The sequence below is a fragment of the Motilibacter deserti genome, from assembly GCF_011250635.1.
Lineage (GTDB): Bacteria > Actinomycetota > Actinomycetes > Motilibacterales > Motilibacteraceae > Motilibacter_A > Motilibacter_A deserti.
In genome coordinates, this window is sequence record NZ_JAANNP010000002.1 from 1 (window position 1) to 57,085 (window position 57,085).

Sequence of the window (57,085 nt, forward strand, 5' to 3'; positions counted from 1 at the left end):
AGCTGATGGAGCGCGTGCGCATCCCGGCCGCCCGCGAGCGCGTGGACGACTACCCGCACCAGTTCTCCGGCGGCATGCGCCAGCGCATCATGATCGCGATGGCCATCGCGCTCGACCCGGCGGTGCTCATCGCCGACGAGCCGACCACGGCGCTGGACGTCACCGTGCAGGCCCAGATCATGGACCTGCTCAAGGACCTGCAGCGCGAGCGCGACATGGGGCTGATCCTCATCACCCACGACCTCGGCGTCGTCGCCGACGTCGCGGACGAGATCGCGGTGATGTACACCGGGCGCATCGTGGAGCGGGCGTCCGTCTACGACATCTTCTCGGCGCCGGCGCACCCCTACACCAAGGGGCTGCTGCAGTCGATCCCGCGGGTCGACCAGAAGGGCGAAGAGCTCTTCGCCATCAAGGGGCTGCCGCCCAACCTCATGCGCATCCCCTCGGGGTGCCCCTTCCACCCGCGCTGCGCGTTCGCCCGGCAGGGCCCGTGCGTGGAGAAGGTGCCGCCGCTCTACCAGGTGGCGCCGAACCGAGGGAGCGCGTGCCACTACTGGGAGGAGGTCCTCGCCAGCCCGCTGGAGCGGGCGGCGTCCGAGGACCACACCTCCGACCCTGTCCTCGGGCAGGCGCCGGAGGACGACATTGCGCAGGGAGCGGTGCCAGGTGCCGACGCACGGTGAGACTGTTCTGGAGGTGCGGGACCTCGTCAAGCACTTCCCGCTGACGCAGGGCGTCGTCTTCCGCCGACAGATCGGCGCGGTGCGCGCCGTGGACGGCGTGAGCTTCGACCTGCACAAGGGCGAGACCCTCGGCATCGTGGGCGAGTCCGGCTGCGGCAAGTCGACGCTGGCCAAGCTCATCATGTCGCTGGAGAAGCCCACGTCCGGCACGGTCACGTGGCGGGGCCAGGACATCTACGGGCTCAAGGGCCGCGACTTCGCCCAGATGCGGCGCAGCATCCAGATGGTGATGCAGGACCCGTACGCCTCGCTGAACCCGCGCATGACGGTCGGCGACATCGTCGGCGAGCCGTACGAGATCCACCCCGAGGTGGCGCCGAAGGGCGACCGCCGGCGCCGGGTGCAGGAGCTGCTGGACCTCGTCGGGCTCAACCCCGAGCACATCAACCGCTATCCGCACCAGTTCTCCGGCGGCCAGCGCCAGCGCATCGGGATCGCCCGCGGCCTGGCGCTGCGCCCGGAGATCATCGTCTGCGACGAGCCGGTGTCGGCGCTCGACGTGTCGGTCCAGGCGCAGGTGATGAACCTGCTCGACAGCCTCCAACGCGATCTCGGGCTGTCCTACATCTTCATCGCGCACGACCTGTCCGTCGTCCGCCACATCTCCGACCGCGTCGCCGTGATGTACCTCGGCAGCATGGTCGAGATCGGCAGCGACGAGGCGATCTACGACCACCCGACGCACCCCTACACCCAGGCGCTGCTGTCGGCGGTGCCGGTGCCGGACCCGACGCGGCGCAACTCCCGGGAGCGGATCCTGCTCACGGGCGACGTGCCGAGCCCGGCCAACCCGCCGTCCGGGTGCCGCTTCCGCACCCGGTGCTGGAAGGCGCAGGACATCTGCGCCAAGGAGCCGCCGCCGCTGGTCGACCGGGCGGCGCACGCCCACCCCAGCGCGTGCCACTTCGCCGAGGAGAAGTCGGCCCAGCAGCTGGCCGGCTGACCCGGCCTCGTGCCGCTGCCCCCTCGCCTCCGGCGCAGGGGGCAGCGGCGTCTGGTGCCGCCGTCCCGCTGCCCTCCCGGCACCGTTACCGGATCGTGCCCGCTCGGCAACACCGCGGGAACACCCGGCCCGTCCACTCGGTACATGCGCACTATCGACCTGCGGGACCGGTCCTCGGCACCTGTCGGCGAGCGCCCGCTCCGCATCGCGCTGGTCACCGGCACGACCCGGGCGCGGCCGCACGTGGTGCACACGCTGGCCCTGGCCGAGGCGCTCGCGCGGCTGGGCCAGGACGTCACGGTGTGGGGGCTCGGCCGGGGCGCCGGCGCGGGGTTCTTCCGCCACGTCTCGCCGGCGGTCACGCTCCACGTGGTGCCGGTGGCCGAGGACCTGGCCCTGCCCGCGCCCGCGCGGACGGCCGCTGCCGTGGAGACGCTGCGGGGCGTGTTCCGCCCGCAGGACTACGACATCGTGCACGCCCAGGACGCCGTTGCGGCCGGCGCCGTCGGGCCGTGCGTCCGCACCGTCCACGACCTCGACGGCGCGCTGCCTGGCCCCGCCGACGCGTACGCCTCGGTGTGCCTGACCGCGACGACGGCGGGGCGCCTGCAGGGCACCTCCGCGACCTCCGCGACGGTGATCCCGCAGGGCGTCGACGCGGCGCGCTTCGCGGCGGCGGCCGACGAGTCCGACCCGGTCGCGACGGCGGCACGCCGGTCCTGGCGCTCGCGGCTGGGGAGGTTCGTCCTGGCCGTCGGGCCGGTGGAGGAGCGGTTCCGGACGCTGGAGCTCGTCGAGGCCTTCGCCGCGCTGGGGCCGGAGCTCGAGGACGTCCGGCTCGTGCTCGCCTGCCCGTCGCCCGCGCTCGACGACCCGGCCTATCGCACGCTGGTGGACGCGAGGGCCGGCGCGCTCGGGGTGCGTCCGCTGGTGCTCGCGGCCGTGCCCGAGGACGAGATGCCCGCGCTCGTCGCCGCGGCCTGCGCCTTCGCCGTCGCCTGCGCGGACGACTGCACCGGGCCGGCGCTCGAGGCGCTGGCGGCCGGGGTGCCCGTGGTGCTTCCGGACGCCCCGCAGGTGCGGGAGACGTTCGCCGGGTCCGTCGCGTTCGCCGGGTCGCCCGCTGCCATGGCCTGGGAGCTCGGCGAGCTGGTCCACGCGCCGGACGCCGCGATGCGCCGGGCCGGACGCGCCCTGGCCGCCCGCCACACGTGGGAGGCCGCGGCGGCGGCGCACGTCGGGCTCTATCGCCGCTTCGCCGGCCCGTCCGACCGGGTGCTCAGCCTGTCGCAGGGGGCCGGCGCAGCGACTCCCTGAGGAACTCCACCTGCAGCAGGAGGAGGTTCTCGGCGACGGCCTCCTGCGGGGTCATGTGGCTGACGCCCGAGAGCGGCAGGACGGTGTGCGGGCGGCCCGCGGCCAGCAGGGCCGTCGACAACCGCAGGGTGTGGGCGGAGACGACGTTGTCGTCGGCGAGGCCGTGGATAAGCAGCAGCGGCCGCCGCAGCCGCGGCGCGTCGTCGAGCAGGCTGTTGGCGGCATAGCGCTCGGGGTGCTCCTGCGGCAGGCCGAGGTAGCGCTCGGTGTAGTGGGTGTCGTAGAGCGCGAAGTCGGTCACCGGTGCGCCCGCCACCGCGGCATGGAAGACGTCCGGGCGACGCAGGACCGCCAACGCGGCCAGGTAGCCGCCGAACGACCAGCCACGGATCGCGACCCGGGAGAGGTCGAGCTGCCCGGGGTAGCGCTCGGCGGCCGCGTGCAGCGCGTCGACCTGGTCCTCCAGCACCGCCTCGGCCCAACGGCCCTCGGAGATCGCCCGCTCCCAGCGCGGCCCGCGGCCCGGCGTGCCGCGGCCGTCCGCGACGACGACCGCGAAGCCCTGGTCGGCCAGCCACTGCGGCTCCACCCACGCCCCCTGGGCGGCGACGACCTCGCGGTGCCCCGGCCCGCCGTACGGGTCGAGCAGCACCGGCAGCGGGCCGGGCGCGCCCTCGCGGGGCAGGACGACGGCCGTCCGCACCTGCCGCGGCCCGGCCGGGAAGACGCTGTCCGGCGCGGCGGGGAAGGGGTACGCCGCCGCGTCGCTGCGGAGCAGCTGCTCGGGGCGGTCGGGGCGGCAGACCCGCGTCGCCGTCCGCGCGGTCAGCGTCGAGCCGGTGAGGACGACGGTCCCGCCGCCGCGCTGGGCGGAGAAGACGCCGTCGGCAGGGCTCAACCGCTCCAGGGTGCCGTCGTAGCGCCAGAGCCAGGGGCCGGCCGCGAAGGCGTCCTGCGTCCCGGAGAACACCACGCCGTCGTCGTCCACGGCGGTGACGGCCTCGACCTGCAGCCCCGGCGGCGTGACGGCGGCGCCGTCCACCGCGAGCCGGCGGGTGTCGCCGTGATCGACCGTGCCGAGCAGCCGGCCGTCGGGGAGCCAGGCGGGGACGCCGGGGACCAGCTCGAGCCACTGCTCGTCGGCGTCCTCGCGGACGACGCGGGTCGTCCCGGCGACGACGTCCGCGGCGAGCACCTGCGCCGACTTCTGGTCACGGGACTGCACGTGGAGCAACGGGTCGCCGTGCGAAGCCCACCACACCGAAGCGAGATACGGGAATCGCTGGTCGTCCCACGCGATGTCCGAGCGCGAACCGTCGAGCCCGAGACAGGCGACACGGACTTCTGCGTTGGCGGTCCCGGCCGACGGATAGGCGATCTCGACTGCAGGCTTGGCCGGGTGCGCAGGGTCGGGGATGTGCCAGCGCTGCACGGGAGACTCGTCCACCCGAGCAGCGAGCAGGCGGTCGCCGGTCGGCGCCCACCAGTAGCCGCGGTATCTGTGCATCTCCTCGGCGGCGATGAAGTCGGCCAGGCCCCACGTCACGTCGGGCGCGTCCGGCTCGACCAGAGCGCGGTCGTCACCGGTCTCGAGCGAGACGACCCGGAGGGCGCCGCCGGCGACGTACGCGACGTGCCGGCCGTCGGGGGAGGGCCGGGGGTCGATGGCAGGCGTCGCGGTGTCGAGCAGCCGGGCGGTGCCGGCGATCAGGTCCGCCACGACGACACGCCCGCCCAGCGCGAGCGCCGCCGTCCGGCAGTCGCGGTCCACGGCGTACGCGGTGACGCCGCCGGCGCCCTCGCGCAGCCGCTCCCGGCGGGCCCGCTCCTCTGGCGGCAGGTCCTCCTCGCCCGCCGCGAGCAGCGCCGCAGGGTCCACGACGACCCGCTCGGTGCCGGGCCCGACGTCGAGCACGACCAGGCGGCCGACCCGGTCGTACGCGCCGCTGGAGCGGACGAACACGACCCGGCTGCCGTCGGGGGAGACCGTGAGGTTGCGCGGCGCCCCCAGCCGGAAGCGCTGGGTCCGCGCCGAGAGCCGGGGGAACGAGAGGCCGCCGTCGGTGCCGGGGGTGCTCGGATCGGTCACCCGGCCATCCAAGCAGCCACCTCGCGGACGCGTCGCGGCAACCTTTTGGCGGCCTCTTTGCCGGATGTGGCGTCCTCGGGAAACGACCTCGGGTTAGCCTCCGGCGTCGCCTCAGCAGAGGCGCACATGGCGCGTCGCAGGAGAATGCCTTGATCCATTCGCCACGCCGGTCGTCCCGGTTCGTGACCCTGGCCGTCGGGGTCGCCCTCGCCGCGGGCGGGGCTTCGCTGCCCTCGGCCACGGCGAGCGCGGCCGAGGACGGCCCGCTGCTCAGCTACATCGTCAACACCAAGCCGAACTCCTCGCACACGCGCGACGCGGCCGAGGCGGTCGCCGAGAACGGCGGCATCGTGGTGGAGACGTACCGCAAGATCGGCGTGATCATCGCCCGGTCCAGCGACCCTGACTTCGCGCGGAACCTGCGCGCCCGCGGCACCAAGGGCGACATCTGGTCGGTCGGGCAGGCGCGCACCGCCGGCATCGAGGCGTCAAACGGCGACGCCTCGGTGGCTCGCGCGGCCGGCGGGAAGGCCGCCACGGCGAGGGCCGCCGCGCTGACGCCGGACCCGATGGAGTCCCGCCAGTGGGACCTCCCGCTGATCAAGGCGACGCAGGCGCAGGAGATCAACCCGGGCAGCAAGCGCGTGGTGGTCGGCATCCTCGACGACGGCATCGACGACACGCACCAGGACCTCGCCTCGCAGGTCGACGACTCGCTGTCGACCAACTGCCTCACCGGCAAGCCCGACTCGTCGTCCGGGTCGTGGCGCCCGGCGAGCCCGACGGCCGACTACCACGGCACGCACGTCGCGGGCACGGTCGCCGCGGCGCGCAACGGCGTCGGCGTGGTGGGCGTGGCGCCCGGCGTGACGCTGGCGGCGGTCAAGGTCGTCAACCCCGACGGCTTCATCTACCCCGAGGCCGCGATCTGCGGCTTCATGTGGGCCGCCGAGCACAAGTTCGACGTCACCAACAACAGCTACTACGTCGACCCGTGGCTGTTCTGGTGCAGGAACGACCTCGACCAGGCCGCGGTCCAGGACGCGGTCCTCAAGGCGATCGCGTACGCCACCAAGCAGGACGTCTTCAACGTCGCCGCCGCGGGCAACGAGAACTACAACCTCGCCGACAAGAAGACCGACACGGCCAGCCCGGACGACACGACCCCGGTCACCCGTCCGGTCAACAACGACTGCCTGAGCCTCCCGACCGAGGCCCCGGGCGTGGTCCAGGTCGCGTCGGTGACGCAGGCCAAGGCGAAGTCGAGCTTCTCGAACTACGGCTACGGCAAGATCGACGTCGCAGCCCCCGGCTCGAGCATCCTGTCCACGTTCCCGGGCAACCGCTACGGCACGATCTCCGGCACCTCGATGGCGTCCCCGCACGTCGCCGGCGTGGCCGCGCTGCTGAAGTCCACGCACCCGAAGGCCGACCCGGCGCAGCTGCTCCAGCTGCTGCGCGCCCAGGCCGACCCGCTGCCCTGCCCGACCACCGGCGCGGCCGTGGCCCAGTGCACCGGCACGACCGCGTACAACTCGCTGTTCGGCTACGGCCTCGTCGACGCGCTCGACGCGGTGAGCTGACCGCTCGCTGACGCCGGGCCCTTCCGGTGAGAAGAACGGCCGCCATCCGGGCTCCGGGTGGCGGCCGTTCTGCGTGCAAGGTCGGGCGAAGCGGTTGATAACGCTCCGACAACGGCTGGAGCCGCGGGACACCAAGCCGTCACACAACCGGGCTATCCTCCCGCGTCGGCCCAAGCCTGGGCATACCCCGACGTGCACAGCTGTCTGCTCAGGAGGAGCGTTGACGAACGGAACCAGCCGGCGATCCCGGCTCGGCGCGGCCGCGGCGGTCGTCGCCCTGTCCACCCTCGGCGCCGTCGCCCCGACCGCCACCGCGTCGGCCGCGCCGAGTCCGAAGGCCGCGGTCGGCACCGCCGCCGTCGGGCCGCTGCTCAGCTACGTCGTCAACACCAAGGCCAACTCTTCCAGCACCCGCGAGGCGGCCGAGTGGGTGGAGGCGTTCGGCGGCACCGTCGTCGAGACCTACCGCAAGATCGGCGTCGTCGTCGCCCGCTCGACCGACCCGAGCTTCGCGGCCAACCTGCGCTCCCTGGGGCCGAAGGTCATCGATTCCGTCGGGCAGACGCGCACCACCGCGGTCGTGCAGTCCGAGGACGAGACCACTGTCGTCGAGGCGCCGGCCGGGGAGAGCGCCGAGGGCGCCGACCCGCTCGAGCCGCAGCAGTGGGACCTCCCGCTCATCAAGGCCGACCAGGCCCAGGCCGTCGAGGACGGGAGCCGCAAGGTGCTCGTCGGCATCCTCGACAGCGGCGTCGAGGACACCCACCCCGACCTCGCGCCGAACTTCGACGCGGCCAGCTCCGTCGGCTGCCTCTCCGGCAAGCCCGACACCTCGCGCGCGGCCTGGCTGCCGACCACGAGCGACCACGGCACGCACGTCGCGGGCACGGTGGCCGCGGCCCGCAACGGCATCGGCATGGTCGGCGTCGCCCCTGGCGTGCGGATCGCGTCCGTCAAGGTCGTGAGCGACGCCGGCTTCATCTACCCGGAGGCCGCGATCTGCGGCTTCATGTGGGCGGCCGAGCACAAGATGGACGTCACCAACAACAGCTACTACATCGACCCGTGGCTGTTCTGGTGCGCGAACGACCCCGACCAGGCGGCCTCCTCCGAGGCGATCCGCCGCGCCATCGCGTACTCCCACGACCGCGAGGTGCTCAACGTCGCCGCCGCGGGCAACCAGAACTACAACCTCGCGAACAAGACGACGGACACCACCAGCCCCAACGACTCCACGGTCGTGACGCGCCCGGTGAACGCGGACTGCCTGCACCTGCCGGCCGAGGCCGGCGGCGTCGTCAGCGTCGCCTCGGTCACCTCGGCCAAGGCGAAGTCGAGCTTCTCCAACTACGGCCTCGGCCACATCGACGTGGCGGCCCCCGGCTCCAGCGTCCTGTCCACCGTCCTCAACGGCGGCTACGGGCTCAAGAGCGGCACGTCCATGGCCTCCCCGCACGTCGCGGGGGTCGCGGCGCTGTACAAGAGCGCGCACCCCAAGGCCGACCAGGCGGAGGTCCTGGCCGCCCTGCGCGAGCAGGCCGACCCGCTGCCCTGCCCGACGACCGGCGCGGCCGCGGCGCAGTGCACCGGCACCACCGACTACAACTCGCTGTTCGGCCACGGGCTCGTGGACGCGCTCGACGCCGTGCGCTGACGCACTCGCAGCACGCGACGGCGCCGTCGGGGAAGATCCCGGCGGCGCCGTCGTCGTACGCTCGGCCGCATGACGACCGGCACCCCTGAGGACGGCCCCTTCTCCGAGGAGCGCGCGGCGCTCGACGAGGCGGCGGCTGCCGTCGAAGCGACGCCGCTGACCGCCGAGGCCGAGCGTGAGATGGCGGTCCTCGACATCCCGCGGCGCATCCTGCTCGTCCACGCGCACCCTGACGACGAGACCATCAACAACGGCGTCACGATGGCGCGCTACGCCGCCGAGGGCGCCCACGTCACCCTGCTCACCTGCACGCTGGGCGAGGAGGGCGAGGTCCTCGTCCCCGAGCTGGCCCACCTCGCGGCCGACCGGGAGGACCGGCTCGGCGAGCACCGCGTCGAGGAGCTGGCGACGGCGATGGAGGCGCTGGGCGTACGCGACTTCCGCTTCCTCGGCGGCCCCGGCCGCTGGCGGGACTCCGGGATGATGGGCCTGACCACGAACGACCGGCCGGACTGCTTCTGGCAGGCGGACCTGGAGGAGGCGGCCGGCCTGGTCGCGGAGGTCGTGCGCGAGGTGCGTCCGCAGGTGCTCGTGACGTACGACGAGAACGGCGGCTACGGCCACCCCGACCACATCCAGGCCCACCGGGCCGCGATGCGTGGGATCGAGCTGGCGGCCGACCCGGCCTTTGCCGACTCCGAGGGCCGGGAGCCCTGGCAGGTGCTGAAGGTCTACTGGAACGCAATGCCTGAATCCCGGCTCAGGGAAGGGCTGCGGCGCCTGCGCGAGGCGGGGGACGAGACGACGTTCGAGGGCATGGACCCCGAGGGCGAGCTGCCGACCTTCGTCGTCCCCGACGACCAGATCACGGCTGCGGTCGACGGCACCGGCTACGTCGCCGCCAAGCTGGCCGCGATGCGCGCGCACGCGACCCAGATCTCGCTCGACGGGCCGTTCTTCGCGCTGTCGAACAACCTCGGCGACGAGGTCTGGGCGATCGAGCACTACCGCCAGGTGCGCGGCGAGCGGGCGGTTCCGGGCGGCGTGGAGGACGACCTCTTCACCGGCGTGTGAGGACCCACCGGCCCGCTTGATGGGCCGAACGGGTGGTCCTGCACCCCGGTCGCGTGCTTTGCCGCCGACGCTCTGGCGGATCAGCCGCCCCGGACGCAGGATCGGCAGGGTGAGCTCCCCAGCACCCGCGCCCGCCGACTCGCCGCTCGACGTCTCGCTGCTGGACGCGTCCGGAGGTGCGGCCGGCCTGCGCGCCGGGCGCGACCGCGCGGACGTCGCCCGGGAGCGCGAGCGGCAGCGCCAGCGCCGGCTGCGCCGGCTGGCGCTCGGCCTGGCCCCGGTCGCGGCCTGGCTCTGGTACCGGCTGCTCAGCGGCGACCCCGTGAGCTGGGGCATGCCGCAGCCGGACTGGCTGATCGTCGCCGCCTTCGCCTACCCCGTGGCCCTCATCGGGCTGCTGCTCTGGCAGATGCGGGCGGGCGGGAAGTCGCCGCACACGGTCGTACGCCCCGAGCAGCTCGACGTCACGCTCGACGAGGTCGTCGGCATCGACGTCGTCAAGGACGAGGTCGTGCGGTCGCTGCAGCTCTTCCTCGCGCACCGGGAGTTCTCCGAGCAGATGGGCGGGCGCCCGCGCCGCGGCCTGCTCTTCGAGGGCGGGCCGGGCACCGGCAAGACGCACACCGCGAAGGCGCTCGCCGCCGAGGCGGGCGTGCCGTTCCTCTTCGCCACCGGCACCTCCTTCGTCTCGGGTCTGCAGGGCGCGTCGCAGCGCAAGGTCCGCCAGTACTTCGGCGCCCTGCGCAAGGCCGCGCGCAAGCACGGCGGGGCCGTCGGCTTCATCGACGAGTTCGACGCCATCGCCATGACCCGCAGCGCCATGGCAGCGACCCCCGCGGCCGGAGCCGCCGCGCAGTCGGGCGTCCTGGGCTGCGGCGGGCTCGAAGGCCTGCCCGCGCTCACGGCTGCTCCGCGCGGCGTGGCCACGACGGCGTTCACGCAGGGCAACGACATGCAGAACATCGTCAACGAGCTGCTCGTGCAGCTGCAGTCGTTCGACGAGCCGACGGGCGCGGAGAAGCTCGTCGGCAAGCTCGTCGACGCCGTCAACGGGCTGCTGCCGGCCCACCGCCAGCTGCGCGGGCCGGCCGGCCAGCGCCCGAACCTGCTGCTCATCGCCTCGACCAACCGGGCCGACGCGCTCGACCCGGCGCTGCTGCGGCCCGGGCGGTTCGACGCCCGGCTCTCGTTCGAGCTGCCCACCAAGGCCGGGCGCCGCGAGCTCGTCGACCACTTCCTGGCCCGCAAGGCCCACGACGCCGAGCTGGACGGGGCCGAGCGGCGCGACGCGCTCGCCGCGGTCACCACGGGCTACAGCCCGGCGAAGCTGGAGGGGCTGCTCGACGAGGCGCTGGTGCAGGCGCTGCGCGAGGGGCGGCGCTCGATGTCGTGGCGCGACGTGGAGCGGGCCCGGATGCTGCTCGAGGTCGGCCTCGCGCAGCCGGTGGCGTACACCGAGCACGAGGCCCGGCTCATCGCGACCCACGAGGCCGGCCACGCCACCGTCGCCTGGCTGGTGGCGCCGCAGCGCCGGTTGGAGATCCTCACGATCGTCAAGCGGCGCGACGCGCTCGGGCTGCTCGCGCACGGGGACCGGGAGGACGTCTTCACCCGCTCACGGTCCGAGCTGACCGGCCTGGTGCAGATCGCCATGGGCGGCCAGGTGGCCGAGGAGCTCTTCCTCGGCGACGTGTCGACCGGCCCGGGCGGCGACCTGCAGTACGCGACGACGGTCGCGGCGCAGATGGTGGGCGGCGTCGGCATGGACGAGTCGCTGGTGTCCTACCTGGCGGTGCAGGGCGGCGCGCTGTCCGACACGAACCTCGTCGGCCGGGTGGTCGGCGACGTGGAAGGGCGCGGGCGGGTGGAGCGCCTGCTGCAGGCGCAGAAGGCGGCCGTGCACGAGCTGCTCGCGGCGAACCGGCACCTGGTCGAGGCGCTGCGGGACGCGCTGCTGGAGCGCCACGAGCTCGTGGGGTCCGAGATCACCGAGGTGCTCGAAGCGGCCGCGGCCCGGGGATCGGGCGAGGGAGCGGCCGTCCCGGGGGACGTGATCGACCTGCGCGAGCTGCCCGCGCCGCGCGCGGCGGGCGGACCCGGCGCGGAGGACGCGCCGTAGCATCCGCGGCGTGAGCACCCGTGCCGACGTCGCAGCCACGGTCGTCGCCTGCCTGCTCGGCGCCGTGCTCGGCCTGCTGGCGGGCGTGACCGGGTCCTTCCTGCAGGAGGTCCGGCCGTGGGACGTGCCGGTCGGGCTCGTCGCCGGGCTGGTGGCCAGCGGGGCGGCCGTCTTCGGCGCCGCGTCGCTCACCCGCTCGCCGGCGCCCGTCGTCGTGACACCGCTGGCCTGGCTCGCGGCGGCGCTGCCGCTGTCCGCGGCCCGCCCGGAGGGCGACGTCGTCGTCCCCGGCGACACGGTCGGCTACTGCTGGGCGTACGGCGGCATGCTGGTCGTCGGCGTCTCCGCGGTGGTCTGCGCGTCGGGCCTGCTGCGGCGCCGCCCGCCGGGCCGACGCGACGCGCCGGTTGCTTAGGGCTCACGTAGGCTCGGCAGCGCGATGACCGTCCCTGCCGCCCCGCTGCCGGTGCCCCCGGCCCCTGACGCCTTCCGCCGCGTCGTGGGGCGCTTCGCCACCGGCGTCACGGTGCTGACGACGTCGTGGGGTGGCAACGACTACGCCATGACGGCGAACGCCTTCACCTCGGTCTCGCTGGACCCGCTCCTCGTCCTCGTCTGCGTCGACCTGGAGGCGAGGTTCCACGACGCCGCCGTCGCGGCCGGCGTATGGGGCGTGTCGGTGCTGAGCCAGCACGACCGAGCGACGGCCGGCTGGCTCGCGACCCGCGGCCGCCCGCTGCACGGCCAGCTCGAGCGGGTGCCGGTCAGCCGCGGCGAGGCCACCGGCGTGCCGCTCCTGTCCACGGCACTGGCCACGCTCGAGTGCGCGACGCACGCGGTCCACGAGGGCGGCGACCACAGCATCCTCGTCGGCGAGGTGCTGTCCGCCGCCACGCCCACCGACGGCGAGCCGCTGCTCTGGTACCGCGGGCAGTACGGCGCGCACCGGCACATGCACTGACCGGCTCGTAGGAAGCCGCGGGCCCGGGTAAGGACAGAGCGGTCACCTATGGTGACGGCTTGTGCAAGGAGCGGCAGCGGAACCGCCGTTCACCCGGGCGGGACGGAGGAGCTGGCGTGGTCTTTCGACCGCGGGATCTCGTACGCCGGGCCCCGTCGCTCGCCTCGTCCCTGCGGGCGGGGCTGTTCACGGGGCTGGTGACGGGGGCCGCGCGCTTCGCGCGGCCCGCCCCCGACATCGAGGACGTCCTCGCCAGCAGCCCGCTCGGGTTCGCGACCTTCGACCGCAAGCTCCGGTTCCAGCGGATCAACCCGCTGCTCGCCGCGATGAACGGGCATCCCGTCGAGGCCCACCTCGGGCGCACGCCCATGGAGCTGCTGCCGGACATCGACCCGGCGCAGTACCTCCCGATGATCGACGCCGCCTTCGCCGGCGAGGTGTCGCCGCCGCTGCGCATCGAGGGCGAGACGCCGGCCGCCCCGGGGCACCGCTACTGGGAGGAGCGGTTCTACCCGATCTACGACCGCCGGCGCCGCGTCGTCGGCGTCGGCGCCATCGTCGCCGACGTCACGGTGCGCGTGCAGGCCGAGGAGGCGCTGCGCCGCCAGGAGGCGACGGCGCAGCTGATCCTGGAGTCGGCGCCCAACGGGATGCTGCTGGTGGATGCCGATGGGACGATCGTCGCGATCAACCCAGCCGCCGAGCGAGTGTTCGGGTACGCCCACGGCGAGCTCGTCGGCCAGCTGGTCGACGTGCTGCTCCCGAACCCCGACGCGGTCGACCACCCGGCGCTGCGCCGCCAGTTCCTCGTCGACCCCGAGACCCGCCTGATGGGCCACGGGCGCGACCTCGCTGCCCGGCGCAAGGACGGCACGCAGTTTCCCGTCGAGGTCGGCCTCGCCGTCGCGGAGGGCGCGCCGGGCCTGGTGATCTGCGTCGTCACCGACATCTCCGGCCGCAAGCGCGCCGAGGCGGAGGCCGAGCAGTTGCTGGCCTCCGAGCGGGCCGCCCGCGAGCGCCTCGCCCGGCTGCAGAGCATCACCGAGGCCAGCCTCGCGCAGCTCCCGCTCGACGACCTGCTGCACGAGATGCTCGACCGCGTCGTGCAGGTCCTCGGCGCCAACAGCGGCTCGGTCCTGCTCGTCGACGACACCGGCGCTCAGCTCGTGGTGCGCGCGACGCACGGCATGCCGGAGCCGGAGGGGGAGGACCGGTCGATGCCGGTCGGCGTCGGGGTCGGCGGCCGGGTGGCGCGCGACGCCCAGCCCGTGATCGTCCCGGACCTGGGCGCCCCCGGGGACGCGGCGTCACCGACCTACCGCCCGACCATGCAGCTCGCCGGCCTGCGCAGCCTGATCGCGGTCCCCCTCGTCGTCGAGGGCAAGGTCGTGGGCGTGCTCACGGTCGCGTCGAGCGAGCCGGGCAAGTTCGGCTCCGACGACCTGCAGTTGCTGCAGCCTGCCGCCGACCGGGTAGCTCTGGCGGTCGACCGGGCGCGCGCGTTCGAGCGGGAGCGCGGGATCGCGGAGGCGCTGCAGCGCAGCCTGCTTCCCGAGCGGCTGCCGGCCGTTCCCGGCGGCGCCGTCGCGGCCCGCTACTTCCCCGGCACGAGTGGGATGCAGGTCGGCGGCGACTGGTACGACGTGCTCGAGCTGCCGGACGGGGAGGTCCTCCTCGTCATCGGCGACGTCATGGGCCGCGGCGTACGGGCGGCGTCGGTCATGGGCAACCTGCGCAACGCGGTGCGGATCTACGTCCAGATGGGGCTGCCGCTCGCCGAGGTCGCCGCCCGGCTCAACGAGGCCGTGCTCGCGATGGGCGAGGACGAGATGGCGACGCTGCTGCTCGCGGCGGTGGACCCCGGCTCCGGGAAGGTGCGCGCGGTGAGCGCCGGGCACGTACCCCCTGTCGTGCGGGACCCCGGCGGCGGCGCGCGGCTGCTCGGGGTCGAGCCGGGGGTGGTCCTCGGAGCGCAGCCGGACGCCCGCTACGAGGCCACCGAGCTGCAGATCGAGCTGGGGGCGAGCCTGCTCGTCTACACCGACGGGCTGATCGAGCGGTCCGACGTGCCCATCACGGACGGGCTGGACGACCTGGTGCACGCGATGGCGACTGCGCCGGGCGACCCCGGCGCCGGCTGCGACGCGCTGGTCGCCCGCTTCCTGCCGCCGGGCAGCTCGACCGACGACGTCGCCATGCTGTGGCTGCAGCTCTACCCGGCACCGCTGTGGGCGGCGGTGCAGATGCCGCTGCCCAACGACGCGGACGGCGTCGCCGCGGTGCGGGCGGAGGTGCGGTCCTGGATGCAGCGGTGGGGAGCCGACGAGGACGAGACGGGCGACATGCTCGTCGCCGTCAGCGAGGCCTGCGCGGTGACCTCGCCTCCACAGGACCCGGCCCTCGGCGAGCTGCGGCTCTCGCTCTTCGAGGACCGGGTGGAGGCGACGGTCCGCACGGCCGCGCCGGTCGCCCTGCCGCCGGGCAGCACCGACCTCGGGCGCGGGCTCGTCCTGCTGGCCGCCACCAGCGACTCGTTCACCGTCGAGCGCTCGCCGACCGGCGAGGAGGTCCGCGTCGTACGCCGGCTGGGCGCCCCGCTGTTGCCGCACGCCGCGGTCGCCGCGGAGCGCGAGCGCGGGCTGCGCGTCGACCCCACGGCGGCGTCGGTGCCGCTGTGCCGGCACTACGTGCGCGAGCGGTTGCGCCACAGCCCGAGCGACCTCGCCGACCGGGCCGAGCTCTGCGTGTCGGAGCTCGTGACCAACGCGGTCGTGCACGCCGCGACGGCCATCGAGGTCATCGTCGAGCCACTGGACTCCCGCGTGCGGCTCGAGGTGCGCGACCACAGCCCGGCGCTGCCGCGCCGCCTCGTGCACAGCGAGCGGGCCGCCACCGGCCGCGGCCTGGACCTGGTCGCGACGCTGTCCGAGGCCTGGGGCGTGCTCCGCGTCGATCCCCGGACGAAGGCCGTGTGGTGCCAGCTCGGCGCGCAGGCCGAGGAGCCCGAGCTGGACGCGGACGCGCTCCTCGCCGCGTGGGCGGACGAGGAGTGGCCCGAGGAGTGGCCGGCCGAGCCGGTGGCGGGCACGGCGGCGGCCGACGGTGAGCTCGTGCTGTGCGGCTACCCGGTCGCCCTCGGGGCGCGGCTGCGCGAGCACGTCGAGGCGCTGCTGCGCGAGTGCCTGCTGCTGAGCGGCGACGAGGCGGGCGACGACGCCGGCAACGACCCGGGGCTGGGACGGCTGGCGACGGCGCTGCGCAGGTCGCACGAGGACGTCCTGCTCCCGATCGAGGGGCAGCGGCTCGCGGCGGCGCAGCAGGGCGAGGACGACGTCGACGTGAGGCTGCACGCGGCCCTGCGGTCGTCCCGCTTCGACGAGTGGGAGGGGCAGCTGCGCGAGCTGGACACGCGGGCGGCGAGCGGCGAGCTGCTCACGCCGGTGGCGCCCGCTGACGTCGCGGCCCTCTTCCGGTGGATCGGGGACGAGCTCGGCGGCCAGGCCGCGGGGCGGACCCCGCAGCGATGGCCCGGGCCGGTCGGATGAGAAGGCTCGGCGGGCCGGGCAGGCTGTGCGAGCGGGGCCGGACGGGCCCGAGCCACGCCGAAGGTGGGGGAGGCGTCGCGCGCGCGCAGGGCTGCCGGGATACTGGTCCGGCCGGCACGCGCGCACCCCGCCGCGCGCCGGGCGTCGAGGAGGAGAGCTACCCGTGACGTACGTCATCGCCCAGCCGTGTGTGGACGTGAAGGACAAGGCCTGCATCGAGGAGTGCCCTGTCGACTGCATCTACGAGGGCGAGCGGATGCTCTACATCCACCCCGACGAGTGCGTCGACTGCGGTGCGTGCGAGCCGGTCTGCCCCGTCGAGGCGATCTTCTACGAGGACGACGTGCCGGACCAGTGGAAGGACTTCTACAAGGCGAACGTCGAGTTCTTCTCCGACCTCGGCTCGCCCGGCGGCGCCTCGAAGATGGGGCTCATCGAGAAGGACCACCCGCTCGTCGTCGCCCTTCCGCCGCAGGCCGAGTAGTTGGCCGCCGCCCCGTCCGCCCCGGGGCCGGCAGCGGCACGGCGCGCGCTGCCGGACTTCCCCTGGGACAGGCTGGCGCCGTACCGCCGGCTGGCCGAGCAGGCGGCGGGGGACGCGGGCATCGTCGACCTCTCGGTCGGCACCCCGGTCGACCCGGTGCCGTCGGTGATCCGCGAGGCGCTGGCCGCCGCGGCCGACTCCCCGGGCTACCCGACGACCCACGGCACCTCTGCGCTGCGCGACGCGGCAGTCGGCTGGATGGAGCGCTGCCTCGGCGTGACCGGGGTCGACCCGTCGGCGGTGCTGCCGACGATCGGGAGCAAGGAGCTGGTCGCCTGGCTGCCCACCCTGCTCGGGCTGGGCGCCGGCGACACCGTGGTGCTCCCTGAGGCGGCGTACCCGACGTACGCCGTGGGCGCCCTGCTCGCCGGGGCGGAGCCGTTCGCGACCGACGCGCTGACCGCGGTCGGGCCGGCCCGGGTCGGCCTGGTGTGGCTCAACTCGCCGGCCAACCCCACGGGCCGGGTGCTCCCGGTCGAGCACCTGCGCAAGGTGGTCGAGTGGGCGCGCGAGCGCGGCGCGGTCGTCGCGTCGGACGAGTGCTACATCGAGCTCGGGTGGGAGGGGCCGGAACCGGTCTCCGTCCTGCACCCGGACGTCTGCGGCGGCTCGCACGAAGGGCTGCTCGCGGTCCACTCGCTGAGCAAGCGGAGCAACTTCGCCGGCTACCGCGCGGGCTTCGTCAGCGGCGACCCGGCGCTGGTCTCGCGGCTGCTCGAGGTCCGCAAGCACGCCGGGATGATGCTGCCGTCGCCGGTGCAGGCCGCGGCCGCCGCGGCGCTGCGCGACGACGCGCACGTCACCGAGCAGAAGGAGCGCTACCGGGCGCGCCGTGCGCTGCTCCTCGGCGCGTTGAACGCCGCCGGCTTCCGGGTCGACTCCTCGGAGGCCGGGCTCTACCTCTGGGCCACCCGCGACGAGGACTGCTGGGAGACGGTCCGCTCGTGCGCCGAGCGCGGCGTGCTCGTGACCCCCGGGGAGTTCTACGGCGCCGCCGGGGCCCGGCACGTGCGGGTCGCCCTCACCGCGACCGACGAGGCCGTACGCCGCGGCGCGGAGGCGCTCGCGGTCTGAGCCGCTCTCGGCGTTCCGCCCGGCCCGTCGCGGGCAGGACGCCGACGTGGCCGACGAGACGCTGAGCTCCCGCACCGCCCACGAGGGCGAGAAGATCGCTGTGCGGCAGGACGTCGTACGTATCGGCGGTGACGACGCGACGTACGACGTGGTCGAGCACCCGGGCGGGGTCGCCGTCGTGCCGTTCGACACGTCGGGCGCGGTGCTGCTCGTGCGCCAGTTCCGGCACGCCGTCGGCGAGGACGTGTGGGGGCTGCCGATGGGCTTCCGGGACCGGCCGGACGAGGACCCCGGGGACGCGGCGGCCCGCGAGCTGGCCGAGGAGACCGGGTGCGTGGCCGGCTCGCTGGAGCCGTTGCTGGTGCTCTATCCGACGCCGGGGGTGAGCGACGAGCGGTCGTCGGTCTTTCTGGGCAGGGACGTCCGGCAGGTCCGCGCGCCGGAGCGCGAGCCCACCGAGAAGGACATGGCGATGCGGTGGTGGCCGGTGGACGACGCCGTGGCCGGCATCCTCGACGGGCGGATCCGGTGCGGGATCACCATCGCCGGCCTGCTCGCGGCCCGAGTCGCGATTGCCCGGGGTTATCCCGCTCTGCGTGGGTAGGCAGGGGTGCGCTCGAGGGATGCAGAGACGACGAGGAGAGCCCTTCTGTGAGCCAGGACCAGCACGCCCCGCAGGACCCCACGCAGCAGTACCAGCAGCCGCAGTCGGGCGGCGAGCAGATCGAGTCGCCGGGCGGCAGCGGCTCGACGACCCGAGCGATGGAGGAGAAGCCGGACCACGGCGAGGAGACCTACCGCGGCACCGGCAAGCTCGAGGGCAAGAAGGCGGTCATCACCGGCGGCGACTCCGGGATCGGACGGGCGGTGGCCCTCGCCTTCGCCCGCGAGGGCGCCGACGTGCTGATCGCGTACCTCGAGACCGAGGAGGAGGACGCGCAGGAGACCGTGCGCCTCGTCGAGAGCGCCGGGCGCAAGGCCGTGACGTGCCCGGGCGACCTGCGCGAGGAGGCGCAGTGCCAGCGGGTGATCGACACGGCCGTCGAGCAGCTCGGCGGCATCGACATCCTGGTGAACAACGCCGCGTACCAGATGGCGCAGCCCGGCGGCATCGAGGACATCACCACCGAGCAGTTCGACCGCGTCATGAAGACGAACCTCTACGCGATGTTCTGGCTGTCGAAGAAGGCCGTTCCTCACCTGAAGCCAGGTTCGGCCATCATCAACACCGCCTCGATCCAGGCGTCTCAGCCGTCCCCGCCGCTGCTGGACTACGCCACCACCAAGGCCGGCATCGTGAACTTCACCAAGGGGCTCGGCCAGATGCTGGCGGAGAAGGGGATCCGGGTGAACGCCGTCGCCCCCGGCCCGATCTGGACCCCGCTCATCCCGGCCACGATGCCGGAGGAGAAGGTCGAGTCGTTCGGTGAGCAGACGCCGATGGGGCGGGCCGGCCAGCCGGCCGAGCTCGCGCCCGCGTACGTCTTCTTCGCCTCGCAGGAGTCGAGCTACGTCACCGCCGAGGTCCTGGGCGTCACCGGCGGGCAGCCGCTGAAGTAGTAGCGCCGCACCCCCGCGGCCGTCCAGGCTAGCCGGCATCCGCCCGCCCCTGTGAAGGAGCACGATGCCGGCCAGCCGCAACAAGCAGACCGTCGAGCGCTACCTCGACGGCTTCCGCCGCACCGACCACGCGCAGATCCTGGAGTGCCTGACGGACGACATCGTCTGGACGGTATACGGCCACTTCCGGCTGCAGGGCAAGGCGGCGTACGACGAGGCCATCGAGGGGCCCGGGTTCGTCGGGTCGCCCGAGCTGGAGGTCGTCCGCATGGTCGAGGAGGGCGACACCGTCATGGCCGAGATCGTCGGGCGCGCGCCGCTGCAGGACGGGTCGTGGCAGCGCATGTCGATGGCCGAGGTGTTCGTGCTGCGCGGCGGCCTCATCTGCGAGCGGCGGGCGTGGGTGATCGCGCTGCACGAGGACGACGTCCGGTAGGCGGCTGAACAACCTGCATCCGGTGTCGTGGGGACAGCACTGGATGCAGGTTGTCTCTGGCTTGTCCGCTCACCACGGAATCTGGCCGGCGTCGTCGAAGAACCCGCCGGTCGGGCTGCCGGCGGGGAGCGTGGCGTACGTGATGGCCACCGCTGCGCCCTCGACGGGGGTGCGGGAGCCGCTGAACCCGGTGAAGTCGGTGGCGACGAAGCCGGGGCAGACGGCGTTGATGAGGATGCCGGGGTCGGTCTCGGCGAACCGTCGTGCGTATTGCACGGTCATCGCGTTCAGCATCGTCTTCGAGGGCGCGTAGGCCGCCATGACCGGTCCGGTCCGCAGGGCGAGCGAGGCCATGTTCGTCGAGACGTTCACGATCCGGGGCGAGGGGGAGCGGCGCAGCAACGGCAGCGCGGCGTTGATGACGCGTACTGCGCCGAGGACGTTGGTCTCCACGTCGGCCCGGACGACGTCGAGGTCGAGCGTGAGCGGGTCCTGCAGCGCGCCGTCGCCCGTCGGCCCCGAGATGCCGGCGTTGTTGACGACCGCGTCGAGGTGGCCGAGCTCTGCGTCCAGCTCGTCGATCGCCCGCGCCACGCTCTCGTTCGAGTTGACGTCGATGCGTACGCCCACGACGTCCGCCCCGGTGCGCCGCAGCTGCGCGAGCGCGGCCTCGCGCCGCTCGTCGTCGCGCGCGCCAACGGCCACGCGGTAGCCGCGCTCGGCAAGCCCTGCTGCGATCTGAAAGCCGATGCCCTTGTTCGCGCCGGTCACCAGCGCGGTCTTCGTGCTCGTCATGATCCTCATGCTCCGGACGCTTCGGCCCGGCGTCCAAGACCGATGCGGTCTTCTGTGATGCCGCCCGGGTATCCCTCAGTAGCGTCGAGGGGTGGAGGACATCGAGATCCGCGAGCTCCGCTACTTCGCCGCAGTGGCCGAGGAGCTCCACTTCGGGCGGGCGGCCGAGCGCCTGCACATGAGCCAACCGCCGCTGTCGCGCGCCGTCCAGCAGCTCGAGCAGCGCCTCGGCGTCGAGCTGTTCGTACGCGACCGGCGGAACGTGCGGTTGACCGGGGCCGGCGAGGTGCTGCTCGAGGAGGCGCGCAACGTCTTCGACGCGGTCACGGCGGCGGTCGAGCGGTCGCGGCGTGCTGCGGCCCCGGACGAGCGGCTGGTCCTCGTCAGCAAGGCCGGCGCCTCGCACGAGCTGCTCCGCGACCTGCTGGACACGTACGCCGCCCGGGCCGACGCGCTTCCGGTCGAGGTGCTGCTCTGCGAGGTCGGCGAGCAGCGGCACGTGCTCCGGCAGGGGCGTGCGGACGCCGCGGTGATGCACAGCCCGTACGACGTGATCGGCGGGTTCGAGACGCAGGAGATGCTGACCGAGGGGCAGGTCGCGATCGTGCCGAAGGCGCACCCGCTCGCGCAGCGACCGCGGCTGACCCTCGCCGACGTGGCCGAGGTGCCCGACCTCCCGCTCGCCCGGTGGCCGCGGCACGACGGGAGCTATCCGCCCGGGCCGGGGCCGGAGGTGCGTACGCAGGCCGAGATCGCGCAGCTGGTGTCGCTCGGGCGGGCGCTGCTGGTCATCCCGGAGTCGAGCCGGGCGTGGCAGTGGCCGGACCACGTCGCCGTGCCCGTCGTCGACGCGCCGCTCGTCACGACGCTGCTGGCGTGGCGGGGGACGGGGCGGGATGGGCGGTTGGACGGGCTCGTCGCCGCAGCGGTGGAGGTCGCGGGGCGGGAGGGGGTGCGGGCGGTGGGGTGAGGTGGGGGTCTCTGGCGGCGCAGTGGGTGGGGCGTGCGCTTGGCGCCGGGAAGGCCTGGGCCGGAGGTTACTGGCGTGGGCGGTGTGCTCGCTGCCGCTGTTGCTGACGGCTGAGCGCGTGTGGCGGTGGAATCGCTGCATGCTTCGGGGGCCTGTTGTTCCGGCGACGTGGAGTAGAGGCTTCAATTCTCGATGGCCTAGCGGTCGATCTGTCTTTCATGGCGACCGTGATTGTTGGCTGAGTGATTCCAAGGCGTCTTGGCCCAGGCGTCGTACCGCACTGAACGTGGCCACGTGTTGTTCGGCCGCAGCCGCGCTGCGTACGATGTCCCTGGTCCTGTCGCCGGCTTGTCCACAGACGCGATTCCGGCTTCCACTGTCCACAAGTGCGATGGTGTGAAGCGTGGGAGGGATGTCGATGCGCTAGAGCCAGGGCGTAGCGGCGATCGCTCGTCAGGCCTGCGTCGCGTGACGCCTGAACTAGACTTCACAACTTATGAGTGAGAAGCGAGCTTCTTCAATACCCCGGTTTCCGGGGTAGTTCTGTCAGTGGTGGCGGCTAGGTTGTGGGCGTGGGAAACAGCACGGTCGACGCGCTCGCGGCATTGTCCGCGGCGCTCGACGCGTTGTCCGCCCTCGACCTCGCCGACCTGTCGGCCGAGCACGCGGGGGAGTTCGCCGCCGCCTTGGTCGTGCAGGAGCAGCGGGTGGCCGCGACCCGGGCGCGCGTTCTGGCCGTGTTCGACGGGTCCGGCGCCGCCCGCGCGGCGGGGGCGACCTCGACCGCGGCGTGGCTGCGTGGCACGGCGAACCTCTCGCCCGGCGACGCCGCGGCCGCGGTCCGCGCCGCCCGCACAGTGCGCGACCTGCCGCAGACGGCGGAGGCGTTCGCCGCCGGTGAGATCTCCTGGCGGCACGTGGACCTGATTGGCAAGGCGCTGCGCAAGCACGGAGTCGAGCCCCTGCGCGCCGCCGAGCCCACCCTGCTTCCGCTGGCCAAGGCCGCCCCGCCCGCCGAGCTGGCCGTCGCGCTCCGGCGCCTGGACGAGGCGCTCGACCCCGACGGCGCCGCCCAGCGCGAGGTGGAGCGCTGGTCCAAGCGCCGGCTCTCGCTCGTGACGGGGATGGACGGGCTGACGTTCCTCGACGGCATCATGGCCGACGAGGACGCCGAGCTGGTGCGGTCGGTGCTGCTGCCGCTGGCCAAGCCCACCCGTCTGCCGGACGGGACCCCGGACGACCGGACCGGCGGGCAGCGGATGATGGACGCCCTGCTCGACGCGCTGAAGCGGGTCGCCGACTCCGGCACCCTGCCCGAGTCCGGCGGGCAGAAGCCGCACGTCACCCTCGTCGTCCCGCTCGACACCCTGCGCGCCGAGACGCGCACGCAGGCCGGGAGCGCGTTGACCGCGTTGTGGGGCGCGTCGTTCGGACGCGATGAGCTGCGGCGGGTGTGCTGTGACGCCGCCGTGACCACGGTGATCGCCGGCTCGGACGGAGCAGCGCTCGACCCACAGGACTTGAGGCAGTACCTGGACGCGGAAGGGCGGTTCCTCGGCCTCGGCCAGCCCTTGGCCCTCGGGGAATCGGCACGCACGGTCAGCGTCGCCCAACGCAAAGCGCTCAACGTGCGTGACGGCGGGTGCGTCTTCCCCGGCTGCGACCGGCCACCGCCGTTCACCGACGCCCACCACGTCGTCTTCTGGTCACATTCCGGCCCGACCGACCTCGACAATCTGATCCTGTGTGCCGTCGGCACCACCGCATCGTCCACCACGACCACTGGCGGGTCGAGCACGACCCGCACCGCCCCGGCCTGTTCCGCTTCCGCCACCCGACGGTCGATCAATGGCTGCGCGGCCAGCACGCCACCGACCGCAACCCCGGAAGCCGACTACCCCTGTCTTGGTTGGGCCAGGGCCAGGGCCAGGGCCAGGGCCAGGGCCGAGAGCTAGGACGAGACCAGCGCCGAGAACGAGACCAGTTCCGGGACCAGGACCGGAACGAGGACTCCCGTGACGTGCACAACGCGGGATGCGGTTCCGCCCTCGCCCGCGAGGCCGACGCGGTCATGGACGTTGCCACGTCACTCGTGCCGGCGACCTGAACGGCGCCGCAAGGGGCTCGTTCGGGTCGATCGGCGACAGCGCGCCTCGGGCCGCACCGCACTTGCGGCACCCTCTCCGGGTGCTGCACCTTCCCGCGCCCGTGCCGCTCGACATCGAAGGGGTCGAGGGGTGGCTGGTCCGTGGGGCGCGCGGCTCCTCCCACAGCGTCGCCGCAGTCGGGATGCGCGCAGGCGCCGTCGTCGAGCCCCTCGCAGACATCGGCCTCGGGCACCTGCGCATGCACACGGCAATGGAGCGGGCGGGTTGGGAGGCGACCGAGCTGGCCTGCCTCGACCGGCCCTGGGCCAACGGCCTGCTCCTCACGGCGTGGCCGGGACGGATGCCGGGCGCCCTTCGTCAGCTCGAGCGCGCGCTGCGCAAGCCGGGGCGGCTGCGGCTCGAGCGGCTCCGGGCGGAGCTGCGGAACGAGTACGACGAGGGCAGGGACACCCCGCGGACAGGCCTGCAGGCGCGCTTCGGCGTGCTCGGCCCCGGGCGCTACGGGCTTCCCGAGCTAGGCGTGGAGAGGCTGCGCTCCGTCGCTGGACTGACGCAGGCGGGTGGCGGCGGAGCGGCGCTTCCGCCGGCGCGGCAGCTGGGGCCGCTGCCGGCCTGGAGACGCGGGCCGGACGGCTGGAGCATGGTGTGCCTCGGCTTCGCCGACGTCCGCACCGCGGAGGCCGCCGCGTACGCCATCGACACCCAGCTCGACGCGGCGGACGAGGACTGGATCGGCTCGGCGGTCGTCATGACCGGGCTCGCCTCGCCGCCCGTGCTCGTCGTGTCGGCGGTCGCGGGCGAGGGCAGCGCGGCACGCCTCGCCGGGGCGGTGCAGCGCGTGGCCGCTGGCGCGGCCGACGCCGAGGAGCTGCGCCGGTGGCGGCGGGCTCACGACCCGCTCGACGAGGTGGAGGCGCTGCAGCTCGAGGCACGCCGCGCGCTGGGATGCAGCCTGCTCGGCCTTCCCGTGCTGAGCGCGTCAGAGCTGGAGGCGGCTCGCGCCGCCGTGCTGCCGGAAGACGTCGCGGCCGCGGCCGGGCACGCGGTCGCGCACGACGCGGTGTGGGTGCTGCCCGGCCCGCCGCCGCCGGCGCTGGAGGCGCTGCCGGAGTGGCGGGCGCAGCCCGTGGACGGGCAGAGCTGGTCCCGCCATGGGGGTCAGCGCCTCCGGCTGGGCGAGGCAGGCGTCACGGTCGAGGCCGAGCGGGGCGAGCGCACCGTGCGGTGGGACGAGTGCGCGGCCGTCGTGCGCACGACGGAGGGGTGGACGTTGGTCGGGGACGACGGCGAGCGGGTCGTCGTCGTGCCGCGGGAGTGGCGTGACGGCGACGTATTGGGCCGCCGGCTGGCGCGCGAGGCGCGCGGACGCGAGCAGGTCGAGATGCCCGCGCGGTGAGGACGGGACGGGGTCAGCCGGCCGGCGACGGCACCGGAGCCGGCGCCACCGGCCGCTGCCGTGGCGCCCCGACGACCGCCGTGTGGACGTGGTCGAGGTGGCGCAGGACCGGGTTGGTCGTGTTGCCGCTCGGGTGGACGTAGTCGCGCCAGCCCATCGACCCGGCCCAGACGGTCCAGATGTGGTCCGACCAGATCACCGACAGCAGGCTCAGCGGCTCGGCGTGCGCGACGAGCCAGTGGGCGAGCACCCATCCACGGCGGGTCTGCTCGGCGCTGCGCGGGGTGAGGAAGACGTCGATCGCACGCCCCTCGTAGTGCGCGCTGTTGTCCACGTGGCCGCTCGACACACCGCCGGCCGCGAAGCCGCCCATCGGCAGCGCGCCGAACGCCGCGCGGATCGCGCGCTGCAGTCGTACGCCCCGCGGGGTGAGGCCGTTGGCGGTCAGCTGCTCGTCGCGTACGCCGTAGTCGCGCTGCGCCGTGCAGGTGAGCCCGGCAGCGCGGGTGAGCGCGCGGACGACGGCGGGCCCGTCACCGGCCAGCTCGGGCAGGGCGGCCTCGACCGCCCGCTCCGTGGCCCGGGCGCCCAGCCCGTCGCGCGTCGCGTGCGCCAGCGCGTCGGTGAGCTGCTGCGCCTGCTCCGACTCGAGCATGACGGTCCGTTGCCGGGACAGCGTGAGGGTGCACGGCGGCGGCGGGGTGTAGGGGCGGGCCGACGCCACAGCGGTCGGTGCCGCCGACGGGGCAGCCGCTGGTGCGGCCGGCGCGTCGTTGCACGCGGTGAGGAGGGCGACGGCGGCGACGCCGAGCGCGGCGAGACGGACGCGGCGCGAGCGCGAGGCGGTGCGGGTCATCGGCCCGTACAACATCCGGCGGGGTGGCTACGTTCCGCCAGTCGGCCCGGACAGCCGGTCACGCACCCCGCACGACGTCGACGTGGACGTGGTCGCGGTGCTGGAGGATGTCGTTCGACGGGTTCGACGAGCGGTAGGGCCGCCACCCCTCGTCGGAGCGGCGGGCGGTCCAGATCTGGTCGTCGTAGATCACCGTGGCGATCGAGAGCCGGTCGGCGTGGGCCACGAGCCAGTACGACAAGGCCCACCCGTCGCGCTGGTTGGCCGCCGACGCGGGGCGGAAGAACACGTCGACCGCCCGCCCCTCGTAGTGCGCCGAGCCCTCCATGTGCCCGGACGAGACACCGCCCGGGGCGAAGCCGCCGAGCGACTGCTTGCCGAACACACGCTCGACCTGTGCCCGCACAGCCGCCGCCCGCGCGGTGAGGCCACCACGCCCCATCGGCTGCGGGCGTACGTCGGCCGACCCGACCTCGCACGTGAGCGCCCCCTCGGAGGCGCCGGTGAGGGCGAGCGCGAGGGCGGCCGCCTCGTCCTCGTGCTTGGCGTAGGCGTCGGGGTAGCCGCTGCGCTGCACGGCCTGCGCCGCCTGGGTGAGCGGCATGGCCTGCCAGCCGCCGACCTTGCGCAGCCCGGCGTAGAACCTGCCGGCGGCGTGCACCGGGTCCCGCACCTGCTTCGCCGTGCCCCATCCCTGGGACGGGCGCTGCTGGAAGAGCCCGAGCGAGTCCCGGTCCCCGTGGTCGAGGTTGCGCAGGCCGGACTCCTGCATCGCGGTCGCGAGGGCGACCGTGACGGCCCGGCGGTTCATCCCCTGTCGCAGCCCGACCCCGGCGATCGTCGACGCGTTGGCGGCCTGGTCCACGTCGAGCGACAGGACGGTGTCGCCACCGCGCTGCACCTGGCACGGCTTGTCGCCGGGGACGAGGGGCAGCTCGTCGGGGAGCAGGTCGAGCACGTTGCGCGCGAGCAGCGTGATGCCGAGCCCGATGCCGAGCAGGACGGCGGCCCAGCCCCAGCGGGTGTCGCGGCGCGGTGGCCGACGGGCCGGAGGGCGGCGCGGGCGGGCCGGGGGAGCGGCCGGCCGGCGCGTACCGGTCGATGCGGTGCGTTTGGCGGGCGCGCGGCCCGCCCCGCTCCGCGCGGCAGGCGCAGGACGGGGCGTCCGTTGCGGTCCGCGGGTCGTCGGTGGCACGTCGGGACCAACTGTGCCCGATGCGACGGGCGTTCCCGCGCTGCCACGCGGACGGCGTAATCTGGACCGGGAATGGTTGAAAGCTCAACCTCGTTCGGTGTACCGTACGACGTAGTTGCCGGAGCAACGAGCGCGACGTAGGCCGTGCCCCGCTCCGGAGAACGGAACCCTCCACCGCTTCCCGAAGGAGCAGGCCATGACCAGCACCGACTTCGACGCCCCCACCTCGGCCATCGAGGACCTGACCGGCGACTACACGATCGACGTCACGCACAGCCGCGTCGGCTTCGTCGCCCGCCACGCGATGGTCACGAAGGTCCGTGGCCACTTCGGCGAGTTCGAGGGCTCGGCCCACCTCGACGCCGCGGACCCGGCCAAGTCCAGCGCGAAGCTGTCGATCAAGGTCGCGAGCGTCGACACCAACCAGGCCCAGCGTGACGAGCACCTTCGCACGGGCGACTTCTTCGAGGCCGAGACCTACCCGGAGATCACCTTCGTCAGCACCTCCACTGAGAAGTTGGACGACGAGAACTTCCGGCTCAACGGCGACCTGACGATCAAGGGCGTCACCCGCCCGGTCTCGGTCGACTTCGAGTTCACGGGCACCGCGAAGGACCCGTTCGGCAACCTGCGCGCCGGCTTCGAGGGCAAGACCACGATCAAGCGCTCGGACTGGGGCCTGACCTACAACGCCGCGCTCGAGACCGGTGGCGTGCTCGTCAGCGACAAGATCGTCCTCGAGTTCGACATCTCGGCGATCAAGAACGCCGCCTGACGCACTTGCCGCGCTGTTGACGCAGCGTCCTGGACAGCAGGAGCGCCCCGGTGCCCACCACCTCTGCGGTGGGCACGGGGCGCTTTCTGCGTGTGTCTGCGAGTATCCGGGACGCCGTCAGTCGTTGGCGTGCAGCGCCTCGTTGAGCCCGCCCCAGCTGCCGGTGCGGGCGACCGCCTCGACCGTGCCCGTGACGCTGTTGCGGCGGAAGAGCACGCCGGTGCGGCCGGAGAGCTCACGCGCCTTGACCACCGACCCGTCCGGGAGCGTCACCTTGGTGCCGGCCGTGATGTAGAGCCCTGCCTCGACGACCGACTCGTCGCCGAGCGAGATCCCGAGGCCGGAGTTCGCGCCGAGCAGGCACCGCTCGCCGATCGTCACCTTCTCCGTCCCGCCGCCGGAGAGCGTGCCCATGATCGACGCGCCGCCACCGACGTCGGAGCCGTCACCGACCACCACGCCCTGGCTGATGCGGCCCTCGACCATCGAGGCGCCGAGCGTCCCGGCGTTGAAGTTCACGAACCCCTCGTGCATGACCGTCGTGCCCGCGGCCAGATGGGCGCCGAGGCGGACCCGCGACGCGTCCGCGATGCGTACGCCGGCCGGCAGCACGTAGTCCGTCATCTGGGGGAACTTGTCCACGCCGCGCACGTGGGCCTTGCGCCCCTCGGCGAGCAGCCGCAGCCGCGTCTCCTCGAACCCTTCAGGGGCGCACGGCCCGGCCTCGGTCCACACGACGTTGGCGAGGATCCCGAAGATCCCGTCCAGGTTGACGTCGTTGGGACGGACGAGACGGTGCGAGAGCAGGTGCAGCCGGAGGTACGCGTCGGAGGCGTCCGCGGGAGCGGCGTCGAGGTCGATGACGCGGCGCACGGTGTCCAGGCGCACGCCGCGGCCGGCGTCGTCGCCCACGAGCCGGCGCAGCTGGTCGGCCGTGTGCCCTCCGTCGTGCTCGTCGGTCGGCTCGCCCAGCGCGGGCGCGGGGTACCACGTGTCGAGCGTGACCCCTTCGTACGTGGACGTCGCGAGGCCCCAGCCCCACGCCGTACGGGTCGTCTCGTTCGCATCGATGGCCACGGGGCCAGGTGCCTCGGTCACGCGGTTACGGTATCGCCGTGCCGTCCCCCGACCTTCCCAGCCTCGATCTGACCATGGACGTCGTCGCGCTCACCGCCGCGGTGTGCGACGTCCCTTCGGTGAGCGGCTCCGAGGCGCCGCTGGCCGACGCCGTCGAGGAGGCGCTGCGCAAGGTCCCCGGGCTGGCCGTCGACCGCGACGGCGACGCGGTGGTTGCCCGGACCATGCTGGGGCGCCCCGAACGGGCGGTCGTCGCCGGCCACCTCGACACCGTGCCGCTCGCCGCCGGCAGCCTGCCGACCCGGCTCGAGGGCGGCGTGCTCCACGGGCGCGGCGCCGTCGACATGAAGGGCGGCGTCGCGGTGGCGCTGCGGCTCGCCGCCACCGTCCCGGCCCCGACGCGCGACGTCACCTACGTGTTCTACGACCACGAGGAGGTCGAGGCCGCGCGCAACGGGCTCGGCCGCATCGCGCGCACGCACCCCGAGTGGCTCGCGGCGGACTTCGCGATCCTCATGGAGCCCAGCGACGCGCAGGTCGAGGGGGGCTGCAACGGCACGCTGCGCGCCGAGGTCACGACGCGCGGAGTGGCAGCGCACAGCGCCCGGGCGTGGATGGGGCGCAATGCGATTCACGAAGCCGGGATCCTGCTCGACCGGCTGCGGGCCTACGAGCCGCGCGAGGTGGAGGTGGACGGGCTCGTCTATCGCGAAGGGCTCAACGCCGTCCTCGTACGCGGCGGAGTCGCCGGCAACGTGATCCCGGACGAGTGCGTGGTGACGGTCAACTACCGCTTCGCCCCGACGTTGTCCGTCGAGGAGGCCGAGCAGCACGTGCGCCATCTCTTCGAGGGCTACGACGTCCGGGTCGTGGACGCCGCCGCCGGAGCGCGCCCGGGGTTGAACGTGCCCGCCGCGGCGGCCTTCGTCGCCGCGGTCGGTGCGGAGCCGAAGCCGAAGTACGGCTGGACCGACGTCGCCCGCTTCTCCGCGCTCGGCGTCCCGGCGGTGAACTACGGGCCCGGGGACCCCTCGCTCGCGCACCGCGACGACGAACGGGTCCCGGTCGCGCAGCTCCTCGCCTGTGAGGAGCGGCTGCGCGCCTGGCTGACCTCCTGAGTGCGGGGTCAGCGCGCCCGGGCCTCCGGGCCTGACCTGCGGACCGGGCGCGGCCGGTCCTCCGGGTGCGCCCGCAGGGCGACGAGGGCGATGTCGTCGTCGGCCCCGGGAGCCAGCTCCGCGAGCAGCGCCTCGCAGAGCAGCTCCAGCGGCAGGGAGTGCAGCCGGCGTACGGCCTCGGCCAGCCGCTCCAGCCCCACGTCGAGCGCCTCGCCGCGCCGCTCGACGAGCCCGTCGGTGTAGAGGACCACGGTCGACCCGGGCGCGAGCGTGACCGAGTAGTCCGCCCGTGGCACGTCAGGGGCGAGCCCGAGCAGCAGGTCGGCCGGGCGCTCGAGCACGCTGACCTCGCCCGTCGCCTCCGCGAGCAGCGGCGGCGGGTGCCCGGCGTTGGACCAGCGCAGCGTACGCAGCCCGGCCCTGCGCTCCTCGAGCGTCTGCTCGACCCGGGCGACCACCGCGGTGGCGAGCGCGTCGAGCCCGAGCTGGCGGACGGCGCCGTCCAGCGTCGTCAGCAGCCCGGCGGGGGTGTAGCTCCCGGCGAAGGCGATGCCGCGCAGCAGGTTGCGCAGCTGCCCCATGGCGGCGGCCGCCGTCCGGTCGTGCCCCGTGACGTCACCGATGGCGAGGGTGGTCGTGCCGTCGGGGGAGAGGAACGCGTCGTACCAGTCGCCACCGACCTGCGCCTCCTGCGCGGCCGGCAGGTAGCGGACGGCGATCTCGAGGTGGTCCGGCTGCGGCGGGTCGGTGAGCAGCGAGCGCTGCAGCGTCTCCGCCAGGCTGCGGGTCGCCTTCGCCTGCTGCCGCTCGGCCTGCAGCCGCGTGACGCGGTCGACGGCCTGCGCGCACTGCGCGGCGAAGGCGTGCAGCAGCCGGACGTCGTCCTGGTCGAAGGCCTGCGGCTGCCGCCACCCGAGCGCCAGCGAGCCGAGCAGCTGGTCGCCGGCGCGCAGCGGCAGCACCGCCCACGCCTCGAGCTCGGGTGCAGGCGACATGTGCACGGCGTCGTCGCCGTAGCGCTCACGCAGCTCGGCCCGGTCGTGGACGATCACGGCCTCGCCACGGGCGGCGGTGCCGATGGGCATGTGGGTGTCGAGCGGCAACGGCTCGCCGCGGGAGTACGCCCGGTCGCCCGAGCTGTCCGTCACGGTCAGGTCGAGGGCCTTCCCACGGCGCAGGGCGACGACCGCCGTGTCCGCCCCCACCGTCGGCCGGCCGTGCTCGAAGAGCCGGGCCAGGACGTCCTCCAGCGTCTCCGCCCCGGCCAGCGCGGAGGCGGTGAGCGCCAGCCCGGCCAGTCGCAGCGCGGTCTGCCGCTCCCGCTCGTTGGCGGCCCGCAGCGCGGCGTTGGACCCCTCGAGCTCCCTGGTGCGGGCGAAGAGGTCGGACTCGACCTGCTCCACCCGCTCCCGCCACTGCTGGCCCCGGGCGGCCTCGTCACGCACGCGCACGTAGTCGGTGATGTCGTCCGACCGGTGCAGCAGCAGCGCGACGTTGCCGTCCTCGTCGAGGATCGGGACGTTGCGCGGGCTCCAGTAGCGCTCCTCGTAGCTCCCGTCCGGCATCGGGATGTCGTACTTCTGGATCGGCATCGTCACCGGCTGCTTGGTGTCCCGCGCGCGGGCGAGGGATGCGCTGAGGTTGCGCAGCCCGTCGGCGGCGGGGTCGTCCGGGTTCATCGGGAAGACGTCGAAGAGGTTGCGGCCGACCGTCCCCTCGAGCGTGGTGGCGGTGGCCTCCAGCCGGGCCCGGTTCGCGTGGACGATCACGAAGTCGGGCGTGAGCAGCAGGAAGGGCGCCGGCGCCTCGTCGAACACCTTCGCGAAGTCGGGCGTCGGCAGCGCGCTGGGCTCCTGCCTCACGCTCCGCCTCTCGTCCGGTTGCCGCACGACTGGGGTGCTTACCCCGCGCGCATGCGGTCCAACATCGTTCCCGGCGCCGGCCGGGGTTCCCTTTTGCGTCCGTCCGGGCCAGTATCGCTGTCCGGCATCACAACGCAGTGACGTCCAGGGAGGACTCTCGATGCGCACGACGCACGCCAGGGCCGCCAGAGGCCTCGTCCCCGCCGCCGCCGTCGCGCTCGCGGCCGCCACGCTGATGAGCGGCCCGGCCGGCGCCGTCGACCGGACCTGCGCCGCCGCCGACAACCGGCCGACGGTGCGGTTCCTCGACACCGACAGCGGCGTGCCCAACCGCATGGCCGGCGGCGGCTGCTCTCTCAACGACCTGCTCGACGACGAGCAGGCATGGGAGAACCGCGGTTCCTTCGTCCACCACGTGCAGACCGTGGCCGAGGAGCTCGTGGGCAAGGGCCTGCTCACCATCGCCGAGCGGAACGCGCTCGTGCGCGCCGCGGCTCACTCGGAGGTCGGTGACTCCGCCGGCTACACCACCATCCTCGACGGGACGCCGGAGTCGTTCGCGAAGTGGGCGTACGCCGGCCGTGGTGGGTTCAACCGCAACGCCGACGGCACCGTGACGAGCCGCGTCGGCGCGACCGGCGGCTTCGGCACGCTCTGGTACACCGGCGCGCAGTACGCCGACTTCTCCATGCGCCTGCAGTTCCGTGACGACGCACCCGGCACGACCCGCGGCAACAGCGGTGTGCAGGTGCGGTTCCCCGCCCTGTCCGCACCGGTCCCGGGGTGCCCGACGACCTTCAACGGCGCCGAGCAGAACAACCTCTCCTGGATCGCCGTCAACTGCGGCCACGAGATCCAGATCAACGACTCGCCCGAGGTCGGCAACAACGACCCGCGCAAGACCGGCTCCGTCTACGGCTTCAAGGACAACAACCTCGCCCAGGCGCGGCCGACGGAGAAGGGCGTCTGGAACGACCTCGAGATCCGCGTGGTCGGCCAGCACTACACCGTCATCCGCAACGGCGTCGTCATCAACGAGTACGAGAACGTGCCCGGCGTGCCGCTGCAGGGCCGCCCGCTCGACCCGCTGTCCGACGCCCGCGGCCTGGTCGGCCACGTCGGCCTGCAGGCCCACGGCTCGGCGCCGGACGTCGTGTCGTTCCGCAACGTGCGCGTGCGCGACCTCGGCGAGGACGCGGAGGAGGGCACCTGGTTCGACGAGGCCGCGGCGGCGCTCGACGCGTACCAGGCCTCCGGCGACCTGCCCGCCCACGTGCTCGCCAGCCTGCGCGAACGGCTCGTCCGGGCCCAGGCCGCGGCCGAGAGCGGCAGCGAGGTGCGCGCCATCGGGTTCCTCGGCCAGTACCTCGCCCGGGTGCAGAACCAGGTGAAGGACGCGACGGTGCGCGCGCCGCTGCTGGCGCAGGGGCTGCAGCTCTCGCAGATCCTGCAGGAGATGGACGAGGCCGAGGGCTTCTAGCCCCGGTCGGCGTACGGGCCCGGGGCCGCGACGGCCCCGGGCCCGTCGCGTCGCGGGCCGTTAGGGTCGGGGGCATGGCTTCCGACCGCCGCATCCGCGAGTACCGCAAGGGCCCGGTCACGCTGAAGGGCTCCCAGGTCCCCGCCACCACGAGTGACCAACGGCTGCTCGACTCCGACGCGGGTGGCTCGTTCACCCACACCGACCCCTGGCGTGTGCTGCGCATCCAGTCCGAGTTCGTCGAGGGGTTCGGGGCCCTGGCCGAGCTCGGGCCGGCGATGGCCGTCTTCGGGTCGGCCCGCACGCCGGTCGACAGCCCCGAGTACGCCCTCGGCGAGGAGCTGGGCCGGCTGCTCGTCGAGGCGGGCTACGCGGTCATCACCGGGGGTGGCCCGGGCGCGATGGAGGCGGCCAACCGGGGCGCCTCCGAGGCAGGCGGCGTCAGCGTCGGGCTCGGCATCGAGCTGCCCTTCGAGCAGTCGATGAACGACTGGGTCGACATGGGGGTGAACTTCCGCTACTTCTTCGCGCGCAAGACGATGTTCGTGAAGTACTCCCGCGGGTTCATCGTGCTGCCCGGCGGCTTCGGCACCCTCGACGAGCTCTTCGAAGCGCTCACCCTCGTGCAGACGCAGAAGGTGACGCAGTTCCCCGTCGTGCTCGTCGGCAAGGCCTACTGGCAGGGGCTCCTGGACTGGTTGACCGGCCCCGTCCTGGCCGGCGGCAAGATCCGCGACGCCGACATCGCGCTGATCGAGGTCGTGGACACCGCGGCCGAGGCGGTCGAGATCGTCGTGAAGGCGGACCACGACCGGGACGCGGGCGCCGACCTGCACGAGGACGAGCTGGAAGCCGTGCGCGGGACGCGCTACGACGGCGCCTGACCATGGCGGCGATCTGCGTGTATTGCGCTTCCGGTGAGTCGATCGACGAGTCCTACAAGCAGCTCGCCTCGGACGTCGGGGCGGAGATCGCCGCCCGGGGCCACTCCCTCGTCAGCGGCGGCGGCCGGGTGTCCATGATGGGCGCCGTCGCGCGTGCGGCCCGCGCCGGCGGCGCCCACACGCTCGGGGTGATCCCGCAGGCGCTGCGCGACCTCGAGGTCGCCGACGTCGAGGCCGACGAGCTCGTCGTCACCCCCGGCATGCGTGAGCGCAAGGCGCTCATGGACCAGCGGGCGGACGCCTTCCTCACGCTCCCCGGCGGCCTCGGCACGCTCGAGGAGCTGCTGGAGATCTGGGTCGCCCGCAGCCTGGGGCTGCACGACAAGCCCGTCGTCGTGCTTGACCCGGACGGCGTCTACGCCCCGCTGCGCGAGCAGGTGCGGCGGTTGGCTGAAGCTCGATTCGTGCGTCCGGCTGCGGTCGAAGCGTGTGTGTGGGCGTCGTCGGTCGACGAGGCGTTCGACGCGTTCGACCGGCTGTGGGCTGCCGGGCGCGTCGAGCGGCCCGCTCGCGAGGAGGCCGAGGAGCTGCTGGAGTTCGAGCCGTAGCAGGCGCTCACGCCATGCCGCGGCGTACCTCCGCCGGCTGCCGCGTGCCCCGGATGCACCCGACCATGTCCAGCACCCGCCGGGTGGCCCGCACGTCGTGCGCCCGGAACACCTGCGCCCCCAGCCACGCCGAGACCGCCGTCGCCGCCAGCGTGCCCTCGAGCCGCTCGTCGGTCGGCAGCCCCAGCGACTCCCCGACGAAGTCCTTGCGCGACATGGCGACGAGCACGGGCCAGCCGGTGGCGGCCAGCTCAGGCAGCCGCCGGGTCACCTCGAGGGAGTGGCGGGTGGCCTTGCCGAAGTCGTGGGCCGGGTCGATGAGCACCCCGTCACGGCGTACGCCCGCGGCCACGGCCTGCTCGGCCAGGCCGGTCACGGTCGACAGCACGTCCGCGACGACGTCGTCGTACGCCGGGCGGTGCGGGTCGGTCCGCGGCGGCAGCCCCCCGGTGTGGGTGCAGACGTAGCCCGCGCCGAACTCCGCGGCCACCTCGAGGAGCCCCGGGTCGTGGCCCGCCCACGCGTCGTTGAGCAGGTCGGCGCCGGCCGAGCAGACGGCGCGGCCCACGTCCGCGCGCCAGGTGTCGACGCTGATGACGAGGTCGGCATGGCGGGCGCGCACGCGCTCGACGAAGCCGACGACGCGGCGCGCCTCCTCGAGCGCGTCGACGTCCGGGCCGTAGCCCGCCTTCACCCCGCCGATGTCCACGATCTCGGCGCCGTCGGCGACGGCCCGGTCGACGGCCTCGAGCGCGGCGTCCTCGGCGTAGGTCGCGCCGCGGTCGAAGAACGAGTCCGGCGTGCGGTTGACCACCGCCATCACCAGCAGGTCGGCGTCGTCGAACGTCCTCGTCCCCAGCCGGAGCGGCACGCGCATCCCTCCACAGAACCGGTCTCGCGGTGGCCCCTTGCCGCACCGCGATGGCACGATCCTGCCGTGCCGATCCTCTTCCTGCTCCTCGCGCTCGGCGTCCTCGCCGCGATCGCGCTCGTGGCCGCCGGCCGTGGCGACGGCCTGTCCGAGGCCGAGCCCGACGTCGCGCCGGTGGCGCTCCCGTCCGGGGCGCTGACCCCCGTCGACCTCGCGGAGGTCCGCTTCCCGTCGGCGCTGCGCGGCTACCGCATGGCCGACGTCGACGCGGTCCTGGACCGGGTGGCCGGCGAGCTGGCCGAGCGGGACGCGCGCATCGCGCTGCTCGAGTCGGCCGCCGGCGCACGGCCGCTCGCCGTGGGCGACGACGGCTCGATGCTCGACGACGGCGCCGGGCTCGCGGACGGTGCCGGGCTCGATGGCGGGATCGGGGACGGCCCCGGGCTCGCAGATCGCGGCGGTGCCCGGTCGCCCGAGCCGGGCGTGGGCTGACGTGGCGGGGGTCGCGGCGGCGGTCGAGCTGGCCGCGCCGCCCGAGCGGGTGTGGGCGACGCTCACCGACTGGGACCGGCAGGGCGAGTGGATGCTGCTGACGCGCACGCGCGGCACCGTGCACGGCGGCCAGGGGATCGGCGGCGGCATCGAGGGCTGGACCGGGATCGGGCCGCTGGGCGTCCTGGACACGATGGTCGTCCGCGGCTGGGAGCCCGGCCGGCGCGTCGCCGTCCGGCACACGGGGCGGGTCGTGCGCGGCAGCGGCGCGTTCGAGATCGAGGACCTCGGCGGAGGCCGCTCGCGCTTCACCTGGTCCGAGTGGCTCGACCTCCCGCTGGGCCCGCTCGGCCGGTTGGGCTGGCCGCTCGCCCGCCCGCTCGTGCGCGCCGGCCTGCGCTACTCGCTCGCCCGGTTCCGCACTGTTGTGGAGGGCGGCACCGTCGTCGAGGGCGGCGCCGCCGCGCCCGCTGCCCGGTGACCGACGAGGGCGCCCGGCCCGGCCCCGACGGCCGGCCGCGCTGCCCGTGGGCCGTCACCGGGGGCGAGCTCTACCTCGGCTACCACGACGAGGAGTGGGGGAGGCCGGTCCACGGCGCCGCGCCGCTCTACGAGCGGCTCTGCCTCGAGGCGTTCCAGTCCGGCCTGTCCTGGATCACCATCCTGCGCAAGCGCCCGGCCTTCCGCGCCGCCTTCGCGGGCTTCGACCCGGCCGTCGTCGCCCGGTTCGGCGACGGGGACGTCGAGCGGCTTCTCGCCGACCCCGGCATCGTCCGCAACCGGGCCAAGGTCCGCGCCGCCCTCGACAACGCGCACGCCGTGCTCGCGCTGGAGGCGGCGTACCCCGGCGGGCTCGACGCGCTCGTCTGGTCGCACGCCCCGGCCCCACGCCCCCGCCCGCGCACGGTCGCGGACGTGCCGGCCAGCACGCCGGAGTCGGTGGCGCTCGCCCGGGAGCTCAAGGCGCGCGGGATCCGCTTCGTGGGGCCCACCACGGCGTACGCGTTGATGCAGGCCTGCGGCCTCGTGGACGACCACCTGGCCGGCTGCGCCGTGCCTGCTCCGGCGCTCGCTCGGGGGCCTGCCGGGCACCCCTTGGCACCCCTCCCGGGGGAGGAGCGTGACTCGGAGGGGGAAGCCCGACGATAATGAACGAGACCGACGACGCCGGCGGCCCCTCGGGGGCGACCGGCGCCGCCCACGAGGAAGGGGACAAGCATGGCGGCCATGAAGCCGCGAACGGGTGACGGCCCGCTCGAGGTCACCAAGGAGGGTCGCGGGATCGTCATGCGCGTCCCGCTCGAGGGCGGGGGCCGCCTGGTCGTCGAGCTCTCCGCGGACGAGGCGGGAGCGCTCGGCGACGCGCTCAAGAACGTGGTCCCCTGACCGGGCTCGCGAACTCGGCCTTCCGCTGAGGCGGAAGGCAGCGCTTCCGGCCCCGGTCGGCGGCCCCTCGTCGGGGCCGTTCCGGCCGGGGCCGTAGCGTGCCAGCAGCCACTGCCGCGCCGGGCCCCTGACCGGAGGCCCGCCGCAGCCCGCACGTCGAAGAAGGCGCCCGATGCCCCGCTCCGCCTCTGCCCGCGTCCGCACCCCCGGCTCCAGAGCGTCCAAGGCCTTGCCGCGCGAGCCCGTCGTCCCGCAGGTGACGGTCGCCGCGACGCCGCTGGTCGACGCGGCAGCCCCGGTCCTGGCGCTGCCCGTGGCGCCGGCCGACGGCGGGGGCGGGTCGCCCCGCCCCGGACCCGGCACCCGCGAGGTCGAGCATGCCTTCGGGGTCTCCGTCGCCGACGAGATCGCGCTGGCCAAGGCCAAGGGCGAGCCCGGCGAGGTCGTGGAGCTGCCGGTCTCGGACGAGGGCCGCGCCGCCGAGGTGCTCTTCCTGGTCGGCGTCGGTGACGGCTCCGACCTCGCCCTGCGCCGGGCCGGCGCGGCGCTGGCCCGGCGCGCCCGCGCCCGCGGCGCGGTGGCGACGACCGTGGCCTCCGACGCGCCGCCCACGGGGCTGCGCGCGTTCGTCGAGGGCCTGGTGGCGGCGGCCTACCGCCAGCCGCGCAGCGGCCTCGCGCCCGAGGGCGACGGGCTGCACGAGGTGTCCCTGGTGCTCCCCGCGACGCGCCGCGCCCGGGCCGAGGAGGCGCTCGGCCGCGCGGTCGAGACCGGGCGCGCGCTCTGCCGGGCCCGTGACCTCGCCAACACCCCGGCCGACGTGGCTGGGCCGGTCGAGCTGGCGGCGGAGGCGGCGCGGCTGGCTTCGGTGACGGGCCTCGAGGCCCGCGTGTGGGACGAGGCGCAGCTGGCCGAGGGCGGGTTCGGAGGCGTGCTCGCCGTCGGCGCCGGCTCCGCGCGCCCGCCGCGGCTCGTGCAGCTGAGCTACGAGCCGGACGAGGGTGGGGAGCCGGGACGGCGCGGCGGGCGGCGTACCCCGCACGTCGTGCTCGTGGGCAAGGGCATCGCCTTCGACTCCGGCGGCCTCTCGCTCAAGCCCCGCGAGGCGATGGTGCCGATGAAGACCGACATGGCCGGCGGCGGCGTGGTGCTCGCCGTCATGGCGGCGCTGCGCGGGCTCGGCGTCCGGGCGCGCGTCACCGGGCTCGTGCCGTTCGCCGAGAACATGATCGGCGGCGCGTCCTACCGCCCGGGCGACGTGATCACGCAGTACGGCGGGACGACCGTCGAGGTGCTCAACACCGACGCCGAGGGCCGCCTCGTGCTCGCCGACGCCATGGCGTACGCCGACCGCGAGCTCGCCCCCGACGTGATCGTCGACGTGGCGACGCTGACCGGGGCGGCCTCGCTCGGGCTGGGCCGCCGCCACGGGGCGCTCTACGCCACCGACGACGCGCTGGCCGACGCCCTGCTCGAGGCAGGCGACTCCAGCGGGGAGCGGCTGTGGCGCATGCCGCTCGAGCAGGACTACCGGGCCGCGCTGGACTCGCCGGTCGCGGACATCGCCCACGTCTCGCGTGACAAGCACGTCGGAGCCGGGTCGATCACGGCCGCGCTCTTCCTGCAGGAGTTCACCGGCGGGCGGCGCTGGGCGCACCTCGACGTGGCCGGGCCCGCACGGGCCGACGCCGACGAGCACGACGTCACCAAGGGCGGCACCGGCTTCGGCACGCGGCTGCTGCTGCGCTGGCTTGAGGGGGTGCGCTGAGGTGTACGGGCTGTCCGTGCGGTGGTCGCTGGAGGGCGTCGACCCGGACGTCGCGCAGCGGCTGCGGGCCTACGTCGTCGGCACCTCGCTCGAGAGGTTCAGCGGCATGCCCGGGCTGCGCTTCAAGACATGGCGGATGCGGCCGGGGGAGTGGTTCGAGGGCACCTACGTCTGGGCGACGCAGGAGGCCCGGGACGGCTTCGCCGCCACCTTCACCGCCGAGGCCGCCGAGTCACCCGGCAGCCGCATCGTCGGCGCCGAGCCGGTGCTGATCGAGCCGTTCGAGGTCGTCGCGGTCGCGGCGGGCGGCGAGGGGTTCGCCGCGGGGCCGGGGCCCGGGCCGAGGTAGCGCCTTCCCCGCTGCCGGCGCTCTGCCGCAGCTCCGCCAGGGAAGAGGCGGTCGCAGGCAGCCGCGCCCGCTCAGCGGACGACGGCCACCAGCAGCCCGTCGCCGACGGGCAGCAGGGCCGGCACCAGCCGCTCGTCGTCGCGGACGGCCGTGGCGAGCTGGCGCAGGGCGACCGTGTCGTCGTCGCGCTGGGCGGAGTCCGGCACGCGGTCGTGCCAGAGCGCGTTGTCGAACGCCACGGCGCCGCCGGGACGCAGCAGCCGCAGCGCCTCGCGCAGGTAGGAGGAGTACTCCTTCTTGTCCCCGTCGCAGAACACCAGGTCATAGCCGCCGTCGGCGAGCCGGGGGAGGACCTCGAGCGCGCGGCCGCTGATCACCCGTGCCCGGTTGGCGGCGAAGCCGGCCGCCGAGAACGCCTCGCGCGCGGCGCGCTGGTGCTCGGGCTCGATGTCGACGGTGGTGAGCACCCCGTCCGGGCGCATCCCGCGCAGCAGGCTCACCCCGGACACCCCGGTGCCGGTGCCGACCTCGACGACCGAGCGGGCGTCGAGCAGCGCGGCGAGCAGGCGTAGCGCCGCGGCACCTCCACGGCCGATGGGCGTGCACCCGAGCTCGGCGGCCCGCGCCCGCGCATCGGACAGCACGGCGTCCTCGCCGGCCCAGGACTCGGAGTACTCCCACGTCGCCTCGCGCACGGCGCGAAGCCTAGTTGGCCCGCGGCGCGACGTAGGCTCAGCCGCGCGGGAGCGGGCTCGGGTCGTGCGCGGGGAACTGTGGCCCGTCGCGGCACGTTGCCAACCCTGCCTGCGCTGGGTAGAGACGGGCTACCGGGGCTCGCTGGCCCCGGCGGGCACGGTTGTGGAACCGGGACCGAATGCGGGCCGGCAGCGGGCAGATGTGGTGGAACGGGCGAGAGGATGCAGGTGCGCGACGGAGCTGCGGAGATGCAGCCCCTTCCGGGGCAGGACGCGGTCCTGCCCGAGCCCGGCTGGGTCCCGCCCACCTGGGACGAGATCGTCCGGACCCATTCGGCGCGCGTCTTCCGGCTCGCGCTGCGCCTGACCGGTGACCGCCACGACGCCGAGGACCTCACCCAGGAGGTCTTCGTCCGCGTCTTCCGCTCACTGTCGAGCTACTCCCCGGGCACGTTCGAGGGCTGGCTGCACCGCATCACCACCAACCTCTTCCTCGACCTCGTCCGGCGCAAGCAGCGCATCCGCTTCGACGCGCTGCCCGACGACGCGGGGGACCGGCTCGCCAGCCGCGAGCCGAGCCCGGAGCACCTGCTCGTGGACTCCGGGCTCGACCCCGACGTCGAGGCGGCCCTGTCCGCGCTACCTCCGGACTTCCGCGCCGCCGTCGTGCTGTGCGACATCGAGGGGCTCTCCTACGAGGAGATCGCCGCCACGCTCGGGGTCAAGCTGGGGACCGTACGCAGCCGCATCCACCGCGGGCGGGCGCTGCTGCGCGCCGGGCTCGCCCACCGCGACCCGGCACGGCGCGCTCCGGGGCAGACCGAGGGCACCTCCGAGCGGGACGGTGCCGGGTGGGGCAGCCCCGAGGTTGACAGGCCGGAGCCGCGGTCCCCCGTCGAGGACCGCGTGCTCGCCGTGCTCGCCGAGCCGGCTGTTGGCAGCCGGTCGGCGGTGCTCGCCGACGCCGCCGCGGAGCCGCGGCCGTGACGCCGCTCGGCGCGCGCAGCCACCTCGGCCAGCGCCTCGACGCCCTCGTCGACGGGGAGCTGGGCCACGACGAGCGCGACCGCGCACTCGCCCACGTGAGCCACTGCCCGCAGTGCCGGGCCGAGCTGCACGCCGCCCGCCAGGTCAAGGCCCGGCTGACCGCGCTGTCCGCCCCTTCTGTGCCTGACTCGCTGACGAGCCGGCTGCTCGCGCTCGCCGCGTCGGCGGACGCTGGGCCCGGCTCGCCCACCGGCAGCGTCCCCGCCACCCCGGTGCGCCGCTCGTCGCTGCCGCTGGCTCGTCCGTTGCCGCACCCGGACGACCCGTCGTTCTCACCGCTCTCGCCCCGGCCGCTGCCGACCGCCCGCCTGGGTGCGCCGTCCCGCCGGATCGTCGGCGTCGCCCGCGGGCTCCGCCCGGTGTCGGCCTCGGCGATGGGGCTCGCGCTGGGAGCGGTCGTCCTCGTCGTGGCGCCCGTCCCGCCGCACACCTCCAGCGCCGCCGCGCACCAGCGCCCGTCCTCGGTGGCGGTGCCCCGTTCCAGCGGCCTGCCCCCGGTGCGCGCGCTGCGCGTACCGGTCGTCAACGGGCTGCGCTCGGCCGCCTTGCCGGGCCGGACCTGGACGACCCCCGCCCGCAGCCGCTCCATCGCCGTGCTGCGTGCGACCGGGCGGTGGGGGCGCTAGGTGCCCGACGCACCAGCTACATGGGCGCGCACAATGCAAGGGCGGCCCAGCGCTTCGACAAGGACAGGACGCCACGCATGAGCGATTCGCGCGACCAGCCCGAGGGGGCGTGGTGGGCCCGCGCCGAGCCGGACCCGTGGCCTCCGGCCCCCGAGAACGCGGAGGTGCTGGACAGCCACCAGGCCGAGCACGACGCACAGCCCGGGCACGCGGCCCAGCCCGACCAGGGCGGCGGCGCGCCGGTCGAGCAGGGCGGCTACGCCGGCCAGCCCGACCCGGGCGGGCAGGGCTCGTACGCCGGGTACGGCGGCCACGGCGGGTACGCCGGGCAGCCGGGCCCCTCGGCGCCGACCGAGACAGGCGCTTACGCGGAGCAGGCCGGCCACGACAGGCAGACGGGCTACGCGGACCAAGGGGTCTACGGGGAGCAGGTCGGCTACGCGCAGCAGCCGGGCTACGGCCAGCCACAGCCCGAGGCCGAGCCGGCGTGGCCCCGCCCGTACTCCGCAGGCCCTGACGCTCCAAGCTCCGGCGACGCCGGGGCCACCGAGCCGGTCTGGCCCACCCCGGCCGGCTCGCATGCGCCCGTTGCCCCTGCCCCCCACTCGTGGGGCGAGCCCGCGCCGGGCTCCGGCCCGGACTGGGGCGCGGGCTACGGCTCGCCCTCGCCGTTCGCGCCGCCCTCGCACGGCGCGGGCCCGAGCTATCCGGGCGGGATGTCCGCGCTCGGCCCGGGCATCGCGGTCGACCAGCGCCGGCCGGAGGACACCCCGTTCAGCACTCCCTTCGCCCCGCCGTATGCGTCCGGCGGCTGGAGCGGCGAGCACTACCCGGGCTACCCCGCTCCGCAGCTCGGAGAGCAGCCGCGCCGCCGCGGGCGTACCGGCCTGCTCGTGACGCTCGCCCTGCTCGGCGCGCTGGTCGCGGGCGCGACCGGCGGGGTGGTCGGCTGGCGGCTGTCCGAGTGGCAGGACGAGGCGACCATCTCCGGCAGCACAAGCCTGCCGTCCACGGCGCGCGGCTCCCAGGAGCGCGACCCGGGCAGCGTCCCCGACATCGCCGCGCAGCTTCTCGAGCGCGTGGTCTCGATCGAGGTGTCCGGCGGCTCCGGCTCCGGGTTCGTCATTCAGCAGGACGGCTACGTCCTCACGAACAACCACGTCATCGCCAGCGCCGCCTCGGGCGGCGGAGGCGTCCGCGTCGCGTTCGAGGACGGCCGCACGGCGAGCGCCCGGATCGTGGGACGGGACTCGAGCTACGACCTGGCGGTCCTCAAGGTCGACGCCGACGACCTGCCTGTCGCCCGCTTCGGCGACTCGGACTCGGTCGTCGTCGGCGACCCGGTCATCGCGGTGGGCTCGCCGCTCGGCCTGTCGGGGACGGTCACGACGGGCATCGTGAGCGCCCTGAACCGCCCTGTCACGGCGCGCGGGGAGAGCGGCGCGACGAGCGAGGAGTCGTTCTACTCGGCCATCCAGACCGATGCCGCGATCAACCCGGGCAACTCCGGCGGGCCGCTGGTCAACGCGGCGGGAGACGTCATCGGCGTCAACAGCGCGATCTCCAGTCTGTCGCGGGGGAGCACGGGCCAGTCGGGCAGCATCGGGCTCGGCTTCGCCATCCCGAGCAACCAGGCCAAGCGCATCGCCGAGGAGATCATCCGCACGGGCAAGGCGACGCACCCGGTCATCAAGGTGACGCTCGACCGCTCGTCGCAGCTGGCCGGCGCCCGGATCGGACTGCCCTCCGGCGACACGTCCGGCCAGCCCGCGGTGACGCCGGGCGGGCCGGCCGACCTGGCCGGGCTGCGCGAGGGCGACGTCATCACCCGGGCCGACGGCCGCAAGATCCTCGACGCCGACGAGCTCATCGTGGCCATCCGCGCCAAGGCCCCCGGGGACACGATCAAGCTGACGTACGTCCGGGACGGCCGGTCGCAGGAGGTCACCGTGACGCTGGGGTCCGCCGTCGCCGACTGACCGCACCCGCGCTCCGGGGCTCGGGCTCCGACTCGTACGGCTGCGTCTCGTCCTCGAGGTCGTCGTCGTTGTCGGGTCGTCGTTGTCGGGTCGGTGCCGTCGGGCCCGAGCCGTGGGGTCGGTGCCGCCGGGCCGGCGGCCGTGGGTCCGTGCCGTCGGCGCCCGCGCCGTCGGGCTCCCGCGGTCGGGTGTCCGGTCGAGGACGATGCGGCTGAGCGAGCCCCTCCGGGGCACGGGGGAGCTACGCTCGGAGTCACCACGCGAGGGCGCGTTCGAGGACTGCGTCGGGGCGCCCGCTATCGAGCTAGGAGCGCGATGTTCGGCATCAACGGCTGGGAGTTCATCATCCTGGCGATCATCGCGCTCGTGGTCATCGGACCGGACAAGCTGCCGAAGTTCGTCTCGGACGCGAGCAAGATGGCCCGCCAGGTGCGGCGGATGGCGCGGGACGCCCAGAACGAGGTGCGCGACCAGCTCGGGCCGGAGTTCGCCGACATCGACGTGCGCGACCTCAACCCGCGCAAGTTCGTCTCCAAGCACCTGCTGGACGACTCCCTCGACGACATCGACGTCAACCTCGGCCTCGATGACGACGACGACGAGCCGCGCCGCCGCCCGGGCCGCTCTGCCTCGTCCACGCCGGCACCCGCGACGGCCCCGGTCAACGGCTCGTCGTCCGGCAGCGGGATCGACTTCTCCAAGAACGACCGCCCGGCGTACGACGACGACGCGACCTGAGGCCGGTGCGGCCCGGCCGGTGTCGAACCCGAGGCTGGCGTGGCCGGGCGAAGGCGCGGCGTGAGGCCGGTTCCGCCGGGCGGCGCCACGGCGTGAGGCAGCCTCTGCGACCGGGTTAGGCGCGGCGTGAGGCCGGTTCCACCCGTGGTGATTCGCTGGCGGTGCCTCCTCGGTGCGGGAGTGCCAGCGCTTCAGGAGTGGGAGTGGCCGGCGCGCACGCGCAGCGACGCGAGCAGCTCGCGGGTCGCCTCCGTCACGGCCTCGACCGCCGAGTCGAACGCCTCGGCGTTGTGTGCGGCCGGAGCGCGGAACCCGCTGATCTTGCGGACGTACTGCAGCGCGGCGGCGTGCATGTCCTCGTCGGTGACGCCCTCGGTGAAGGGGGGCCGGAGAGTCTTGATGCTGCGGCACATGGGCGGCAGGCTACGCCGGTAGCCGCCCCTCCGGCGCCCGCTCTCGACCGGTGGCACGCAGGAGATGAGCGCGCCTCGGGCGGCTGGCCGCCGTGAGCGGAGCGTGAGCGGCCTCAGCCCGCAGCAGCCAGATGCGGCTCGAGCGCGCGCAGGATCGCGGTCCGCGGCCGCGCCCCGACGACGGTAGTCACCAGCTCGCCGCCGACGAACAGGCCCATCGTCGGCATGCCGAGCACGCCGTACGTCGAGCTCGTGATCGGGTTGGCGTCGACGTCGAGCGCGACGACGCGCAGCCGGCCAGCCTCGTCGGCCGCGATCTGCTCCAGTACCGGCGTGACCATGCGGCACGGCCCGCACCACTCTGCCGTGAAGTCGACCAGCACCGGCATGGGGCTGGCGAGGACGTCAGCGGCGAACTGCGCGTCGGTGGTCGTGGGTAGCGCCATGAGAGCTCCTGTCGAGTGCGGGTATGGCGGCGAGGGGCCTTGCCCGTCGTTTGGTGGTCCTGTGGCTAGCGGTTGACCTGGGCGACGAGCCGGTCGTGAGGGGTGGCCTGCTCCCCGCACTCGCAGACCAGGCGGGCGGTGACCTTCCCGCCGCAGCGGCCGTGGCGGTAGTCCACCGCCGGTGTCGCGTCCGGGTGCAGGTGTCGCTCACCCCAGTCCGAGAGCGCCGACAGGACGGGCAGCAGGTCGTAGCCCGCCTCGGTCAGCGTGTATTCGAGCCGGGCACGGCTGCCTGGCACCTGGTACGGCCGCGTCCGGAGCACGCCGGCTTCCGTGAGCCGGTGGAGCCGGTCGGACAGGGCGGCACGCGGCGCGCCCGTGGCGGCCTGGATCTCGTCGAAGCGCCGCAGGCCCAGTGCGACCTCGCGGACGACGAGCAGGGCCCAGCGCTCGCCGATGACGGCGAGCACGTCCGCGACCCGGTCCCTCATAGTTCTGAGTCTAGACCGTGTACCCAGCCGACGGAAGGGGTGCTGGAAGGGCGACTGGGGCAGGGGGCGCTCGTGCATGCCCCGCACCTTCGAGCAGCGCCGTGCACCCCCGGTCCGGGGTGCGAGGCAGTGCCGAGGGGTGCAAGGCAGTGCTGAGGGGTGCAAGGCAGTGCCGGCGGGTGCAAGGCAGTGCCGAGGGGGGCGAGGCGCGCTGGAAGCGGCAAGGCCGGGACTGGGAGTGAAGAACGTCGCGACGCGGGCGCGCCGCTGCCGTGACAGCCATCGCGGCGGCAACGACGAAGGGCACCCCGACCCAAGGTCGCAGGTGCCCTGTCGAAGGCGAGCGGGGCGCTACGCGCTGATCGGCGTGATTCCCAGCTGACGCCCGAGCAGCCCGCGCCCACGCGCGGCGAGCCCCTTCGCCACGTCGCGCAGGGCGGCGGAAGCGGGGGCGGTCGGGTCGGAGAGCACCAGCGGCACGCCGGCGTCGCCTCCCTCGCGTAGGCGGGTGTCGAGCGGCACCTGGCCGAGCAGCGGCACGGAGGCGCCGAGCTTCAGGGCCAGCGCGTCCGCGACGGCCTGGCCGCCGCCGGAGCCGAAGACGTCGAGCCGGTGGTCGATGCCCTGCTCGGTGCAGTGCGGGCACGGCAGGTAGGACATGTTCTCCACGACGCCCGCGACCCGCTGGTGGGTCTGGGTCGCGATCGAGCCCGCGCGCTCGGCCACCTCGGAGGCCGCGAGCTGCGGCGTGGTGACGACGAGTACCTCCGCCGTCGGCAGCAGCTGGGAGAGCGAGATCGCGATGTCGCCGGTGCCGGGCGGCAGGTCGAGCAGCAGCACGTCGAGGTCGCCCCAGGCGACGTCGACGAGGAACTGCTGCAGTGCGCGGTGGAGCATCGGCCCGCGCCACACCACGGGGGTGTTGTCGGGCACGAACATGCCGATCGAGATCGTCTTCACGTCGTGCGCGACGGGCGGCAGGATCATGTCGCCGGCCTTGGTGGGCTTGCCCGACACCCCCAGCATGCGCGGCACCGAGAAGCCGTGGATGTCGGCGTCCACGACGCCGACCGAGAGCCCGTCGGCGGCCATGGCGGCCGCGAGGTTGACGGTCACCGAGGACTTGCCGACGCCGCCCTTGCCGCTCGCCACCGCGTACACCCGGGTGAGCGAGCTCGGCGAGGCGAAGGGGACGGCCTTCTCGGGAGCCCCTCCGCGCAGCGAGCTCTTGAGCGCGGTGAGCTGCTCCTGCGACATCACCCCCATGCGGGTGCCGACGGCGGTCACGCCCGGCACGGCGCCGACCTCGCGCGCCACGTCGGCGTTGATCCGGTCGCGCAGCGGGCAGCCGGCGGTCGTCAGCAGGATGCCGACCGTCACGGCGCCGTCGGGCGCCACCTCGACGGACTCCACCATGCCGATGTCGGTGATGGGACGGCGGATCTCGGGGTCGATCACACGGGCGAGGGCCGCTTCGACGGACGCGACGGTGGGGGCGGGCATGCCGAGAATGCTACGAGCCCCCGCGACCGGATCGAACTGGTGAAGGCGCGCGCAAGTTCCCGGATGCCCGTGTCGGTCTAGCATGGGTCCGTTATGACCTCGCTGCCCGCTCCCCGCGTCCCTGTCCGGCTCGGCGAGCGCGAGATCGCGGTCTGGAAGCGGTTCCTGCGCGCGCACGCCAAGACGATCCGCCGGCTCGAGGCCGACCTGCTCGAGGCCCACTCGCTGCCGCTCGCGTCCTACGACGTGCTCGTCCAGCTCGTGGAGGCCCCGGAGCGCCGGCTGCGCATGACCGAGCTCGCCGACGCGGTGATGCTCTCGCGCAGCGGCCTGACCCGGCTGGTCGACCGGCTCGAGCGGGAGGGGCTCGTCACGCGCGAGGCCTGCGAGAGCGACGCCCGCGGGCTGTTCGCCGTCCTCACGGACGCGGGCTACGAGCGGTTGCGCAGCGCCTCCGGGACCCACCTGCGCGGCGTGAACGACTACGTCATCTCGCGGCTCGACGAGTCGGACCTGGACGCCCTCGACGGCGTCCTGCGCAAGCTGCTGGACGACTGAGGAGCGGTTGGTCAGGCGGCCCGGCGCCGCATCCGGCGCCGCTGCCCGTCGAGGTACGCCCGGGCGCGGCGCTGCCCGCCGCGTACCCGGATCGCGGCGTCCAGCGCGTCGAGGGCGCGCTCGAGGACGGGTACGTCGGGGTGCCAGCCGCGGCGCTCGCACTCCTCGAGCCACTCCACGACCGCCCGGTGGCCGCGCTCGCGGTTGCAGCGCGCGCACGCCGGCAGCTCGTTCTCCAGCCACGACGGCCCGCCCTTGACCCGCGGCACCAGGTGCTCGGTGGTCGGGCGCACGAGCGGGCCGAAGCCCCGGCCGCACCACACGCAGCGGGCGCCGTCACGCTCGAGCGCGAGGCCCAGCCGCTCGGCGCGCCCGGGAGGCCGGCGTTCCATACCGTCCGACGGTACGTCCGTCAGTAGCGCGGCACGACCCGGGCGACCTCGTCGTACGTCGTCTCCCCGCGCGCGGCCAGCACGAGCGCCGCGTCGCGCAGCGTGCGCCCGCCCTCGGTGGCGACGGCCTCGGCCACGGCCACCTCGGTCTTCTCCCGGATGAGGACGCTGCGGACGGTCGGGGTGACCTCGATGACCTCGAAGACGCCGACCCGGCCCTTGTAGCCGGTGCCGGAGCAGACGCTGCAGCCCTCGCCGACCAGAGGCCGCGCGTCGACGAGCTCGGCAGGGGACAGGCTCAGCGCGGTCGCCACCGCCGGGTCGACCGCGGTGGGGCGGGCACAGCTGGTGCACACGCGCCGGACGAGCCGCTGCGCGACGACGCAGGACAGCGACGACCCGACGAGGAACGGCTCGACGCCCATGTCGACCAGGCGGGTGAGGGCGGCGACGGCGCTGTTGGTGTGCAGGGTGGAGAGCACGAGGTGGCCGGTCATCGACGCGGTCAGCGCGAGCTCGGCGGTCTCGGTGTCGCGGACCTCGCCGACGAGCACGACGTCGGGGTCCTGGCGCAGGATGGCGCGCAGCCCGCGGCTGAACGTCATGCCGGTGCGCTCGTTGATCTGCACCTGGGTGATGCCGGGCACCTGGACCTCGACGGGGTCCTCGAGCGTGACGATGTTGCGCTCCGGGCGCACGATCTCCTGCAGCGCGGCGTACAGCGTGCTCGTCTTGCCCGAGCCGGTCGGGCCGGTGATGAGGACGAGGCCCTGCGGCTCGCGCATCGCCGAACGCAGCACGGAGAGCTGGTCGGGCGTCATGCCTACGCCGCCGAGGTCGGGCACCTGCTCGGCGCGCATGAGCAGGCGGACCACGACCTTCTCGCCGTGGATCGAGGGCATCGTGCTGATGCGGGTGTCGACGGAGGTGCCGTCGACGCTGATGCGGGCGCGCCCGTCCTGCGGAAGGCGGCGCTCGGCGATGTCGAGGCCGGACGTGATCTTGATGCGGCTGACGACCGCGGGGGCGGCCCGGCGCGGGACCGTCATGACGTCGCGCAGCATGCCGTCGATGCGGTAGCGGATGCGCAGGACCTCGCGCTGCGGCTCGATGTGCACGTCGCTGGCGCCGGCGCGTACGGCGTCGCTGAAGACCATGTTCACGAGCCGGACCGTCGGAGCGTCGTCCGGGCTTCCGCCGGAGTCCGCCTCGCTCTCGGTCTCGGCCGAGATGCCCTCGATGACCGTGGCCACGTCGGCGCTGTCCTCGGACAGCGACCAGGCGCGGCCGAGGTGCTCGGTGACCTGGGACGCGGTCGCGACGACGACCTCGAGGCGCGGCGCGCTCGTGTAGAGCCGGACGTCGTCGAGGGCGAGGACGTTCGTGGGGTCGGAGGTGGCGACGCGCAGGCCGCCGTCGGCCAGCCGCTCGAGCACGAGGACGCCGGTGCGGTCGGCGACGCTGCGCGGCAGCGAGCGGACGACGTCGGGGCTGACGACGATGCCGCCGAGGTCGACCATGCGCAGCCCGAGCACGCTCGCGAGGGCGTTCGCCACCTGTCGCTCGGAGGCGAGGCCGAGCTCGGTGATGACCTCGCCGAGGCGGCGGCGCTCGCCCGTGGCGTCCTTCTGCGCCTGGAGCGCGCGGTCCAGGTCGGCCGGGGTGAGCACGCCGGCCTCGATGAGCACGTCGCCGATGCGCTTGCGCGGCATCGAGCTGAGCCCGCCGTAGGACCCGTAGGACGGGGCGGCAGGCGCGGGGGCCGCGTGCTGCGGGACGTAGGAGGTGTCGGCGAAGCCCGGCTCCGAGTAGGACACCGCGTACGGCAGGGGATCCGAGGCGTGCGAAACCGTCACACCACCTCTTCGGCAGCCCCCGCCCGAACCTGAGCGGCGGGGGCTCACCCCAGGACCGGCTCCCACGTGCCGAGCGCCACGCTCGTCGCCGTCGCCGCGACGGCGAGCAGCAGCGTCGCGCCGAGCAGCAGGGCGTCGCGGCGGCCGAACGGCTGCGCGCGGGCGATGGTCCGCGGCCCGGCGGTGTCGAAGCCGCGGGCGTCCATGGCCGTGGCCAGCCGGGCGGCGCGGCGGACGGCGGCCACGAAGAGCGCGAACGCCTGGCCGGCGAACAGCCGCAGCGCCGCGACCGGGTTGCGCCCCGCGTCGACCCCGCGGGCACGGCGCGCGAGCCCGAGCGCCCTCCACTCCGCAGCCAGCAGAGGCATCAGGCGCAGCGCGGCGAGCGTGCCGTACGCGAACCGGGCGGGCGCGTGGAGCCGCTGCACGAGGGCGTCGGCGAGGTCGGTCGGGTCGACGGTCGTCGCGACGAGCAGCCCGGGCAGCGCGATGACGACGACGCGGAGCACGAGCGGGGCGGCGTCGGCGACCGCCAGGCCGGGACCCGGCGCGAGCAGCGCGTTGGAGAGGAAGACGCTGAGCGCGCCGAGCAGGACCGGCCATCCGCGTCGCGCCAGCGCGCGGGGGCCGACGCGGGCGAGCAGCACTCCGCCGGCCACCGGCACCAGGAGCAGCGCCTCGGTCACGGCGTCGCGCGCCGCGAGCGCGGCCGCGGCGAGGACCAGGCAGGCGCCGAGGGCGGCCACCGGGTTGAAGCGGGCGAGCGGCGCGGTGCTGCGCGCGTCGCCCGGCGTCGGCATCGTCACGGCAGCCGCAGCTCTCGCCCGGCCAGCGCGTCGACGAACGCCCGGTCGTGGGTGACGGCGCAGACGGCGGTGCCGGCGTCGAGCAGTCCGCGCAGGAGGGCGACGAGCTCGGCCCAGGTGCGCGCGTCCTGGCCGAACGTCGGCTCGTCGAGCACGAGCACGGCGGGCGCCGCGGCCAGCGTGGTCGCCACGGACAGCCGGCGCTGCTCCCCGCCGGACAGCGTGTGCGGGTTGGCCCGGGCCAGCCGGCCGAGCCCCAGCCGCTCGAGCAGCTCGTCGGCCCGGGCGAGCGCCTCCTGCTCGGGTACGCCCGCCCGCCGCGGCCCGAGAGCGACCTCGTCGCGGGCCCGGCCGGTGAGGAACTGGCGCTCCGGCTGCTGGAACACCGTCCCCACCCGGGCGGCGAGGGCGGCCGCCCGCCACCGCCACAGCGGGCGGCGGTCCGGGCCGAGCGCCGCAGTCGCGGTGACGGTCCCGCCGGTCGGGCGCAGCAGCCCACCGAGGGCGAGCGAGAGCGTCGTCTTGCCCGCGCCGTTGCGCCCGGTGACGCTCACCGCCTCCCCGGCGTGCAGGGTGAGGCTCACGCCGTAGGGCCGGGGCGGCGCGCCCTTGGCGTGGCGGTGCGTGACGTCCGCGGCCTCGAGCAGGGCAGCGCCCGGCGGGGGAGGCGTACGCGGCGGCGGGGCGGGCTCGCGCCCCGGCACCCACACCCCGTCGGCCGCGAGCGCGGTGCCGACGCTGCCGGTGAGCACCCGCGACGGCGGGCCGTCGGCGACGACCCCGCCGCCGGGGGCGAGCACGACGACGCGGTCGACGAGCGGCAGCCAGGGCGCGACCCGGTGCTCGACGACGAGCAGGGTCGGCCCGGACGCGTCGAGCACCCGGCGCACCCCGGCCAGCACGACGTCCGCGCCCTCGGGATCGAGGTTCGCCGTCGGCTCGTCGAGCAGCAACAGGCCCGGTGCCATGGCGACGACGCCGGCCAGCGCCAGCCGTTGGGCCTCGCCGCCGGAGAGCGCGGCCGTGGCCCGGTCGCGGCCGTAGGGGAACCCGACGGTCTCCAGGGCCGCGTCGACGCGTGGCCAGATGCGGTCGGCCGGGACGGCGGTGTTCTCCAGCCCGAACGCCACGTCGTCGCCGGAGCGGGCCATGACGAGCTGGGACTGCGGGTCCTGCAGCAGCAGCCCGGCCCGCCCGCGCGCGGCCCGGGCCGCCACCCCGTCGAGCAGCAGCTCGCCCTCCTGCTCCTCGGCGGCCGCCGGGTCGAGCACGCCGGCGAGCGCGGTGAGCAGCGTGCTCTTGCCGGCGCCGGACGGGCCGAGGACGAGGACCCGCTCGCCGGGCGCCACGCGCAGGTCCACGCCGCGCAGCGCCCAGGCCCGCCGGCCGGCGTGCCGCCAGCCCCACCCGCGCGCCTCGACGGCGACGGGCCGGGGCCGGCCGGGCTCTGCCGCCACGGTCAGACGAGCTCGCGCTCGCGGCCGGCCGCGAACGCGCTGAGCGCGCCGGTCGGGGCGAGGGCCCGCACGGCGTACCACGAGAGCAGCCCGGTCAGCAGCGCGCCGGAGACGACGACGATGCCGAGGTAGGCCAGCTTCCAGGCGACCGACCACAACGGGTAGGAGTAGACCCAGTCGAGCGGGGCCGCACCCGCGCCGGCCAGCGCCCCCGCCGCGAGCGCGACGCCGAGCGTCCAGCGCCGGTAGCCGGTGGCGGCGAAGGCGCACTCGGCCAGCAGCCCCTGCACCAGCCCGTAGACGATGACCGCGGGGCCGAACTGGCTGAAGAGCATCCACTCGACGGTCGCGGCGACCAGCTCGGCGAAGACGGCGGCGCCGGGCCGGCGCACGATGAGCGGCACGAGCGCGGCGGGCAGGAACCACATGCCGTAGATCAGCGCCTGCCCGGGCGGGAAGGCGACGAACGCCGGCTTGACGGCGTCCCAGAGGTAGGCCCACGCCCAGAAGACGACGCCGCAGGCCACCGAGAGGACGGCGGCGACGACGATGTCGACGGTGCGCCAGGGGGCGGCCGATCGGCTGGCCCGGACGCCGCGCGTGACGAGGCCGGCGCCGACGGCCACGACGAGCGCGCCGCCGATCGCCGCCGAGCGGGGCTGGTCGTAGGCGAGGACGAGCAGCAGCGTGACGGCGCCGAGGACGACGCCGACCGCTGCGTCCAGCGGCCGCAGTGGGCCGCCGTGCGGGATGGTGAGGCTCATGAGCAAGTCCCTCCTGCGGGTAGTCCGAGGAGGGGAGCGGTTGGCCGAGCATGACGACTGACGAGCCCCGCGACAGCGGGACGCCCGTCGGGGGCGTCCGCGGTCGCGAGGATGGACCGACTCCCTGCGCCGGCATGATCCGGATCAGGTTCGAGGGTCTGCGGGTCCTTCCCGCACTCTCAGCGCTGCAGCGCTCCCCTGCGGTGTTGCGCCGCGAGACTAGCTCAGGACCCGGCGGCCGCTGCCGATAGGGGCCGTCATGCGTAGGGCGGGCTCCCGGGGGGAGCCACTGGACCGGCGGGTCGCGGCGGGGCGGGCGGCCGCCTGCTTCGGCGGCGTCGCGTCGGTGTCGACCGGCATGGCGGCCGCGACGATGCTGCACGGGCCGGCCCGGGTCTACACCTCGGCGCTGGCGGCGTTCGTCGCCGTGCTCGCCGTGGTGCTGTGGCGGCTGCCGTGGGACCGGTGGCCGCAGCGGGCGCTGCTCGCCATCGTCCCCGTCGCCAGCGTGCTCATCGGCTTCGGCAACTGGGCCAGCCCCAACCCCTACGACGCCGTCATCTTCTTCGTCGTGCTCACGCTCTGGGTGGGGGCCACCCAACCGCGCGGCACGAGCGTCGCGGTGCTCCCGGTGCTCGCCGTGGGCTATTGGTGGCCGCTCCACCTGGTCGCGGGCGACGACCGCGAGCGGCACCTGCTGAACTCGTCGATGGGCTACTTCGTCCTGATCGTCATCGTGCTCGGCGAGGCGACGGCGTGGGCGATGGGCCGCATGCGTGCGGTCACCGCCGAGCTGCGCGCGCACGACGAGCGCCGGTTCGCCGCCCTGGTGGAGAACGCCTCCGACGTCACCGTGCTGCTCGACGCCGACGGCCGGATCACGTACGCCAGCCCGTCGGTCCGCTCGATCCACGGCGTCGACCCCGCCGACCTGCTGGGAGTGGCGTTCGGCGACGCCCTGGCCGAGACCGTGCACCCCGAGGACCGGGACCGTGCCGTCGCCGCGCTGCGGGCGGCCTTCGAGCACGGGACGGCGACCACCACCCTGCACGTGCGCGCCGTCGACGGCGACGGTGGGTGGCGGGAGATGGAGTGGGCCGTCGCCGACCACCGCGCGGACGCGGTCCTCGGCGGCGTGGTCGTGACCGCGCGCGACGTCACCGAGCGGCGCCGGCTCGAGCGGGCGCTGCGCGAGCAGGCGCTGCACGACCAGCTGACCGGGCTGGCGAACCGCGCGCTGCTCGGCGAGCGCATGCAGCACGCGCGCGGCGAGGGCCGGGCCGTCGCCGTCCTCTACTGCGACGTCGACGGGTTCAAGCCCGTGAACGACAGGTTCGGCCACGAGCACGGTGACCGGGCGCTGCGCGAGACCGCTCGCCGCCTCGTCCTGGCCGCGGGGCCCGGGGCCACCGTGGCGCGCCTCGGTGGGGACGAGTTCGCGGTGCTGCTGCCCGACGCCGACGAGGAGGAGGGCCTGCGGGTCGGGCGCCGGCTGGTCGAGCAGATGGCGCTCCCGGTGGAGCTGGCCGGGGCCGGCGTGGCGCGACTGGGCGTCAGCGTCGGGCTCGCCACCGGGCCGGCACCGTTGTCCGCGCGCCCGGTCCTGCCCGAGGAGGAGGACCTGCTCGTCGCGGCCGACATCGCGATGTACGCCGCCAAGTCCGCCGGCGGCTCCGACGTGCTCGCCTACCGGCCTTCGATGCGGGAGAGCCGCGACGGGCAGGCGGCCCTGCGCACCGCCCTGCCGTCGGCGATCGACGGGGGCGAGCTGCGGCTGGACTACCAGCCCGTGGTCGGCCTGGCGACGGGCGAGCTGCTCGGGGTGGAGGCGCTGATCCGCTGGGACCACCCGACGCTCGGGTCGCTCGCGCCCGCCGACTTCCTGCGCGAGGTGTCCGTCGCCGGGCTCGGCGCGCGGCTGGGGCGGTGGGTCGTCGGCGCGGCCTGCCGGGAGCTGGCTGCGGCGCGCGAGCAGGGGCCGGCGCTGGCGACGGCGTACGTCAGCGTGAACGTCTGCCGGGCCCACGCGTCGAGCCCGCACTTCGTCGACGACGTCCTGGGCGCGCTGTCGGACGCCGGGCTGCCGCCCGACGCGCTCGTGGTCGAGCTCCCGGCCTGCGGCGACCTGGGCGCGCCCGACGTGCTCGCGCGGCTCCGGGCGCTGCACGCCGCCGGGGTGAGGTTCGCGCTGGACGAGATCGGCACCGGCCGCTGGTCGCTGGCCGACCTGCAGCGGCTGCCGCTCGCGATGCTCAAGACCGAGCCGGGTGTCGGCGGGGCAGGCGCGGCGCCGGACGAGCCCGCGCTGCTCCCGCTGGTCACCGGCCTCGCCCGCCAGCTCGGGGTCGAGGTCGTCGCGCTGGGGGTGGAGTCGGCGGCAGCGGCCGCGCGGCTGCGCGCGCTGGGCGTGGACGCCGGTCAGGGCTACCACTTCGGGGCGCCGGGCGGGTTGCGCGAGCTGGCCGCCGTCGGGGTGGGGGCGCAGGGGGCCTAAGCCTTCTTGGTCACGCGTGGGGCAAGGCGCTCAGCTCCGCCGCGGCCCGGCCGAATGGGAGGGAAGCGACACGTCGGGTGGCGCACGAGACCTGAAGGAGTCCGTGATGTCGTTGTTCCGTGGGGGGCGAGGCGATGTGGCTGCGGCCGCGGCCTTTCCCCAGCCGCGTGACGTCGAGGCGATCGAGGAGGTCCTCTCCGCGCTGGACAGCGGCGTCACCGACGACGTGGACGCCCACCGCAAGGTGACCGACGGGTTCGTGCGCGCGCTGGGCTTCGAGTACGGCGCGGTGTGGCTGCCCGCCGACGGCAACGGCTACTGGCTGGCGGGGGAGTCGGGCACCCTCGTCGCCGAGCTCACGGCGGCCGGCGCCGGAGACCGCACCGACGCGGCAGCCAAGGGCCTGGTGGCCGAGGCGATCCGCACCCGGCGCCCCGTCATGGTCCACGGCGACGAGTCGGCGCCGGCCTGCCTGCGGTGGACGGCGGCCCGTGCCGCCGGCATGGTGACCGGCTGCGCGATGCCGGTCATCGAGGACGGCAAGGTCATCTCCGTCAAGGAGTTCTACACGCGCGGCGAGCTGCCGTTCTTCGGCCCCCGCGCGGAGAAGTGGGAGGCGCTCGAGCGCCTGGTGTCGCGCGCCCGTCACGGCGCGGTAGCGACCGCCCAGCTGCGCGAGACGCTGAGCGACCGGGCCGCGGTCACCGAGGTGGTCAGCAAGGTCTCCGCAGCCAAGGACGAGCAGTCGGCCCTGCGGATCGCGCTCGACACCGTGCGCAGCGCCTTCGGCTGGCAGTACGGCTCGTTCTGGGCACTCGACGAGGAGGCGGGCGTGCTGCGCTTCGCCGTCGAGTCCGGCACCGCCGGTGACGAGTTCCGCAAGGTGACCCTCGCCGCTTCGTTCGCCGAGGGCGTCGGCCTGTCCGGGCGCGCCTGGCGCTCCCGCGACCTCGTCTTCGTCCGCGACCTCGCCGAGGTGACCGACTGCGTCCGGGCGCCCAGCGCCCAGCGTGCCGGGGTGAAGTCCGGCGTCTGCTTCCCGATCATGTCGGGCGACCGCGTGGTCGGCACGATGGACTTCTTCGTCACCCGGACGATCGAGCTGTCCGAGACGCGGGCGTCGGCGCTGCGCAACGTCCAGCAGCTCGTCTCGCAGCGGCTGGACATCCTGCGCCGGGCCGAGGA

The 57,085-nt window shown here is 74.7% G+C and carries 52 protein-coding genes, 1 pseudogene and 1 riboswitch (1 of these 54 cut by a window edge); of the genes and pseudogenes, 36 read left to right on the forward strand and 17 right to left on the reverse strand.

Features of this window, described 5'->3' with window-relative positions; translation table 11 throughout:
• From G9H71_RS05100 to G9H71_RS05110, 3 genes are all read left to right on the forward strand, one after another.
• A partial coding sequence (locus G9H71_RS05100) for an ABC transporter ATP-binding protein (protein WP_166279156.1) occupies nt 1–686 on the forward strand: 686 nt, incomplete at its 5' end.
• Nucleotides 649–1,689: an ABC transporter ATP-binding protein gene (locus G9H71_RS05105; RefSeq protein ID WP_231134260.1), complete on the forward strand. Its 1,041-nt coding sequence runs from the start codon at nt 649–651 to the stop codon at nt 1,687–1,689. The genes G9H71_RS05100 and G9H71_RS05105, both read left to right, overlap by 38 nt.
• A gap of 144 nt (nt 1,690–1,833) precedes the next feature.
• Nucleotides 1,834–3,006, forward strand: coding sequence for a glycosyltransferase (locus G9H71_RS05110; protein WP_166279159.1), 1,173 nt, complete (start codon nt 1,834–1,836; stop codon nt 3,004–3,006).
• On the opposite strand, the gene G9H71_RS05115 is transcribed toward G9H71_RS05110, so the two are convergent.
• Entirely contained in the window at nt 2,969–5,095 is a 2,127-nt protein-coding gene (locus G9H71_RS05115; RefSeq protein ID WP_166279162.1) for a S9 family peptidase, read from the reverse strand. The genes G9H71_RS05110 and G9H71_RS05115 overlap by 38 nt on opposite strands.
• A 149-nt stretch (nt 5,096–5,244) precedes the next feature.
• On the opposite strand from G9H71_RS05115, the gene G9H71_RS05120 reads away from it, so the two are divergent.
• The 12 genes from G9H71_RS05120 to G9H71_RS05175 all read left to right on the forward strand — a co-directional run bounded on the left by G9H71_RS05120 (nt 5,245) and on the right by G9H71_RS05175 (nt 19,645).
• Complete coding sequence (locus tag G9H71_RS05120; RefSeq protein WP_166279165.1) at nt 5,245–6,678, forward strand: S8 family peptidase; 1,434 nt, start codon at nt 5,245–5,247, stop codon at nt 6,676–6,678.
• 220 nt (nt 6,679–6,898) lie between these two features.
• Entirely contained in the window at nt 6,899–8,332 is a 1,434-nt protein-coding gene (locus G9H71_RS05125) for a S8 family peptidase (protein WP_166279168.1), read from the forward strand.
• Nucleotides 8,333–8,512: 180 nt separating this feature from the next.
• A complete protein-coding gene (gene mshB, locus G9H71_RS05130; RefSeq protein WP_166280464.1) occupies nt 8,513–9,406 on the forward strand; it encodes an N-acetyl-1-D-myo-inositol-2-amino-2-deoxy-alpha-D-glucopyranoside deacetylase in 894 nt (297 codons plus the stop codon).
• Nucleotides 9,407–9,515: 109 nt separating this feature from the next.
• On the forward strand, nt 9,516–11,525 hold the full coding sequence (locus G9H71_RS05135) for an AAA family ATPase (RefSeq protein WP_331272757.1): 2,010 nt from the start codon (nt 9,516–9,518) through the stop codon (nt 11,523–11,525).
• A gap of 10 nt (nt 11,526–11,535) precedes the next feature.
• A complete protein-coding gene (locus G9H71_RS05140; protein ID WP_166279174.1) occupies nt 11,536–11,940 on the forward strand; it encodes a DUF6113 family protein in 405 nt (134 codons plus the stop codon).
• A 24-nt stretch (nt 11,941–11,964) separates the two neighbouring features.
• Entirely contained in the window at nt 11,965–12,486 is a 522-nt protein-coding gene (locus tag G9H71_RS05145; protein ID WP_166279177.1) for a flavin reductase family protein, read from the forward strand.
• 116 nt (nt 12,487–12,602) lie between these two features.
• Nucleotides 12,603–16,031 carry a SpoIIE family protein phosphatase gene (locus G9H71_RS05150; RefSeq protein WP_166279180.1) on the forward strand — a complete coding sequence of 1,143 codons (3,429 nt, stop codon included), beginning with the start codon at nt 12,603–12,605 and terminating at the stop codon, nt 16,029–16,031.
• A 163-nt stretch (nt 16,032–16,194) separates the two neighbouring features.
• Nucleotides 16,195–16,515: a ferredoxin gene (gene fdxA / locus G9H71_RS05155; RefSeq protein ID WP_166279183.1), complete on the forward strand. Its 321-nt coding sequence runs from the start codon at nt 16,195–16,197 to the stop codon at nt 16,513–16,515.
• Nucleotides 16,516–17,649, forward strand: coding sequence for a succinyldiaminopimelate transaminase (gene dapC, locus G9H71_RS05160; protein WP_166279186.1), 1,134 nt, complete (start codon nt 16,516–16,518; stop codon nt 17,647–17,649).
• Between the two features lie 46 nt (nt 17,650–17,695).
• Nucleotides 17,696–18,253: an NUDIX domain-containing protein gene (locus tag G9H71_RS05165; RefSeq protein ID WP_166279189.1), complete on the forward strand. Its 558-nt coding sequence runs from the start codon at nt 17,696–17,698 to the stop codon at nt 18,251–18,253.
• A 47-nt stretch (nt 18,254–18,300) separates the two neighbouring features.
• Entirely contained in the window at nt 18,301–19,209 is a 909-nt protein-coding gene (locus tag G9H71_RS05170; RefSeq protein ID WP_166279192.1) for an SDR family oxidoreductase, read from the forward strand.
• A 64-nt stretch (nt 19,210–19,273) separates the two neighbouring features.
• Entirely contained in the window at nt 19,274–19,645 is a 372-nt protein-coding gene (locus G9H71_RS05175; RefSeq protein WP_166279195.1) for a nuclear transport factor 2 family protein, read from the forward strand.
• 69 nt (nt 19,646–19,714) lie between these two features.
• Here G9H71_RS05175 and G9H71_RS05180 read toward each other — a convergent pair whose 3' ends face one another.
• Nucleotides 19,715–20,440, reverse strand: a complete 726-nt coding sequence (locus G9H71_RS05180; protein ID WP_166279198.1) for an SDR family NAD(P)-dependent oxidoreductase — start codon at nt 20,438–20,440, stop codon at nt 19,715–19,717.
• A gap of 91 nt (nt 20,441–20,531) precedes the next feature.
• Here G9H71_RS05180 and G9H71_RS05185 point away from each other — a divergent pair, with 91 nt between their 5' ends.
• From G9H71_RS05185 to G9H71_RS05195, 3 genes are all read left to right on the forward strand, one after another.
• Nucleotides 20,532–21,410: a LysR family transcriptional regulator gene (locus G9H71_RS05185; RefSeq protein WP_166279201.1), complete on the forward strand. Its 879-nt coding sequence runs from the start codon at nt 20,532–20,534 to the stop codon at nt 21,408–21,410.
• A gap of 572 nt (nt 21,411–21,982) precedes the next feature.
• Nucleotides 21,983–23,365: an HNH endonuclease signature motif containing protein gene (locus G9H71_RS05190; protein ID WP_166279204.1), complete on the forward strand. Its 1,383-nt coding sequence runs from the start codon at nt 21,983–21,985 to the stop codon at nt 23,363–23,365.
• A 232-nt stretch (nt 23,366–23,597) separates the two neighbouring features.
• Nucleotides 23,598–24,914 carry a hypothetical protein gene (locus tag G9H71_RS05195; protein ID WP_166279207.1) on the forward strand — a complete coding sequence of 439 codons (1,317 nt, stop codon included), beginning with the start codon at nt 23,598–23,600 and terminating at the stop codon, nt 24,912–24,914.
• A gap of 13 nt (nt 24,915–24,927) precedes the next feature.
• Here G9H71_RS05195 and G9H71_RS05200 read toward each other — a convergent pair whose 3' ends face one another.
• Complete coding sequence (locus G9H71_RS05200) at nt 24,928–25,770, reverse strand: hypothetical protein (RefSeq protein ID WP_166279210.1); 843 nt, start codon at nt 25,768–25,770, stop codon at nt 24,928–24,930.
• A 58-nt stretch (nt 25,771–25,828) separates the two neighbouring features.
• On the reverse strand, nt 25,829–26,965 hold the full coding sequence (locus tag G9H71_RS05205; protein WP_231134263.1) for a hypothetical protein: 1,137 nt from the start codon (nt 26,963–26,965) through the stop codon (nt 25,829–25,831).
• 196 nt (nt 26,966–27,161) lie between these two features.
• Here G9H71_RS05205 and G9H71_RS05210 point away from each other — a divergent pair, with 196 nt between their 5' ends.
• Nucleotides 27,162–27,740, forward strand: a complete 579-nt coding sequence (locus G9H71_RS05210) for a YceI family protein (RefSeq protein ID WP_166279213.1) — start codon at nt 27,162–27,164, stop codon at nt 27,738–27,740.
• Between the two features lie 117 nt (nt 27,741–27,857).
• On the opposite strand, the gene dapD is transcribed toward G9H71_RS05210, so the two are convergent.
• Nucleotides 27,858–28,838: a 2,3,4,5-tetrahydropyridine-2,6-dicarboxylate N-succinyltransferase gene (gene dapD, locus G9H71_RS05215; protein WP_407939671.1), complete on the reverse strand. Its 981-nt coding sequence runs from the start codon at nt 28,836–28,838 to the stop codon at nt 27,858–27,860.
• A 53-nt stretch (nt 28,839–28,891) separates the two neighbouring features.
• Here dapD and dapE point away from each other — a divergent pair, with 53 nt between their 5' ends.
• Nucleotides 28,892–29,935, forward strand: coding sequence for a succinyl-diaminopimelate desuccinylase (dapE, locus tag G9H71_RS05220; RefSeq protein WP_166280470.1), 1,044 nt, complete (start codon nt 28,892–28,894; stop codon nt 29,933–29,935).
• Nucleotides 29,936–29,943: 8 nt separating this feature from the next.
• Here the strand turns inward: dapE and G9H71_RS05225 are convergent, their stop codons facing one another.
• Entirely contained in the window at nt 29,944–31,797 is a 1,854-nt protein-coding gene (locus tag G9H71_RS05225; RefSeq protein ID WP_166279216.1) for a SpoIIE family protein phosphatase, read from the reverse strand.
• A gap of 160 nt (nt 31,798–31,957) precedes the next feature.
• On the opposite strand from G9H71_RS05225, the gene G9H71_RS05230 reads away from it, so the two are divergent.
• From G9H71_RS05230 to G9H71_RS05240, 3 genes are all read left to right on the forward strand, one after another.
• Entirely contained in the window at nt 31,958–33,277 is a 1,320-nt protein-coding gene (locus G9H71_RS05230; RefSeq protein WP_166279218.1) for a 3-keto-disaccharide hydrolase, read from the forward strand.
• Between the two features lie 74 nt (nt 33,278–33,351).
• Nucleotides 33,352–34,161, forward strand: coding sequence for an LOG family protein (locus G9H71_RS05235; protein ID WP_166279221.1), 810 nt, complete (start codon nt 33,352–33,354; stop codon nt 34,159–34,161).
• A 2-nt stretch (nt 34,162–34,163) separates the two neighbouring features.
• Nucleotides 34,164–34,769 carry an LOG family protein gene (locus tag G9H71_RS05240; protein ID WP_166279224.1) on the forward strand — a complete coding sequence of 202 codons (606 nt, stop codon included), beginning with the start codon at nt 34,164–34,166 and terminating at the stop codon, nt 34,767–34,769.
• 7 nt (nt 34,770–34,776) lie between these two features.
• Here G9H71_RS05240 and folP read toward each other — a convergent pair whose 3' ends face one another.
• Nucleotides 34,777–35,646: a dihydropteroate synthase gene (gene folP, locus G9H71_RS05245; RefSeq protein ID WP_166279227.1), complete on the reverse strand. Its 870-nt coding sequence runs from the start codon at nt 35,644–35,646 to the stop codon at nt 34,777–34,779.
• A gap of 60 nt (nt 35,647–35,706) precedes the next feature.
• On the opposite strand from folP, the gene G9H71_RS23460 reads away from it, so the two are divergent.
• From G9H71_RS23460 to G9H71_RS05275, 6 genes are all read left to right on the forward strand, one after another.
• Nucleotides 35,707–36,132: a DivIVA domain-containing protein gene (locus tag G9H71_RS23460; protein WP_331272759.1), complete on the forward strand. Its 426-nt coding sequence runs from the start codon at nt 35,707–35,709 to the stop codon at nt 36,130–36,132.
• Between the two features lies 1 nt (nt 36,133).
• On the forward strand, nt 36,134–36,613 hold the full coding sequence (locus G9H71_RS05255; RefSeq protein WP_166279230.1) for an SRPBCC family protein: 480 nt from the start codon (nt 36,134–36,136) through the stop codon (nt 36,611–36,613).
• The gene (locus tag G9H71_RS05260) at nt 36,610–37,281 is read left to right on the forward strand and encodes a DNA-3-methyladenine glycosylase I (protein ID WP_166279233.1); all 672 of its coding nucleotides are present in this window, start codon (nt 36,610–36,612) and stop codon (nt 37,279–37,281) included. Before G9H71_RS05255 ends, G9H71_RS05260 begins: the two co-directional genes overlap by 4 nt.
• 69 nt (nt 37,282–37,350) lie before the next feature.
• On the forward strand, nt 37,351–37,518 hold the full coding sequence (locus G9H71_RS05265) for a DUF3117 domain-containing protein (RefSeq protein WP_166170806.1): 168 nt from the start codon (nt 37,351–37,353) through the stop codon (nt 37,516–37,518).
• 172 nt (nt 37,519–37,690) lie between these two features.
• Nucleotides 37,691–39,286: a leucyl aminopeptidase family protein gene (locus tag G9H71_RS05270; RefSeq protein WP_166279236.1), complete on the forward strand. Its 1,596-nt coding sequence runs from the start codon at nt 37,691–37,693 to the stop codon at nt 39,284–39,286.
• Nucleotide 39,287: 1 nt separating this feature from the next.
• Nucleotides 39,288–39,635, forward strand: coding sequence for a hypothetical protein (locus G9H71_RS05275; protein ID WP_166279239.1), 348 nt, complete (start codon nt 39,288–39,290; stop codon nt 39,633–39,635).
• A gap of 71 nt (nt 39,636–39,706) precedes the next feature.
• On the opposite strand, the gene G9H71_RS05280 is transcribed toward G9H71_RS05275, so the two are convergent.
• Nucleotides 39,707–40,330 (reverse strand): O-methyltransferase, encoded by a 624-nt coding sequence (locus G9H71_RS05280; protein ID WP_166279242.1) that lies wholly within the window; start codon nt 40,328–40,330, stop codon nt 39,707–39,709.
• Nucleotides 40,331–40,579: 249 nt separating this feature from the next.
• On the opposite strand from G9H71_RS05280, the pseudogene sigE reads away from it, so the two are divergent.
• The 4 genes and pseudogenes from sigE to G9H71_RS05300 form a co-directional block, all read left to right on the forward strand.
• Nucleotides 40,580–41,140 (forward strand): annotated as a pseudogene (gene sigE, locus G9H71_RS05285) (RNA polymerase sigma factor SigE); the annotation flags it as partial.
• Between the two features lie 173 nt (nt 41,141–41,313).
• Nucleotides 41,314–42,003, forward strand: coding sequence for an anti-sigma factor family protein (locus G9H71_RS23070; RefSeq protein WP_331272760.1), 690 nt, complete (start codon nt 41,314–41,316; stop codon nt 42,001–42,003).
• A 77-nt stretch (nt 42,004–42,080) separates the two neighbouring features.
• Complete coding sequence (locus G9H71_RS05295; protein ID WP_166279248.1) at nt 42,081–43,982, forward strand: trypsin-like peptidase domain-containing protein; 1,902 nt, start codon at nt 42,081–42,083, stop codon at nt 43,980–43,982.
• A 315-nt stretch (nt 43,983–44,297) separates the two neighbouring features.
• Nucleotides 44,298–44,720 carry a sec-independent translocase gene (locus G9H71_RS05300; RefSeq protein WP_166279251.1) on the forward strand — a complete coding sequence of 141 codons (423 nt, stop codon included), beginning with the start codon at nt 44,298–44,300 and terminating at the stop codon, nt 44,718–44,720.
• A gap of 191 nt (nt 44,721–44,911) precedes the next feature.
• Here G9H71_RS05300 and G9H71_RS05305 read toward each other — a convergent pair whose 3' ends face one another.
• From G9H71_RS05305 to G9H71_RS05320, 4 genes are all read right to left on the reverse strand, one after another.
• A complete protein-coding gene (locus G9H71_RS05305) occupies nt 44,912–45,133 on the reverse strand; it encodes a DUF2277 domain-containing protein (RefSeq protein ID WP_166279254.1) in 222 nt (73 codons plus the stop codon).
• 113 nt (nt 45,134–45,246) lie between these two features.
• Entirely contained in the window at nt 45,247–45,579 is a 333-nt protein-coding gene (locus G9H71_RS05310) for a thioredoxin family protein (RefSeq protein WP_166279257.1), read from the reverse strand.
• Between the two features lie 65 nt (nt 45,580–45,644).
• On the reverse strand, nt 45,645–46,070 hold the full coding sequence (locus G9H71_RS05315; protein ID WP_231134265.1) for a winged helix-turn-helix transcriptional regulator: 426 nt from the start codon (nt 46,068–46,070) through the stop codon (nt 45,645–45,647).
• A 351-nt stretch (nt 46,071–46,421) separates the two neighbouring features.
• Complete coding sequence (locus G9H71_RS05320) at nt 46,422–47,573, reverse strand: Mrp/NBP35 family ATP-binding protein (protein WP_166279263.1); 1,152 nt, start codon at nt 47,571–47,573, stop codon at nt 46,422–46,424.
• A 93-nt stretch (nt 47,574–47,666) separates the two neighbouring features.
• On the opposite strand from G9H71_RS05320, the gene G9H71_RS05325 reads away from it, so the two are divergent.
• Nucleotides 47,667–48,131: a MarR family winged helix-turn-helix transcriptional regulator gene (locus G9H71_RS05325; protein ID WP_166279266.1), complete on the forward strand. Its 465-nt coding sequence runs from the start codon at nt 47,667–47,669 to the stop codon at nt 48,129–48,131.
• A gap of 11 nt (nt 48,132–48,142) precedes the next feature.
• Here the strand turns inward: G9H71_RS05325 and G9H71_RS05330 are convergent, their stop codons facing one another.
• Genes G9H71_RS05330 through G9H71_RS23470 form a run of 5 tightly spaced genes read right to left on the reverse strand, consistent with a single transcriptional unit; the run spans nt 48,143 to nt 53,406 of the window.
• A complete protein-coding gene (locus tag G9H71_RS05330; protein WP_166279269.1) occupies nt 48,143–48,523 on the reverse strand; it encodes an HNH endonuclease in 381 nt (126 codons plus the stop codon).
• A 20-nt stretch (nt 48,524–48,543) separates the two neighbouring features.
• Complete coding sequence (locus G9H71_RS05335) at nt 48,544–50,379, reverse strand: GspE/PulE family protein (RefSeq protein WP_331272761.1); 1,836 nt, start codon at nt 50,377–50,379, stop codon at nt 48,544–48,546.
• Between the two features lie 44 nt (nt 50,380–50,423).
• The gene (locus G9H71_RS05340) at nt 50,424–51,179 is read right to left on the reverse strand and encodes an energy-coupling factor transporter transmembrane component T family protein (RefSeq protein WP_166280476.1); all 756 of its coding nucleotides are present in this window, start codon (nt 51,177–51,179) and stop codon (nt 50,424–50,426) included.
• Nucleotides 51,180–51,181: 2 nt separating this feature from the next.
• On the reverse strand, nt 51,182–52,642 hold the full coding sequence (locus G9H71_RS23465; RefSeq protein ID WP_331272762.1) for an ABC transporter ATP-binding protein: 1,461 nt from the start codon (nt 52,640–52,642) through the stop codon (nt 51,182–51,184).
• A 2-nt stretch (nt 52,643–52,644) separates the two neighbouring features.
• Complete coding sequence (locus G9H71_RS23470) at nt 52,645–53,406, reverse strand: ECF transporter S component (protein ID WP_231134266.1); 762 nt, start codon at nt 53,404–53,406, stop codon at nt 52,645–52,647.
• Between the two features lie 103 nt (nt 53,407–53,509).
• A riboswitch (TPP riboswitch) is annotated at nt 53,510–53,616 on the reverse strand.
• 49 nt (nt 53,617–53,665) lie between these two features.
• Between G9H71_RS23470 and G9H71_RS05350 the strand changes: the two genes are divergently transcribed.
• On the forward strand, nt 53,666–55,900 hold the full coding sequence (locus G9H71_RS05350) for a putative bifunctional diguanylate cyclase/phosphodiesterase (RefSeq protein WP_166279275.1): 2,235 nt from the start codon (nt 53,666–53,668) through the stop codon (nt 55,898–55,900).
• Between the two features lie 106 nt (nt 55,901–56,006).
• A protein-coding gene (locus G9H71_RS05355; RefSeq protein WP_166279278.1) for a GAF domain-containing protein crosses the window boundary here: on the forward strand, nt 56,007–57,085 show its 5' portion. It continues 481 nt past the right edge of the window; the window shows 1,079 of its 1,560 coding nt (coding positions 1–1,079); the start codon lies at nt 56,007–56,009; the stop codon falls past the right edge of the window.

Bases quoted from the DNA above. Each gene is read 5' to 3' on its own strand.
- G9H71_RS05175 (WP_166279195.1), top strand. From the start codon at position 19,274: ATGCCGGCCAGCCGCAACAAGCAGACCGTCGAGCGCTACCTCGACGGC.
- G9H71_RS05310 (WP_166279257.1), bottom strand. From the start codon at position 45,579: ATGGCGCTACCCACGACCACCGACGCGCAGTTCGCCGCTGACGTCCTC.
- G9H71_RS05340 (WP_166280476.1), bottom strand. From the start codon at position 51,179: ATGCCGACGCCGGGCGACGCGCGCAGCACCGCGCCGCTCGCCCGCTTC.
- G9H71_RS05200 (WP_166279210.1), bottom strand. From the start codon at position 25,770: ATGACCCGCACCGCCTCGCGCTCGCGCCGCGTCCGTCTCGCCGCGCTC.
- mshB (WP_166280464.1), top strand. From the start codon at position 8,513: ATGGCGGTCCTCGACATCCCGCGGCGCATCCTGCTCGTCCACGCGCAC.
- G9H71_RS05230 (WP_166279218.1), top strand. From the start codon at position 31,958: ATGCGCACGACGCACGCCAGGGCCGCCAGAGGCCTCGTCCCCGCCGCC.
- G9H71_RS05240 (WP_166279224.1), top strand. From the start codon at position 34,164: ATGGCGGCGATCTGCGTGTATTGCGCTTCCGGTGAGTCGATCGACGAG.
- G9H71_RS05265 (WP_166170806.1), top strand. From the start codon at position 37,351: ATGGCGGCCATGAAGCCGCGAACGGGTGACGGCCCGCTCGAGGTCACC.
- G9H71_RS05180 (WP_166279198.1), bottom strand. From the start codon at position 20,440: ATGACGAGCACGAAGACCGCGCTGGTGACCGGCGCGAACAAGGGCATC.
- G9H71_RS05300 (WP_166279251.1), top strand. From the start codon at position 44,298: ATGTTCGGCATCAACGGCTGGGAGTTCATCATCCTGGCGATCATCGCG.
- folP (WP_166279227.1), bottom strand. From the start codon at position 35,646: ATGCGCGTGCCGCTCCGGCTGGGGACGAGGACGTTCGACGACGCCGAC.
- G9H71_RS05235 (WP_166279221.1), top strand. From the start codon at position 33,352: ATGGCTTCCGACCGCCGCATCCGCGAGTACCGCAAGGGCCCGGTCACG.
- G9H71_RS05315 (WP_231134265.1), bottom strand. From the start codon at position 46,070: ATGAGGGACCGGGTCGCGGACGTGCTCGCCGTCATCGGCGAGCGCTGG.
- G9H71_RS05110 (WP_166279159.1), top strand. From the start codon at position 1,834: ATGCGCACTATCGACCTGCGGGACCGGTCCTCGGCACCTGTCGGCGAG.
- G9H71_RS05210 (WP_166279213.1), top strand. From the start codon at position 27,162: ATGACCAGCACCGACTTCGACGCCCCCACCTCGGCCATCGAGGACCTG.
- G9H71_RS05325 (WP_166279266.1), top strand. From the start codon at position 47,667: ATGACCTCGCTGCCCGCTCCCCGCGTCCCTGTCCGGCTCGGCGAGCGC.
- G9H71_RS05320 (WP_166279263.1), bottom strand. From the start codon at position 47,573: ATGCCCGCCCCCACCGTCGCGTCCGTCGAAGCGGCCCTCGCCCGTGTG.
- dapE (WP_166280470.1), top strand. From the start codon at position 28,892: ATGGACGTCGTCGCGCTCACCGCCGCGGTGTGCGACGTCCCTTCGGTG.
- G9H71_RS05145 (WP_166279177.1), top strand. From the start codon at position 11,965: ATGACCGTCCCTGCCGCCCCGCTGCCGGTGCCCCCGGCCCCTGACGCC.
- G9H71_RS05350 (WP_166279275.1), top strand. From the start codon at position 53,666: ATGCGTAGGGCGGGCTCCCGGGGGGAGCCACTGGACCGGCGGGTCGCG.
- G9H71_RS05305 (WP_166279254.1), bottom strand. From the start codon at position 45,133: ATGTGCCGCAGCATCAAGACTCTCCGGCCCCCCTTCACCGAGGGCGTC.
- G9H71_RS05295 (WP_166279248.1), top strand. From the start codon at position 42,081: ATGAGCGATTCGCGCGACCAGCCCGAGGGGGCGTGGTGGGCCCGCGCC.
- G9H71_RS05330 (WP_166279269.1), bottom strand. From the start codon at position 48,523: ATGGAACGCCGGCCTCCCGGGCGCGCCGAGCGGCTGGGCCTCGCGCTC.
- G9H71_RS05270 (WP_166279236.1), top strand. From the start codon at position 37,691: ATGCCCCGCTCCGCCTCTGCCCGCGTCCGCACCCCCGGCTCCAGAGCG.
- G9H71_RS23470 (WP_231134266.1), bottom strand. From the start codon at position 53,406: ATGAGCCTCACCATCCCGCACGGCGGCCCACTGCGGCCGCTGGACGCA.